The sequence below is a fragment of the Streptomyces sp. NPDC004542 genome, from assembly GCF_040610035.1.
GTDB lineage: Bacteria > Actinomycetota > Actinomycetes > Streptomycetales > Streptomycetaceae > Streptomyces.
The window spans coordinates 55,845-111,165 of the sequence record NZ_JBEXLP010000004.1 but is presented as its reverse complement, the minus strand read 5'-3'; the positions used below and the strand labels follow the sequence as shown (position 1 = coordinate 111,165).

The following is a 55,321-nucleotide window of genomic DNA, read 5'->3' as shown; positions in this document are numbered from 1 at the left end:
CGTGACCGGCCCCGGCTGAGTCGCCCTGCCGTCCCGGGACGCGCACCATGGAGACCGAGCGAGAGGACCTCGATGTCGTTCAACGGGGAGTGAGCATGCGCCTTTCCTTCCTCGAACCCCTGTACAAGCAGTCCGGCCCGTTCGCGTCCGTCTATGTGGACACCTCCCGCGACACCGCCGTCGGCGATCCCGACGCCGCCGTACGGCTGCGGTGGCGGCATCTGCGGGACGCCCTGATGTCCGAGGGCGCGGACCAGGAGTCCATCACCGCGGTGGCGGGCACGGTGGGCACGGACTCGGACGTCCCCGGTCCCCACGGGCAGGCCGTGTTCACCGCCCACGGCCGGCTGGCCCTCCTGGACGAGTTGCCCGCGCCGCCGGCCCGGGACACGGCGCACTTCGGAACCCTGCCGGACACCATGCCGCTGATCGTCCAGCACGCGCCCGAAATCCCGTACCTGGCGGTGCACGTGCAGTACGGCGGCCGTCACTCCACGGACGCCCCCGGCATCGTACGGATCGACGCGGAGGCCGGCGTCTGGCCCCTGACCAGGGTCACGCCCGGCCACCGTCTCCGGCAGGAGATCCCGGTGACCGACTGGCTGAACGCCGCCGGAGTGATCGGCCACGAGCTGGAGGGCCACGCGCGGCGCATCGACGTCGAAGCGGTGGTCGTCGCCGGAGACGTCTGGGCCCGCGGCATCCTCGTCCGCCGGCTGCCCGCCTCCCTGCGCGAGGACGTCATCACCGTCGAGGGAGCCTGCCCGTCCGAGCCGGGGCGGGCCCTGATGGAACAGCGGCTCGAAAGCGTCTTCGGTGAACGCATGGCCGCGCACGACCGGGCCCTGCTCGACGCCTTCCTCGCGCAGCGGGCCCGCGACGGAGCGTCGGCGGAAGGTCTCGCCGCCGCGGTGTCGGCCCTGCAGCGGGGCAGGGCCAAGGCACTCTTCCTCAACGACCACCCTGAGTCGCCGCTCCGCCTGTGGGTGGGCCCGGAGCCGGGCCAACTCGCCCTCACCGAAGAGGAGCTGCGTACCTACGGCGTACGGGACGTCCACGGGGAGCGGGCCGACGCGGCCCTGACCCGTGCCCTGGTCGGCACGAAGGCCGAACTGGTCGTGGTGCCCGAACGGCGCGTCCGGCTGCGCGAGGGCGTGGGCGTCCTGCTGCGTTACGCCGATCCCGCGTCCCCTGCGTGACGGTCCACCGTCCAGATCGTCGCGCTCGTCCCGCACGCCGTACGCCCTACGGGAGCGGTCAGCCGAAGAAGACCTCGAACTCCTCGTAGAGCGACAGATCGACCTTCTTGGTCCGCGCCGTGGCATCACCGAGGGGCACGCGGACGATCCGGGTGCCGTTCAGGGCCACCATCGTGCCGAAGTCGCCCTCCTCGACCGCGTCGATGGCGTGCAGCCCGAAGCGGGTGGCCAGCCACCGGTCGAACGGGCTCGGGGTGCCACCGCGCTGGACGTGGCCGAGGACCGTGGTGCGCGCGTCCGTGCCCGTGCGGTGCGAGATCTCCCGCGCCAGCCACTCGCCGACGCCGGACAGCCGTACATGGCCGAACTCGTCCACCGTCCGGTCCCTCAGGACCATCTCCCCGTCCGTGGGGACCGCTCCTTCGGCCACCACGACGATCGGCGCATAGTTGATCTTGAAGCGGCTCTGCACCCACGCACACACCTGATCGACGTCGAAAGGCCGCTCCGGGATCAGGATCACGTTGGCGCCGCCGGCGACCCCGGCGTGCAGGGCGATCCAGCCCGAGTGCCGCCCCATCACCTCGACCACGAGGGTGCGCATGTGCGATTCGGCTGTGGTGTGGAGCCGGTCTATCGCCTCGGTCGCGATGCCCACGGCGGTGTCGAAACCGAAGGTGTAATCGGTGCCGGACACGTCGTTGTCGATGGTCTTCGGCACGCCTACCAGGCTGATCCCCAGCCGGCTCAGCTCGGTGGCGACGCCGAGCGTGTCCTCGCCGCCGATCACGACGAGCGCGTCCACGTCGTGCGCGGCGAGGGTCTCCCGTACGCGTCGCACACCGTCCTCGTGCTTGAACGGGTTGGTGCGGGAGGAGCCGAGGATGGTTCCGCCGCGCGGGAGGATGCCGCGCACGGTGGACACGTCCAGCGGGACGACGTTGTTCTGCAGCGCGCCGCGCCAGCCGTCCCGGAATCCGACGAAGCCGAAGTCGTGCTCCTGAACGCCCTTGCGGACGACGCTGCGGATGACCGCGTTGAGACCGGGACAGTCACCGCCGCCGGTCAGCACTCCGACCTTCATGGCTCTCGCCCTTCCCGCTTCTTCCCGCTCCACGGCAGGCTCAGGCGCCGAGTACCCCTGCGCGGGGGTGCTTGGCGAGTATCTCCTGGAGCCGGGCCACGAACCGGAGCGATTCGTCGTGCTCGCGCTGCCAGACGTTGCGGCCGAAGATCAGCCCGGTGGCGCCCGCCTCCATCGACTCGCGGGTCTTCTCCAGCATGGCCTCGTCGCCCGCCTTCTCCCCGCCGGAGACCAGGACGAGCGTGCGGTTCGCCGACCGCACCACGGCGTTGATGGCCTGCTGGGGGGAGAACTGCTGCCGGTAGGCGTCCTTGACGCCGGACACCTTCTCCGGATGGGGGAAGTTCACCTTGACCATGTCCGCGCCGAGTTCGCCGGCCGTTCGCGCGGCGTAGTCCACGGCGTAGAACGAGTCCCGGCCGCCCTTGGCCTCGATCGCCGCGCCGCGCGGGTAGGCCCAGACGATCAGCGGCATGCCGAACCGCTGCGCGTCCTCCCGGACCTGCCGCAGCTGCCGGAAGTCGGTTTCCTGGGCCGGGCTGCCGACGTACAGCGTGTAACCGACCGCGTCGGCCCCCAGCCGGACCGCGTCGGCGACGGACGCGTGGAGCGGGGAGAGGGCCTCGGCGTCGGAGGGGATGTCGGTCTTCCCGTTCAGCTTCAGGATCAGGGGGACCTCGCCGGCGTAGTCCCAGTAGAACTTCTCGGCCAGCCCGATCTGCACGGCGATCCCGTTGAACCCTCCCTCCGTCGCCAGCCGGATGATGTAGGCCGGATCGCTCACCGCGGGGTTGGCGAAGAAGTCCCGCGGGCCGTGTTCCAGGCCGTGGTCGTAGGGCAGGAACAGCGCGGTGCCGTTGCGCAGGCCGTGCTGGTGCAGGATCCGGTTGAGACGGGTCTTCTTGCCCGTGCCGAGCCCGGCACCGTTGATCGAAGGGGTCATGTGGGTCTTCATACGGCAAGACGAACATATGGTACTGAACGGTCAGAAGGGCCGTTCGGGCCAGTTCTCGAGACCGACCCGGCCACCCTCCGTCCGGCGCCCGCCCGGCGGTCAGGTCCGCGGACGGACCACCGCCAGGGGGCACTGGGAGAACTGCAGGAGGTGATGGCTGACGGAGCCGAGGGCCAGACCGTGGAAGCCGCCGAGCCCCCGGGAGCCGACGACGAGGAGGTCGGCCCGGTCCGAGGCCCGGGCCAGCGCGGTGACCGGCGGTTCGTCGGGCACCCGCTCCGCCACCTCGACGTCGGGATACCGCTCGCGCAGGGGCGCCAGCCACTCCTCCAGGGCCTGCCGCCGCTCCTTGGCCATGGCGTCCTGGGCCGCGCTGACGTAGGCGTGCGGCCCCGGATGGCTCCAGGCGTGCACGGCCCGCAGCTCGGCGCCGCGCAGCGCCGCCTGCTCGAAGGCGTACGCGAGGGCGGCCAGGGAGTGCGCGGACCCGTCCGTGCCGACGACGACACGGCTGTGGCCGGTCGTGACGTGGTTGACGACGACCACGGGGCAGGGCGCGTGCCCGACCACCTGCAGCGCGACCGAACCGACGAACAGGGTTCCGAAGCCGCCCGTGCCCTTCGTGCCGAGCACCACGGCGCGGGCCTCCTCCGCCTCGGTCAGCAGTACCGCCGCCGGGGTGCCGGACGGCAGGGCGGACGTCACTTCCAGGTCCGGATGGGCCTCCCGCACGATGGCCGTGGCCTCGGTGATGACGCCCCGGTCCCAGTCGCCCGCCTCCCAGGCGCGCCCCTCCTCGGTGGTCGCGTACGAGTGGGCGGGCGGCAGGACGTGGACGATCCGCAGGGGGCAGTGGCGCAGCGCCGCTTCGTGAGCGGCCCACACCAGTGCCCGCAGGCTGCGCCCGGAGCCGTCAACCCCCACCACGAGCGGATCAGTCATGGCCTCTCCCGGTTGTGCGGACGGCGGATGCCGGCTGGTGGGTCAGGGGGTCGCGCAGATGACTTCGACGAAGTGGCCCACCTGGTCCTCGGGCAGGTGGCGCGCGAGGTCCGCTTCGCTGATCATGCCGACGAGGCGGTGGTGGTCGGTCACCGGCAGCCGGCGGATCCTGTGCTCCTCCATGGCCTCGAGGACCCGCTCGGCGCCGGCCTCGGCGTCGATCGTGACCGGCTTGCCCTGCTCCAGCTGGCCGGCGGTCATGGTCCTGGGGTCCTTGCCCTTGGCGACGCACTTCGTCACGATGTCGCGGTCGGTGATGATCCCGTGGAGCCGGTCGTCGGGGCCGCAGATGGGGAGGGCTCCGACGTCCAGTTCCTTCATCCTGCGAGCGGCGGCCTCCAGTGTCTCGTTCTCCTGGATGCAGGTCGCACCGGTGTGCATGATCTCCCGGGCGGTGGTCATGGCAGTCTCCTTCGAGCGTCGCTGACCGCACGGGGAGAGCCCGTGGAGTCTGGCCCGCCCCGGCCGGTACTCCTCAATTCCAGTGTGGGTGGCGCATCCATCGGGCGCATGCCGGGGGACGGGCCACCGGGGTGAGCTCGCATGATCGCCGTCCGCTCCTCAGAATGGTGCTGTACCCCGCGGCCCGTATCCGGGAGGCACCATGCACCACCGAACGGTCGAGGAGCTCATGACCCGGAACGTCGTCCGGGCACGGCGCGAGACGCCCTTCAAGGAACTGGTCAGGCTGCTGGCGGACAACGACGTCACCGCCCTGCCCGTGGTGGACGACCTGGGCCGCCCGGTGGGCGTCGTGTCCGAGGCCGACCTGCTGCGCAAGAGTGCCGGCCGGACCGACCCGTCGGGCAGGGTCCCGGCCCCGGACCTCGAGGCGTGGGAGCGGGCCAAGGCCGAGGGCTCCCGCGCCGAGGAACTGATGTCGGCTCCCGCGGTGTGCGCGCGTCCCGACTGGAACGTGGTGGAGGCCGCCCGCCTCATGGAGGCCCGGCACGTCAAACGGCTGCCCGTCGTGGACGAGGCGGACCGGCTGCTGGGCATCGTCAGCCGTGCCGATCTGCTGCGGATCTTCCTGCGCCGCGACGACGCCATCCGCGACGAGATCACCCAGGACGTGCTGCGGCGCACGCTGGGACTCGCTCCCTCGGAGGTGACGGTCGAGGTCCGCGAGGGGCGGGTCGAGCTCGGCGGCTCCGTCGAGTCCGGGAACCTGGTTCCCGTCATCGACCAGCTGTGCCGCCGCGTCGACGGCGTGGTCTCGGTCACCGGGCACATCGCGCACCGAACCGGTGACGCCCGCCGGACCCCCACCGGCACCTGAGGGTGCGGCCCGGCGTCCGGGGTGCTCAGCCGGGCGCCGCGATGCCCTGCACGTCGCGTTCCGCGGTCTCCAGCAACTGGTGGGCGAGGTCGATCATGGCCCGGCCGGCCGCCAGTTCGTCGCCGATCTCCGGCACGTCCGGGTCCGCCGGATGGCGGTGCGCGGTGCCGCCGGCGGTGAGCGCGGTGGTGCCGGTGTCCAGTACCAGGTGCGCCTTCGTCGTTCCGTCGTCGTCCTCGAAGAGATGCAGACGGACCTTCCACTCGGCCGTGTGCGCCATCGCTTTCCTCCCGGCCTCGTACGGACCCCGGTACCACCGTGGGCCGGCGGCGGGGCCCGCCATAGGGCCGAAAGTCCCGGCGGGGGCGGAGTTCGGCCCCGGGGCGCGGGCGCCGGAATCAGGCGCGGGAGCGGCGTCCGTCACAACGGCATCGGGTGCGAGACCGGCCGGCCGCTGCGCAGCGCGCGGTCGACGTCCTCGCCGGTGGGCTTCTGCCGCGTGAACACGTCCTGCCCGACCACCGTGGACTCCCACGTCTCCGCCGTCGGCGCGGAGCGGGTCAGCAGCCAGGTGGTGAGGACGCGTTCGGGATCGGTCATGAACTGGCCGCTCCAGCTCGTGACGGAGCCCAGGTTGCCGTGGTCGTTGCGCCAGGCGACCGTCCAGCCGAGGGCGCTGCCGTGCCCCGGGCCCGTCGGCCCGTCGTGGCGTCCGGTCAGGAGGTACGTCCCCGGCGCGTGCCCCACGGCGGTGACGTACTCTCCGCTCACGCTGCCGTGCGGGTCCGCCTCGAGGCGCATCTGTGAACCGAACTCGTTGTACCACTCTCCGTCGATCGACATGATCCGTACCGTACGGGCCCCCGGTGCCGCTCACCACCGGAGCCGGCCGCGCAGGTGACCTCCCGTCACCCTGAGCGGGGACGGGAGGCGCGGCAGGTACCTGGTGTCAGCGCCGGGTGTAGACGAAGCCGAGCTTGTCGAGTTCGTCGCCCGCGCGTCCGTGGAACCCGGCGAGCTGCCATCCGGACGGCGCCGTTCTCGTCACGCAGTCCGAGGTGGTGCTGCCGCCGGCGAGGGCGCGGCCGAGGTTCGTGGTGAACTTCGCGTAGAAGATCCGTGTGTGGCCGTCCTTCTCCCCCTGGCACAGCTGGGCGGAGGTGACGTACTCCCCGCTGCCCAGGGTCAGCGTCGACGCCGTGCCGCCGGTGCCGCCGTGCGTGAGGGCCGTACCGTCGGCGAGCGTGACACCGACGCTGTCGACGCGTGCGCCGCTGCGGAGCGAGAGGGTGACGGGGCGGGCGCCGGCGGGGACGGTGGCGACGTCGGTGAAGTAGTCGCCGTGCGGGCCGCCGAACTGGTCGCTGAGCTGGAGGTCGGGGTTGCGCGTCCAGGAGAAGGATGCCGTGATCGGGTCGTGGTCGGAGAGCATGAGCCCGTCGTCGGTGAGGAACTTGGCGTGCTCGTTGTTGTAGGCGGTGGCCTTGAGCGAGACGAGCTTGTTGCCGCGGTAGAGGATCTTGTCGACGACCTCGCAGCTGTTGGTGATCGCGTTCTCGTCGCACACGAGCGCGTCGGACCCCTTGGCGGGAGGCGTGCCGCCGCGGACGAGCTGGACCCAGGCGTCGGTGAGACCGTTGTCCCGGGCGAACTCGGCGATCGTGTCACCGGAACGGGTGTAGCGGGTGTTGGTGTCACCCATCACCACGACGGCGTTCCCGGCGGAGTGGGTCTTGATGAACGCCGTCAGCTGGCTGAGGTTGTCGGCGCGCGAGGCCAGGTCGCCGTCGTTGGTGCCGGCGTTGGTGTGGAGGTTGTAGAAGTCGACGTAGACGCCTTCGGCCAGGCGTTCCCGCATGAAGGTGAAGCCCTTGGGGGTCAGGCAGTCACCGGAGTCCAGCTGGCAGGAGTTCCAGCGGGCCCGCTCGAAGTCGTCGGTGTCGTAGGGGATGTCGGACAGCGTGTTGAGCCCGCTGCCGATGCCGGCGCCGCCGCTGGTGGGGGTGCGGTACGGGTGGGTGTCGGCGGCGTACAGGTACGCGTGGTAGTTGAAGTCCTCCTGGACGTTCACCACGTCGTACCCGCCGATCCGGCTGCCTATGGCGGTCGTGCTCGACGCGCGCGGCGTGGGGGCGCTGGAGAGGCTCTCGGGCAGTCCGGCGACGTTGTAGGAGAGGACGTTGAAGGTCCCGGAGGCTCCGTCGGAGGCGGTCGCGGCAGCTGCGTTCGTGGCGAGTCCGCCGAACGCGGCTGCCGCCGCCACGAGACAGGTGAGAAGACGGCGCATGTAGCGACACTCCTGATGGTGGGGGAGTTGGCGCCTGCAACTTACCTCCGGTAACACGCTTTTGGCGCCGGTTCGGCCAAGGGAGCTGAAAAGTTCATCGCCCGGTCCACGGGCGTCACCCCGCCCGCACCCTCTTCCCGTGGACCTTCCTGTGGACCCCCTGTGGAAAGCCGGTGGCCGGGCTGGGGTCTCAGGAGGCGTCGATGGACCGCAGGTGTTCGCGCAGCCACCGCTCGGTGGTGCTCACGTGCAGCAGCGCGGCGGCCTGGCTGAGGGCGGGGTCACGGTTGGACAAGGCCGTGAAGATCGCCTCGTGCTCGGCGAGGGTGCGCCCGGCGGCCTGGGCGTCGACCAGGCCGCGCCAGACGCGTGCCCGCAGCGTGCGCCCGGAGATGCCCTCCAGGATGGTGAGCAGGGACTCGTTGCCGGTGGCCGCCACGACCGCCCGGTGGAAGGCGGCGTCGTGGGCGTTGAGCTGCTCGCTGTCGTCGCGGGCCTCGCGCATGGCGTCCAGGTGCCGCTTGACCTCGGCCAGCTGCTCGTCGGTGATCCGGGTGGCGGCCAGCGCGGTGGCGACCGGTTCGAGGAGCCGCCGTACCTCCATGAGGTCCCGCAGGGCGCCCGAGTCGCCCTGGAGGAGCTCCACCGCGCCGCCCAGCCCCGCGAGGAGAAGGCTCGGCTGCAGACTGGTGACGTACGTGCCGTCGCCCCGGCGCACCTCGAGGACGCGCGCGACGGCGAGTGCCTTGACCGCTTCGCGGGCGAGGTTGCGGGACAGACCGAGCTGGGCCGCCAGGTCCGGCTCCGGTGGCAGCTTGGAGCCCGGGGGCAGCGCGCCCGAGCGGATCAGCTCACGGATCCGCTCGATGGCCTTGTCCGTCAGGGACACCGCGAACTCCTTCCGCTGTCGTACTTCGCCGGCACGTCCGGCCCGATGAGCCCGTGGGCGCGAAGATCGCTGACGCTGATGATACTGGGGTGTACACAGGCTCAGCAGGCAGCGCGGGCGCCGCCCCGCAGCGGCACCCGGCGCACGGAAAGCGACCTCATCGGCCCAGCCACCCGCCGTCCACGGGCAGTATCGCGCCGTGCACGTAGGCGGCCGCGTCCGAGGCGAGGAACACGGTGGCGCCCGCCAGATCGTCCGCCGAGCCCCAGCGCCCGGCCGGGATGCGGTCCAGGATCGCCCCGCTGCGCTGCGGATCGTCCCGCAGGGCCTGGGTGTTGTCGGTGGCGATGTAGCCGGGCGCGATGGCGTTGACGTTGACGCCGTGCGGGGCCCACTCGTTGGCCAGGGCCTTGGTCAGGCCCGCGACACCGTGCTTGGCGGCGGTGTAGCCGGGGACGGTGATGCCGCCCTGGAAGCTGAGCAGCGACGCCGTGAAGATGATCTTTCCCCGCCCCCGGGCGACCATCGCCGCGCCTACCGCCCGGCTCAGCGAGAACTGTGCGCTGAGGTTGATCTGGAGCACCGAATCCCAGTCGGCGTCGGTGTGCCGGGCCGCCGGGGCGCGCCGGATGGTACCCGCGTTGTTGACCAGGATGTCCACCGGACGCTCTCGCCCGGCCAGGTCCTCGCCCAGGGCCCGTACGGCGTCCCGGTCGGCGAAGTCGGTACGGATCGCCTCGAAGGAGCGGCCCGCGGCGACGACGTCCTTCTCCACCGCGCTGCCGGACTCCTCCAGCGCGGCGCTGACGCCGATGACGTCCGCGCCGGCCTCGGCGAGCGCGCGGGCCATGGCCCGGCCGATGCCGCGCCGGGCGCCGGTGACGACGGCGAGCCGGCCGGTCAGGTCGAAGAGGGTCATGCGAGGGCTCCCGTAGGGTCGTTGCCGCAGTCCACGAGGATCTTCATCACGTCGCCGCCCCCCTCCAGCGCCTCGAACGCGGAGGGCGCCTCGGTCAGCGGGACGACCTTGCTGATCAGCCGGTCGGCGGGGATCGTGCCGGCCGCCACCAGTCCCACCGCCCGTTCGAAGTCGGTGCGGTCGTACAACCGGGCGCCGACGAGGGTGAGTTCCCGCCAGAAGAAGCGGTGCAGGTTCACCTCGCGGGGCCGGGGGTGGATCGCCACCAGGCACAGCCGGCCCCTGACCCCGAGCGCCTCCACCGCGCTGTCCACCCCGGCCGCGGCACCGGACACCTCGAAGGCGACGTCCGCCCCCGCGTCGCCGGTCCACTCCCGCACCAGCCCGGCCACGTCCGTGGCGGCCGGGTCCCACGCGGTCAGCCCCAGCTCCTCCGCCAGGGTCCGCCGGTGCACGCTCGGTTCCACCACGCGGACCTCGGCGCCGGCCGCGCGGGCGACCAGGGCGATCAGGACGCCGACGGGCCCGCCGCCGACCACGACGACCCGCTCGCCGTCGCGTACCCCGGCCCGGCCGACGTCGTGCACGGCGACCGCCGTGGGCTCGACCAGCGCGGCCCGGTCCAGGGGGAGGGAGTCCGGGAGCCGGACGAGTGTCGAGGCGGGCACGGTCCAGCGCTGCTGCATCGCGCCCGGCGAGTCGATGCCGATGAAGTCGAGGTGCTGGCAGATGTGCCGGTGACCCGCGCGGCAGGCCGGGCAGGTGTCGTCCCAGCGCAACGGCATCACGGTCACCGCGTCACCGGGCCGCCAGCCCTCCACGCCGGGCCCGACGCGGACGACGCGGCCGGACATCTCGTGCCCGAGGACGGCGGGCGTGGTGACCCGGGAGTCCATGTCACCGTGGAAGATGTGCAGGTCGGTGCCGCAGATGCCGACGTAGGCGGGAGCCAGCTCCACCTCGCCGGGGCCGGGGGAGGCCGGCGCGGTGTCAGCCGTGTCCAGGGTGCGGGCGGACGTGTATCGCACGGCGAGTGTCATCGTGTCCTCAGGGTCCCTTCAGCGCGGACGCCGATGGTCGGCAGCAGGTGGGCGTAGGTGCGGGTGCCGGCGGTGACCACGGCCGGAGCCAGGTCGGGGGAGCGTGCCGCGTCGTAGAACTCGAAGCGGCCGAGTGTCTCCACGGGGACGGGGAACAGCCGGGAGCGGAAGCCGGCGATGGCCGGCGGCTCCGGTTCGCCCTCGGGCGGCACCCTCACATGGGCCTCCTCGACGGGGACCGACCGCAGCAGGACGTCCAGCACGCCGGTGACGTCCAGCAGGCCCGGCGCCAGGTTGAGATGGACCGTCCGGGCCCGCTCACCCACGGCGGTGCTCGCGGGACAGTGGCCGTCGGCGAGCGGCCCCCGGGCGCCGTGACCCGCGCCGGCCGGCGCTTCGAGCATTCCGGGGTGCGGGAGTTCGGTCAGGAGCACGGCGTCGTCCCTTCCTGCTCGGTGAGGCCGTAGAACGCGGTGGCGGTGCCGGCGAGGACCGCCTCCCTCTCGTCGGCGGAGCAGCCCTCCAGGAGCTCCTCGACGGTGGCGGCCCAGCGGTTCCAGCCGCCGGCGAGGACGCACACCGGCCAGTCGGAGCCGAACATCAGCCGCTCGGGGCCGAACGCGGTCAGCAGGGCGTCCCACACCGGGCGGACGTCGGCCACCGTCCACTTCTCGTGGTCGGCCTCCGTGATCAGGCCCGACACCTTGCACCGCACCTGGGGACGGCTCGCCAGACGTCTCAACTGCCGCTCCCAGTCGCCCAGGTCACCCCGGCCGACGGGCGGCTTGCCCGCGTGGTCCAGTACCAGCGGCAGCTCGGGCAGGCGCTCGGCCAGGCGGATCGCCTGCGGGAACTGGTGACTGCGGATGAGCACGTCGTACCCGAGTCCGCGCTGCCCCACGGCACGCAGACCCCGTTCCACGCCAGGCCGTTGCAGCCAGTCGGGATCCGTCTCGCCCTGCACGAGGTGGCGAACGGCCCGCAGATGCCGGCCACCCGGCCCGGACCGCAGTGCGTCGAGTACGTCCCCGATCTCGGGGGAGGTGAGGTCCGCCCAGCCGACGACCGCCCCGATCAGCGGATCGTCGTCGGCCATCGCCAGCAGCTCCCGCGTCTCGGGCACGGAGGCCACGCACTGCACGGCGACGGTGCTCGTCAGCCGCCGGCCGGCGATCGTCCGGGTCGCGGCCGCCCGCAGATCGGCCGGGCCGAAGGTACGGCGGATCGGTTCGTGGCCGGGTTCGTCGAGCCAGGGCTGGGGACGCCGGTCCAGGTCCCAGACGTGGTGGTGGGAGTCGACGAGCCGGGCGGCGGGGGACTCAGACACGGGCGGTCCAGACGGGGCCGTCGGGGTAGGCGTACTCCTTGAGGGAGGCCTGGTGCATCTGGGCGCTCAGCCCGGGCAGGCTCGGGGCGAGGTAGTGGCCGTCGGCGACGCGCACGGGGTCGACGAAGTGTTCGTGCAGGTGGTCGACGTATTCGATGACCCGGTCCTCGGTGGTGCCGGAGACGGCGACGTAGTCGAACATCGACAGGTGCTGCACCATCTCGCACAGCCCGACTCCGCCGGCGTGCGGGCAGACCGGCACCCCGAACTTCGCGGCGAGCAGCAGGATGGCGATGTTCTCGTTGACGCCGCCGACCCGGGCCGAGTCGATCTGGACGATGTCCACCGCGCCGGCCTGGAGGAGCTGTTTGAACACGACCCGGTTGGCGACGTGCTCGCCGGTGGCCACCTTGATCGGGCTGACGGCCCGGCGGACCGCGGCGTGCCCGAGGATGTCGTCCGGTGAGGTGGGTTCCTCGATCCAGTACGGGTCGTAGGGGGCCAGGGCGCGCATCCAGTCGATGGCGGGCTGGACGTCCCATCTCTGGTTGGCGTCGACGGCGATGCGGATGCCGTCGCCGACCGCGGCCCGGGCGGTGCGCATCCGCCGGATGTCGTCCTCCAGGGACGCGCCGACCTTCAGCTTGATCTGGGTGAAGCCGTCCGCCACGGCCTCGCGCGCGAGACGGGCGAGTTTCTCGTCGGAGTAGCCGAGCCAGCCGGGGGTGGTGGTGTAGGCGGGGTAGCCGCGCTCCAGCAGGCGGGCGGTGCGCTCTTCGCGGCCCGGTTCGGCACGGCGCAGGATCTGGAGCGCCTCCTCGGGGGTGAGCGCGTCGCTGAGCCAGCGGAAGTCGACCTGGGCGACGAGTTCTTCGGGGGACATCCCGGCCAGGAAGCTCCAGACGGGCTTTCCCGCACGCTTGGCGGCGAGGTCCCAGGCGGCGTTGACGACCGCCCCGATCGCCATGTGGATGGCTCCCTTTTCCGGTCCCAGCCAGCGCAGTTGGGGGTCGTGGACGAGGGAGCGGCTGAACGCGCCGAGGTCGCCGCAGACCTGCTCGACCGACAGGCCCACGACATGCGGGGCGAGGGTGGCGATGGCGGCGGCCTGGGCGTCGTTGCCGCGGCCGGTGGTGAAGGCCAGCGCGTGGCCCTCCAGACCGTCGGCGGCGTCGGTGCGCAGGACGACGTAGGCCGCCGAGTAGTCGGGTTCGGGGTTCATCGCGTCGGAGCCGTCCAGGTGCTCGGACGTGGGGAAGCGCACGTCGAGAACGTCCAGGGCGGTGATGCGGGCCGACGAGGGCACAGCGGAGGACATGGCAGCAACTCCTGTGGTACGAGGCGGGAGATGGTCCCCCTGCGACGAATGCGTGGGCGGCGTACGGCGGTGACGGCCGCCTGGGTCAGTCCTGGACCTTGCCGCCCGTGATACGTGAGATGGTCAGCGCGACGAGGATGATCAGTCCGTTGAGGGCGCCGATCCACTGGGCTGGGACACCCGCCAGGGTGAGCACGTTCTGGATCATGAACAGCAGCAGGATGCCGCTGAACGCGCCGAACATGGTGCCCTTGCCGCCGTTGAGACTGATCCCTCCGATGACGGCCGCGGCGAAGACGGTGAAGATGTAGCCGTTGCCCTGCGCGGAGGCGACGGAGGCGAGCCGCCCGGACAGCAGCAGTCCGGCGAGGGCGGCGAGCACGCTGCCGGTGACGATGACGATCCACAGCACCCGGTCGGTGCGGATGCCGGCCGCCTTGGCCGCGTCGACGTTGCCGCCGATGGCGTACAGCGACCGCCCGAAACTGGTCCAGCCGAGCACCACGATCGCGACGGCGAACAGTGCCAGGCAGACCCAGATGGACGCGGGCATGCCGAGCCATTCGGCGGTGCCCAGGTAGAGCATCGAGGACGGCAGCTGGAAGAAGGTCTGACCGCCGGAGATCCCGGTGAGGATGCCGCGCAGCACGATCAGCATGCCGAGCGTGACGATGAAGCCGTTGAGGCCGAAGCGGATGATCAGCAGGGCGTTGACCACGCCCACCAGGACGCCCACGGCGAGCGTGACCGGGATCGCCCAGGCACCGGGCAGCAGGCCGAGTCCGTGCCCGGCGCCGGCCGGGACCACCAGCCAGGCGGCGACACCGGGCGCGAGGCCCATGGTGGACTCCAGCGAGAGGTCCATCCTCTTGACGATCAGTACCATCGTCTGGGCGAGGACCAGCAGGGCGATCTCGGACATGGTCTGCAGGACGTTGATGATGTTGTCCGGCTGCAGGAAGATCGGGCTGACGATCTGCCCGACGATCGCGATCACGACGATGGCCGGGACGAGGGCCAGGTCGCGCAGCCGGGCCAGGGGTATGCGCCCGCCGAGCAGTCCGGTCCGCCCGGCCTCTGGCTCGGCGGCCTTGGTGGAGGCCGTGCCGCCGACGACGGTGTCAGGCATCGAGGTCCACTCCTTCCATCGCGGCGACGAGGTCGTGGTCGTGCCAGCCGCGGTTCATCCGGGTCGTCACCCGGCCCTGGAACATCACCAGGACCCGGTCGCACATGCGCAGGTCGTCGAGTTCGTCGGAGGCGATGAGCACTCCCGTACCGGTGTCCGCGGTCTCCTCGACCTTGCCGAGGAGGAACTCCTTGGAGCGCACGTCCACGCCCGCGGTCGGATTGATCAGTACCAGCAGCCGGGGGTCGTCGGCGAGGGCGCGGGCCATGACGACCTTCTGCTGGTTGCCGCCGGAGAGAGCGGACACCGGCAGGTCGGGGCCCGGTGTCTTGATCGCCAGGTTCTCGATCATGGTTCCGGCGAGCCGGTCCCGGCTCCGACGGCTGAGGAAACCGTTCCTGCGCAGCCGGTGCGGGACGGACATCGTGGCGTTGTCCGCGACCGACATGCCGGGCACGAAGCCCTGGTGGTGCCGGTCCTGCGGCACGAACCCGGCGCCGGCGGCCAGGGCGGCGGGCACGCTGCCGGGCCGGGGCCGCCGCCCGGCGATCTCCACCTCGCCGGCCCCGGCGGCCCTGAGCCCCACGACCGTCTCGGCGACCTCGGTACGACCGCTGCCGGCGGCCCCCGCGAGCCCGACGATCTCCCCGGGGCCCACCGTGAAGGTGACGTCGGCGTAGCCGTGGCCCCCCAGGTCCCGTACCTCCAGCGCGGGCGTGGCACCGGTGCCCGTGGGGCCGGCCCGTCGCGTCTGCCGGTCCGTCCCCGCCTCCCCGGTCATCGCCGCCACCAGCTCGGCCCGCGGAAGCTCCGCGACCGGTGCGGTCACGACGTGCCGGGCGTCCCGGAACACCGTCACCATGTCGCAGATCTCGTAGACCTCCTGCAGGTGGTGGCTGATGAACAGGAACGTCACGCCCTGACGCTGCAGATCGCGGATCCGGCCGAAGAGCCGGCCGATCGCCGCCGCGTCCAGCTGCGCGGTGGGTTCGTCGAGGATGATGAACCGGGCGCCGAAGGACAGGGCCCGGGCGATCTCCACGAACTGCCGCTGCTCCACGCTCAGATCGCCCGCCGGGGTCTGCGGATCGACCTCGACCGACCAGGCCGACAGCAGTTCCTGGGCGCGGCGGCGGGTGCCCGGCCAGCTGATCAGCCGGCCGCGGCCGTGGTCGTGCCGGTTCAGGAAGAGGTTCTCGGCGACGGTCAGCGTGGGGATGATCGTCGACTTCTGGTAGACGCACGCCACGCGTTCCCGCCAGGCGTCGCGGTCCTGGAGCCGGGGCGCGGGGCGGCCGCCGAAGGCGACCGTGCCCTCGTCCGGGGCCTGCAGCCCGGTCAGGATGGACACCAGGGTCGACTTGCCCGCCCCGTTGCGGCCGACGAGCGCGTGGGTCTCGCCCTGTCCGACGGTGATCCGGGCGCCGTTCAGGGCCACCGTCGGACCGAATCGTTTGACGATGGCCGTCGCCTCCACGACGGGCGGCTCGGCCGTGGCCCGCCGCCCGCGGTCCGCCGCGGCGGGCTCGGGGCCGGTGGTCCGCTCCCCCTCGCTCATGTCAACCGCCTTGTTCTCGAAAGCTGTTGGGTATGGGACAGAACATGTCAGCCGAGGTTGTTGCCCCACAGCGACGTGTCGTCGCTCTTGACGCTGGACACGCCTCCGTAGGTGCCGCCGTCGGCCGTGACGAGCGGAGCCGAGAGCTGGTCCTCCAGCAGCCCTTCGCGGACCTGGATGATCGTGCTGTCGTGGTCGGTCTTGCCGGGCTTGAACGTCTTCCCGTCGATCGCGGCCTTGAGGTAGTAGAGGGCGTACTTGGCGTAGAGGTCGGCCGGCTGGGAGACCGTGGCGTCGATCTTCCCGCCTGCGATGTCCTTGAGCTCCTCGGGGATGCCGTCGTTGGAGACCACGAACACGTGCTTCTTGTCCTGCGGACCGACCAGCAGGCCCTTCTGCTTGAGCACCTGGAGGGTGCCGGACAGGGCGAAGCTGGACTGCATGTAGATGCCCTTGATGTCCGGGTGGGCGGTCAGGTCCGTCTGCAGCTTCTGCGCGGCGACCGCTCCGTCCCAGTTGGTGGCCTCGCCGAACACCTTGACGCCCGGGTAGTTCTTCTTCATGCAGTCGTTGAACGCCTCGGTGCGGTCCCGGCCGTTGATGGAGGAGAGGTCGCCCTGCAGCATGACGACCTTGCCCTTGCCGCCGAGTTTGGTGCCCAGGTACTGGCAGGCCTTCTCGCCGTAGGCACGGTTGTCGGCGCGGACGACCATGTAGACCTGGCCGGCGTCGGGCCGGGTGTCGACGGTGACGACCGGGATCTTCTTCGCCGCCAGCTGCGTCAGCGTCGGCGCGATGGCGGCGGTGTCCTGCGGGGCCATCGCGATGCCCTTGACGCCCTGGCTGATGAACGTCTGCGCGTTGGCGGTGAGTTTGGCGACGTCGTTCTGCGAGTTCGTCGTCTTCAGCGAGAGGCCGAGCTGCTTGGCGGACGTGGGCGTGTACTTGATGTACGAGTTCCAGAAGTCGGTGTCGGAGCGCGGGTAGTCGACACCGACCAGCGGCTTGCCGTCCGACGAGGCCGCGGTGCCGGAGCTGTCACAGGCGCTCAGCAGCGTCATCGCGACGACGGCCGAAGCGGTGGAGCACAGGAGGGTTCTGAGTCTCATCGGCACTTCCTCGTGCTGGTTCCGGACGGAGTCGTCTCCGGTGGCGACGCCCTTACGCCGCCACCGGAGAGATGGGATGTATTTTTAGCCTCGGGGTGGACCTGCGTCTAGCCCTTGAGCAACTCCTGTGAGAAGTACCAGCTCAGTGGGGTGTGTGAACCGATGGTGCGGCCCGCTGGGTCGCGGATCCATCCCATCAATGACCTGCGCGACCGGCGACGTCGACAGCACGGCAGCGGGCGGAAGGTTTCAGCTCAGGGGCACAGGGAGGACGCGGTCGAGGAGAAATCATCGAAATGCGGTACCAGGCGCTCGTGCTGACCGGCGCGCGCTCCCTCAGCTCCTTCTGACGCCGACCGCCTGCGTGATCGCCACCGTGGCCGCGAGCACCGCCGTGGTGACCGTGAGCAGGACGCCCGTGGACCCGACGAGGGCTGCGGAGCCCGAGGCGCCCTGCAGGTCGCCGAGCGGGATGTTGACCGGGGAGATCCCCTTGCCCAGCAGCGCCGCGAGCAGCAGGGCCAAGGCGGTCACCAGCGCGTAGCCCTGGCGTCGGAAGACCAGCCGTGAGCAGAGCACGCCGATGGCGATGCCGATGAGGGCACAGGTGAGCTGGGACTCGACGCCGAGCACGGCACCGGCCCCCGTGAACGTGTGCTTTCCGAACGCCGGCGGCAGGACCGGACCGGCCGCCGTCAGTGGCAGGCACCACAGCAGGGCCGTGCCGACCGATCCGAGCAGCACCCGCAGATGACTGCCCGCGGTGACGATCACGACCGAGCGGCGCGTCTGGTCCTCCAGGCCGATCAGGGCCATGGTCTGCCGGACCGAGCACACCAGCATGGCTCCGGCCGCCGAGCCGTAGGTGGCCGCGAGCGGGCCCGAGTCGCTGCTGGTCAGCACCGCCGGCAGACCGACGAAGGGGATCAGCGGCGCGAGATAGCGCTGCCACAGCACCATCACCGTGACCATGGAGCGGACCAGGGCGATCAACGCTGTCACGTCACTACACCGAGGCATCGATGAGGCGCGGCATCTCTTCGCTGTCACGTCAGCTGTGATCCGTCGTCCATCGTGAGCGGCGCCCATGCCGCCGCCGGGCGCGGGGATGCGCCCGCGACCCGTCATGGCCTCAAGAGGGACGTGTGAGGCGAATGGGGATGGTTACCCCCATAGGTACCCCCACAGAACGGAGACCACCCCATGGTGATCAAGAAGCTTCACGACATGGGCGTCCGCAGTGAGCATGCCTACATCGCCGGCCTGGCGTCGGTCGGGCTGAGCTTCGCCGCCTGGGCGACGAGCCTGAAGGCGGAACCGGCCGGCGTCGACCGCGCCGACCGGTGGGGCATCTTCGTCGGCGAATGGGCGCCGACGTTCATAGGCCTCGGCCTCGCCCTGTCGCACTATGAACAGCAGGAAGGCACCCTCAGCGGCTCCCTGCACGCTGTACGGCAGGCCGGCTGAGCCGGTCGGCCCGTCGGCGGCACGGTGCGCGGCCCGTGCGCCGTTCCTGTGCGGACAGGCATGGAGGGAGAATGAGGGGGTAGCCGTCGCGTCGTCAGCGGTTCGCGGCCGACCGCGGCACCGACTCGAACGCGGGAGGGGACCTTCATGGCGCTCATGAGCACGCCGGTGACGGACACGCACCACACCGAGCTGCCGGAAGTCCCCGACCCCTCCCGGGTGGCGCCGAAGGACGCCCGGGAGCTGTCGCGGCTGTTCTTCGAGCAGCTGGCGGTGCTGGAGGAGGGCACGCCGCAGCACAGCTACGCCCGGAACACGCTGATCGAGATGAACATGTCCCTGGTCCGCTACGCGGCCGGCCGGTTCCGCAGCCGTGGACCGGAGGAGATGGAGGACATCGTCCAGGTCGGCATGATCGGCCTGATCAAGGCGATCGACCGGTTCGAGCTGTCGAGGGAGGCGGAGTTCACCTCCTTCGCCATTCCCTACATCGTCGGTGAGATCAAGCGGTTCTTCCGCGACACCACCTGGGCCGTGCACGTACCGCGCCGCCTGCAGGAAGCCCGCGTCCAGCTGGCCCGGGCCACCGAGGAGCTGCGCAGCCGCCTGGGCCGGACCCCGACGGTGCGGGAACTGTCGGAGCTGATGAGCCTGCCCGAGGACGAGGTACGCGAGGCGCGCCTGGCCGCCAACGGCTACAACTCCTCCTCCCTGGACGCCGCGATCGGCGGCAGCGAGGACGGCGAGACCGCGCTGCAGGACTTCATCGGCGCCGAGGACGCGGCGCTGGAGCTGGTAGAGGACTTCCACGCCCTGGCCCCGCTGATCGCCGGACTCGGCGAGCGGGATCGGCGGATCATCCACATGCGGTTCGTGGAGGAACTCACCCAGGCTCAGATCGGCGAGCGCCTCGGCGTCTCCCAGATGCACGTCTCCCGGCTGCTCACCCGCTGCCTGACCCGGCTGCGCGAAGGCCTGCTCACCACCCGGTGAGACACGGCTCTGCCCGGCCGGTCAATCTGCCCGGCCGGTCAAGAGGCGACCGCCGCGCCGGAGCCGGCCGCACCGGAAGGGATCACCGTGAACAGTTCGTCGGCCTGCGTCAGCCGCAGCAGTCGCTCGGGCTGGGGCTGCAGGCCGGTGACGGCGAGGCGACCGCCTTCGGCGTGAAGGCGGCGGCGCAGCAGGATCAGCAGGTTCAGGCCGCTGGAGTCCATGAAGGGCACCCCCGACAGGTCCAGGTACAGCGTCCGGCCGGCCGGCGGGACGGCGGAGGCTGCCTCGGCCAGTGCCGGACAGGTCTGGAGGTCCAGCTCCCCGCTCACGGTGATCACCGTGCGGTCGGTGTGCTGCTGTGTCACCACGGTCAAAGCGTCCACGGTTCGCCCCTCGGTTCCGGGGTCGAGCCCATCACGTCCTCCGCTGAGGGAGGACATCAAGCACGCGGCATGGGGTCGCGTACAGCCGAGCGAGACAACCCGTACCGCGTCCCGGTCACCGTGAAGGTGACCTGCAAGACCGGCGCGGGGCCTCCCACCAGACCAGGCTGGTTGTGCCTCGAGCGTCGCACACGCGGTACACCGATGACCAGCCCACCCCCTGGGGCGCAGGGAGCGGGCGGCGGAGGCGCGACGGCCGCGTCCGGCCGCACTCCGGCCCGGGACGCCCGGCGCCGGGGTGCGGTCAGGAGTCGGCACGGTCAGGAACCGACGAGGCGGCGTACGTTGTCGACCGAGCCGCAGTCGGCCTCCAGCTGCCGGTCGCGCTCCTCCTGGAACGCCGCTCCCAGTTCCTCGCGCCGTTCCGTCGCCACGTTCTCGCGCGCGCCGTTGAGGATGGTGCGTTCTTCCTCGTCGGCGTGGTGGGTGACGGCCTCCACCAGCTCCTCCAGCTTGGAGTCCCACTCCTCGGAGCCGACCTCCTCCACCTCCAGGAGGTCCAGGAGGGCCTTGTTGCCCTCGTCGTGCTCGTGCTCGCCGTGCTCGACCTCTTCGTCGTCGATGTTCTTGTACCTCTTCAGGGCGGGATAGACCTTGGCCTCCTCGGCCACCGCGTGGGCGATCAGCAGGCCCGCGAACTCCTGGAGCGCGGCGGCCCGGTCGGCTTCGACGCTGCGCATCAGACGGAACAGGTCCTCCATGCGCCGGTGGTCTTGAAGGATGAGCTCGACGACGTCCCGGGTCTCGGCCATGGCAGGGCACCACTTTCGTGTGAACGGTTGGGGTCACCATCCCTTACCCGCACCGTCCGCATGGATGGCTTCCCGGCATTGACGGCTTCCCGGCTCCGCGGCCGGGGCACCGGGGCAGTCACACCGTCGGCGCTGCCCGGGCATGACGGCCGGAAGCCGGGGCATACGGCTCGGTGTACTGACCATGTGATTCGTGGTGATGAGGGAGACTCCTGATGCTGATGGCACACCCCGCCGTACTGACGAACCTGATCGAACAGTACGAGACCCTGCGGATACTGCAGGCCGAGGACGGCGGCCCTGAGGTGCGCCGGCGTATGGACGACGTCGCCTACACCTTGTGCGTGGCCACCGGCACCCGCGACATCGACGCCGCGCTCATCGCCGCCCGCCACCGGCTGCCGGGCGCCCGCCCGCAGGACGACTCCCTGCTCACCGCCTGACCGTGCCCGGGCTCGCCCCGCCCACGTCATGAGCACCAGTCGCGATCCGCTCACCGTGGCCGGCTCCCAGGAGCTGACCCGTGGTATTTGTTGCGCACCCGGACGGCCCTGTCACACGTGTACGCGCGGCGGGCGTGGTACCCGGCGGGGAGACGGCGTGCTGCGGAGGGACGGGGTCGAGGTGGCAGGGCGGATCAACGAGCCGGAGGGCGATGGTCGCGGCGGACGGGGCCTGGAGGCGGCGGAGGCGACGATCGCCCTGTCCGGCGCGGGGGCGTGCATCGCCGAAGCACGCCATCGGGCCACCGCCTTCCTCACCGAGTACGAGCGCGGCCACCGTTCACGGGTGCCGGACCGTGTCGTGGGCCTGGCCGAGCTGGTGGTCAGCGAGCTGGTCACGAACGCCTGCAAGTACGCCCCGGGCCCCGTCCTGCTGTGCCTGCGTCTGGCGGGCGAAGCGCTCGAGGTGGAGGTGTGGGACAGCGACCCGGTCCTGCCGGCGGTGAGCGGTGCGGACCCCCAGCGGGTGGGCCGGCACGGCCTGGAGATCGTGGAGGCCGTAGTGGCCGATCTCGCCGTCCTGCGGGAGACGGTCGGCAAGCGCATCACCGCGCGCATCCTCCTCACCGCCACCTGAGAACCGGGCGTCAGACGCGGGAGGCGAACAGCTCGGCCAGGTGCCGCGTCGGCACCTGGGCCAGGTCGTCGAGCTGGACACGGCAGGACATGCCGTCCGCCAGCACCACCGCGTCCGGGTGGGCCCGTACCGCCGGCAGCAGGTGCGTCTCGGCGACCGCGACGCTGACCTCGTAGTGTCCCCTCTCCACACCGAAGTTGCCGGCCAGGCCACAGCACCCCTGCACCTTGGTGACCGTCGCGCCGGCCTTCTCCAGCAGACGCTGGTCGGTGTCCCACCCGATGACCGCGCTGTGGTGACAGTGAGGCTGCGCGACCACCTCCACACCGGTCAGGTCGGGCAGCGGCAGGCCGAGGCGCTCGACGAGCTCGGCGAAGCTCAGCACCCCCGGCGCCGGCACGCCCGCCTCCTCGGTGTCGCACAGCTCTGCCGCGTCGCCGCGCAAGGTCGCGAGACACGACGGCTCCAGCGCCATCACGGGGATGCCGCTGCGCACGTAGGGCGCGAGGGTGCGCACGGTCCGGCCGACGATGGTCCGCGCCCGGTCGAGCTGACCGGTCGTGATCCAGGTCAGGCCGCAGCAGGCGGCCTCCGGGATCACGCGGACCGTGAGGCCGTGCGACTGAAGGAACCGGATCGCCGCCAGAGCGGACTGCGGGAAGAAGTGGTCGGTGAAGGAGTCCGCCCAGATCCACACGTCGGCCGGCGCGGGCCCCGCGTGAGCCGCCTTCGTCGCCTTCCTCAGCGTGGGCGAGGCGAAGCGCGGCACGGACCGCCGGTGGTCGATTCCGGCGGCCCGCTTCGCCAGCGCCGCGAGCGGCCCGGCCCGCAGGAACAGGTTGGCGGGCCTCGCCAGCGGCGCGGTGAGCCGCATCCACTGCGGGAGCCGCCCGAGGAACAGGTGCGACCGCGGCCGGCGCAGCCCGGCGACGTCGTGCCGCTGGTGCAGCACCTCGCTCTTGTAGGTGGCCATGTCGACACCGCTGGGGCAGTCGCTCGCACACCCCTTGCACGCCAGGCACAGGTCGAGCGCCCCGGCCACGGCCGGGTCCGCCGGTCCGCCGCGCAGAAGACCACCGTCGAGCGCCTCCTGCAGCACCCGGGCCCGGCCGCGGGTCGAATCCCGTTCGTCCCCCGTTGCGAGGTAGGAGGGGCACATGACCCCCGCGGTCCTCGGCGCCACGCACTTCCCGACGCCGGTGCACCGGTGCACGGCGGCGCCGAGGTCCCCGGCGTCGTGCAGCAGCCGCAGTCCGGAACGCACCCGCGCCCGGGGGCGCACCGGGCGCAGGTCGTCGGTGATCGGAACCGGGTCGGCGATGATGCCCGGATTGAGGATGCCGTCGGGATCGCAGACTGCCTTGACCTGCCGGAACAGGGCGAGGGACGTCTCGTCGTACATCAACGGCAACAGCTCGCCGCGGGCCCGGCCGTCACCGTGCTCTCCCGACAGCGTGCCGCGGTAGTCGCGCAGCCGCAGCGCACAGGCGGTCATGAAGTCGCGGAACACCGCGGCCGAGGCCGCCTCGCCGGGCCGGAACGGGAAGTCGATGCGGCAGTGGACGCAGCCGTCGCCGAAGTGCCCGTACGGGACGCCCTGGAGGCCGTGCTCCCGCAGCAGTTCCTCGAAGTCCCGCAGCCACGCACCGAGGTGCTCAGGCGGCACGGCGGCGTCCTCCCAGCCGCCGTACGCCGGTGTCGGCAGCGACCGGCCGGCGAGCCCGGCACCGTCCTCCCGGATGCGCCACAGCGCGGCCGCCTCCCGCGGGTCGTCGACGGGCCTGGCGTCCAGCGCGGCGCCCGCGGCGACGAGCCGCCGCACCGCGTCCGTCGCGTCCTCGCCCGCCACCTCCGCGAACAGCCAGCCGCGCCCCCTTGGCAGGCCGGGCACCTCGGATCCGTCGGCCCGCACCAGGTCCACGATGCGCGCGTCCATGCCCTCGCACGCGACGAGCCGGCCCGGTGCCGCGGTGAGCAGCGCCGGTACGGCATCGGCCGCGTCGGCCATCGTCGGGTACCCGAGCACCAGCATCCTGCGTTCGACCCGGTCGTCGACCAGCCGGACGGTCGCATCGAGGACCATGGCCAGCGAGCCCTCACTGCCGACCAGAAAGCGTTCGAAGCGGCGCCGCTCGGGCAGCAGGTGCTCCAGGCCGTAGCCGCTGACCTGGCGGCCGAAACGGCCGAACTCGGTCCGCAGATGGGCCAGGTTGGCGTCACCGACGGCCGCCAGCCGCCTCGCGGTGTCGCCGCCGGGTCGGCCGCCCTCCTCCCGGGAGAGTTCGCCGTTGCCGTACAGCACGCGCAGCGACTCGACGTTGTCCACCGTCCGCCCGTAGCCCAGCGCCCGAGACCCGCAGGCGTTGTTGCCGATCATTCCGCCGATGGTGCAGCGGCTGTGCGAGGACGGGTCGGGTCCGAACCGCAGCCCGTGGGGCGCGGCCGCGCGCTGCAGGTCCGCGTGGACCACGCCCGGTTCCACGCGTGCCGTGCGCGCGACCGGGTCGATGTCGATGATCCGGCCGAAGCGGCGGGTGTCGATGACGATTCCGTGTCCGACGGCGTTGCCGGCGATGCTCGTGCCCGCGCCGCGCATCGTCACCGGGATCCGCAGCTCGCGCGCCACCTCGTGGACCGCGATCACGTCGTCGGCACCGCGCGCTTCCACGACCGCGGCCGGGACGACGCGGTACAGGCTCGCGTCGGAGGAGTACAGAGCCCGGGTCAGGGGCGAGTCGTCGAACTCGACTCCTGCGGCGCGAAGAGCGGCGGCGAGGTCGTGCTGTGCGTCAGCGGGCATACCTCAGGCTAGCCAGGTCGTGATGAGTCCGGGCGTCGTGCACGTGCACGGGAGCGGAGCGCCGATGTCCAGGAATGTTCTCGTGCGGCGGGAACAGCCGGTCGGGGCGGCACTGTTGCACCGGCGGGGGCACCGGCGCCGAGCGGGCGGGAAACTGCACAGACCAGAAGACCGTCCGCCCTGACGCGACGGCCCCCGGGTCCGCGGTGGGCCCGGCCGCCCGATGCCGGGCGGCCGTCCGTACGCCTGCCGCGGACTCGGACCGAGGCCATTTCACACAGGAGGACTGCTTCATGACTGACCGGCCCTTGACGCTCATGGCGGTGCACGCCCACCCCGACGACGAGGCGACCGGAACGGGAGGTGTCCTCGCGCGGTACGCGGCGGAGGGCATCCGCACCGTTCTCGTGACGTGTACCGACGGCAGTTGCGGTGACGGGCCGGGGGGTGTCAAGCCGGGCGACCCCGGCCATGATCCGGCGGCCGTCGCCCTGATGCGGCGCCAGGAACTCGAGGCGAGCTGCGGCATCCTGAAGGTCGGTCATCTGGAGATGCTGGACTACGCCGACTCCGGGATGATGGGCTGGCCGACCAACGATGCCCCGGGATCGTTCTGGCGGACACCCGTGGAGGAGGGCGCTGCCCGGCTTGCGGAACTCCTGCGCCGTCACCGGCCGGACGTGGTCGTGACCTACGACGAGAACGGCTTCTACGGCCACCCCGATCACATCCAGGCGAACCGCATCACGATGGCGGCGCTGGCGATGACCGTGACGACACCGAAGGTGTACTGGACGACGGCGCCCCGCTCGATGTTCCAGCGGTTCGGGGAGGTCATGCGCGAGCTGGGTGCGGACTGGCAGGAGCCCGATCCCGCCGAGGCCGCCGCCGTGGCCGAGATCGGGCTCCCCGAAGAGGAGATCACCACCTGGGTGGACACCACCGCGTACGGCGGTCAGAAGTTCGACGCGCTGGCCGCGCACGCCAGCCAGGGCGAGAACATCTTCTTCCTCAAGATGGGCCAGAAGAAGTTCACCGAGTTGATGGGTGTCGAGACGTTCGTACGTGTCCAGGACACCACCGGCGCGGCCGTGCCCGAGAACGACCTCTTCGCCGGGCTGCGCTGATCCGCCCGCCCTCCGGGACCGGCCGGAGCGGGGCGGGCCGGTCCCGGAGGGCGGGACAGCAGGCGCGGTGTCAGTGGGTCGCGCTGCCCGCGACCCACTCGCTCCACGGCATGTTCCAGTCGCTGAGCCCGTTGTCCGCGGCCAGCGGGGTCTTGTCCGCGGAGTTCTTGATGATCACGACGTCACCGATCAGCGAGTTGTCGAAGAACCACGCGGCGGGCCGGCTGCTGTCGCCGCCGCCCTTGACGTCCTTCAGGCCCACGCAGCCGTGACTGGTGTTGACGTGGCCGAAGACCGAGTCGGCACCCCAGTAGTTGCCGTGGATGAACGTGCCCGAGGCGGTCAGACGCATGGCGTGCGGTACGTCCTTGATGTCGTACGCGGGCTTGCTGTCCTTCATGAGGCCGACGGTCGCACCGTTCATATGGGTGTGCCCGAACTTCTCGGAGATCACCATCTGACCGTTGTACGTCGGGTGCTCGGGGCTGCCGGACGAGATCGGGACGGTCCTGATCGTCTTGCCGTCCCGTACGACGGTCATCGTCTTCGTCCGGGCGTCGACCGTGCTGATCTGGCTCCGGCCGATCTTGAACGTGACCGTCTTCCGGACGCCTTGGACGTCGAGCTGCACGGTGACGACGGAGCCGGGCTTCCAGTAGCTCTTGGGGCGGAAGTCCAGGCGGGTGTCGCCGAACCAGTGGCCGACGCCCCGCTGGCCGCTGCTGGAGCTGACCTGGATGCTCGACTCCACGGCGGCCTTGTCGCCGACCGCCTTGTCGAAGGTGACCGTCACCGGCATGCCCACGCCGACGGTCGAGCCGTCCTCGGGGGAGAGGTGCCCGGGGAAACCGCCGGCCGGGGAGACCGTGCTGATCGTGGCGTTGCCGGTGACGGAGCGGCCCTGGGCGTCTTCGGCGTCCGCGGCGATCTGGTACCGGGTGGCCCGCTTCAGGCGGCCGTCCGGCTCCCAGGAGGTGCCGTCCGGGGACAGGGTGCCCGGGATCTCGTCGCCGGTGGCGACGGCTGTCATGGTCACCTGGGTGAGCTTGCCGTCGCTGACGGTGACCCGGACGGGGTCGTCGACCCCGACGTTGTCGGCACCCTGCGGGGGGCTGATGTCTATTCGGGCCTCGGAAGCGTCCTGGGCTGCCGTCCGATCCGTCGGCGCCTGCGATGTCGGCTGATCCCCGGCGTTGTTCCCGCCATCGGCGGCGCTGCTGGTGCCGCCGACCGTGACGGCGAGCACGCCGCCGAGTACGCCGGCCGCGGCCGCCAGTCCGATGTGTCGTTTGCCTGCCGTGATCAAACGCTTCTCCCATGCCGCTGGTCCTTGATTCCCGGAGCCGGTCGCCGCAGTGGTGGACAAGCCCCGAGAACTACTTATATCCAGGTATCTGTCCAGAAAGGGACAATTATGGTGAAGGTCACGCACCGTCCCCGGGTGTGATGAGGCGCGGCCCGGCGTTCAGCGGAGCGGTGATGTTGTCGGCAGGCGGCCGCCGCATCCGCTCGCCGTCGGCGGGGCCCGCCCATCGTGGTCGCGAGCGGCAGTCGCTCCTCGTCGAGGTCACGAGGCGCGGCTCCAGCGGCGGCTGCCGCAGCGACTTCCTTCCCCCGGGGACCCCCGGGAGCCTCCTTTCGGGTGGCACCATCGCCGTCCTGCCTGACCGGCCGCCATGGCAGCCAGGCCGACGGCGATGGAGGCGGCGCCGCCGCACCCCTCCGCCGCGTCGACGAGCGCGGTCGGTGTCAGTACCCGGTGATCGCGGTAACCGCCGGTCACCCGGATGAGCAGGGCCGCGGTCATGGCGCTTGCTCCACCTGGCTGACGACGGCCCGCCTCCGGCCCGGCATGACGCCGGGCCGGAGGCGGGCCGTCACCGTCTGCTGAGGCTGTCCACTGCGAACGGCCCCACGCGTCAGGTGGCCACGCGGTGGCGGTGGACGGCGTCGAGGGCCCGGTCGACGGGACCCAGAAGCGGCGCGGCCAGCTTGTTCCGGGCCTCGTTGTCGACCCACCGGTGCGGCCGGGTAGGGGCATAGGCCTGGGTCAGCTTGACCTCGGCGCCCAGCATCCGCAGCCGGCTGGGGCTCAGTGCCGGCGCAGCGCCCGGAACTCCTCCCGCTCCTCACGTGTCGGGTCAGTCGCGGATCCCGTCGATGTCGACCAGGAGGTGGCGCGGACCGCGGAAGATCTGGTTGTGCCGGTACGGCGGCGGGTCCTCGACGAGCCGCGGGTTCTCCACGCGCCGGAAGAACTCGCTGACCGCGACCTGGACCTCGAGCCGCGCGAGCGGCGCGCCGAAGCAGAAGTGGATGCCCTGGCTGAAGCCGAGGTGCTGGTTGTCGGGACGTTCGAGGTCGACCCGGTCGGGGTCGGTGAAGCGTTCCGGGTCGCGGTTCGCCGAGCCGTACACCAGGAAGACGGGCGCGCCCTTCGGGACGGTGGTGCCCGCGATGTCGATGTCGTCCTGGGCGGAACGGGTGTGCCAGAACTGGACCGACGACTCGAAGCGCAGCAGCTCCTCGACCCCGGGCACGATCAGCTCGGGCCGACGGCGCAGCTTCTCCAGCGCGTCCGGGTGCCGCAGCAGGGTCAGCACGCTGTGGGCGATGAGGTTGACCGTGGTCTCGTGCCCGGCGAAGATCAGGAGCAGCGCGTTGCTCGCCAGCACGCCCTTGGACATCCGCCCTTGTGAGCCGTCCTCGTTCACCATCGCCGAGAGCATGCCGGGTCCGGGCTGCTCTGCGTACCGGTCGAGCAGCTCTTCCGCGAACCGTTCGAAGTCCTGCACGGCCCGGCGACCTCCTGCCAGCCGGCTCCGCATCTCCTCGGAGGCGGCTTCCGGCCCGAAGTCCAAGGCGTCCAGGGCCGTCTCGATCCAGTGGTGGAAGCGTGACTCGTCCTCCACCGGCACGCCCAGGACCTTGCAGATCACGGTCACCGGCAGGGGATAGGCGAATTCGTCGACGGCGTCGATCCGGGTCTTGCCCCGCATGTCGTCCAGCAGGCCGCCGGTGATACGGCGGATCTCGGGCTCCAGGTCGGAGATCAGGTGCGGTGAGTGCGGCGGGCCGGCGAAGTGCGGCATCATCAGGTGGCGGTCCCGGTCGTGCTCGGGTGGATCGCACAGGATGATGTTCGGCTCCAGGGAGATGACGGTCTCCCTGATCGGCTCGGCCCCTGGCTGGGCCGAGCCCTCGGCCGGTTCCGGGGCGGGGGCCAGGGCGGAACGCTTTCTGGGATCCGAGCTGATCCGCGGGTCGTGGAGCAGGGAGACGATCTCCCGGTAGGTGCTGACGACGTAGGTGCCGTCCGGCTGCCGCGACACGGGCGTCTTGCGCAGTTCCTCGTAGAAGGGGTACGGGTTGGCGCGGTTGGCGTAGCGGAGGGCCTGCTGCCAGGGGGTTTCCTCGGTCATGAGAGGCTTCCCTCTTTCTTCCTGTCGGTCTGTCCGCTTGCACGCTCGCCCCGGCGGCCGCGTCGGCGTCAGCGGCGCCGAGGACGGAACTCAGCCCTTCGCTCGCTCGGGTCGTGGCCGGTCAGGACAACGTCGGGGACTCCCCCGGGGGCGCCGCGTTCAGGGAACTCGGCCGGAACCGGCTTCATGTCGGACGGCCGGTCCCAGCCCGGTGGCGGAGGCGGGAACGGGGCCGACCGCTGGATCAGGTCTCCGTAGTACTCCAGCCACTTGCCGTGGTCGAAGGTGACGGCGGCGACGATGCGGCCCCGGTGGCCGTAGGCGGCCGCGAAGCGACGCTCCTCGACGGATCCCTGCGTGAAGACGATCTCGTCGCCGAAAGGCGGCACGCCGACGGACTTGATGTTGACGCCGAACTGACCGGACCAGAAGCCGGGCAGCAACAGATGCGGGTAGTAGTGCGGCTCCAGGTTCACCATGTTGTGGGCCGCGACCTCGGCGCCGAGGACGGCATTGTCCCAGTGCTCCATCGCGAGGAACTGGTACTCGTACAGCACGTGCGGCGCCCGCGCGACGTCACCTGCCACGTAGACGCTGTCGGTGACCACGCCGTTGATGTCGAAGGCACGACCACCGGCGTCGCACCCGACGCCCCAGAAGCCGGCCGCCAGCCCGGAGCCCTCCAGCCATTCCACGTTGCGGATCGACCCCAGGGAAGCCACCACCACGTCGGTGTCGACGGTGGTTCCGTCCGACAGACGCGCGCACCGTACGTGTCCGCCAGAGTCGCCCTCCAGTGAGGACACGCCCAGCCCGCACCGCAGGTCCACGCCGTGATCGCGCTGCATCTGGGCGGCGATCTCCCCGATCACTCCGCCGAGCGCGCCGACCAGCGGCGCCGAGCCACGCTCGACGACGGTCACCGAGATGTCCAGTTCGCGGCAGACGGAGGCCACTTCCGAGCCGATGAACCCTGCGCCGATGACCAGGACCCGAGACGGCGGCTCGGCCAGCGCCTTCTGCAACTGTGCGGCATCGTCACGCGAGCGAATCGTGTGGACCCCGTGCAGGGCGGCCTCGGCCGGGTTCGGCCACTGTCGCGCGCGGGTGCCCGTGGCGATCAGCAGCCGGTCGTACGGGACCTGCTGACCGTCGGCCAAGCGCACCTGCTTGGCGGTGCGGTCCAGCCCGGTGGCCGCCACCCCGAGCCGCCAGTCCGCGTCCACTTCCCGCATGCGGGGCAACGTCGTGTGGTCGGCCGGCACCCAGCCCTTGAGCACCTGCTTGGACAGCGGGGGACGGTCGTAGGGCTCGTACGGCTCGTCCCCGATGATGGTCAGAGGCCCGGTGAAGCCCTCGTCACGCAGCGCTTCGGCGGCCCGCAGGCCCGCCAGGGAGGCGCCGACGATGACGATCCGGCCGTTCGCCCTGAAATTGCGCACCAACTCCGCGACCGCTTCCCGCACGGTCATGGCTCCGCGCTCCGCTCCACACCGTTCAGACGGTCGAGCTTGATCGCTTGCACCGGGCACGCCGCCGCGGCTCTCCGCACCTCCAGGCGCCGTTCGTCATCGGGGTTCGGGTCGTAGGTGAGTGCCTCCTGACCGCTCAGCCTGAAGACGTCGTGCGCCAAGTACACGCACTGCGCGTAGCCTTGGCACCGGTTCAGGTCCACGACGATCCGCATGGGCCGACTCCTTCCGTCCTGCCTCCGCCCCACAGCCACCCTTGACCTGGTCGTTCGGATACGCGGCGGTTGTCAGGCCTTCCGTCGGGCAACGAGCTGGACGACTCGTCCCTCCCCGGGCCGGGGCACCGGCTGAGCAACGCACGTGTTCGATCTTGCTCGGCGCGATGGCTGCGGCGACGCTTCCTGCCCGGTGCGCGTCAGGATCAGAGGGGCGCGATCCGCTTCCGCGGGTTCGGCGCGAGTTCTACCTCGGCCTTTTGCTCCTCAATGGGATTATTCTTTTGCCTTTCCGTGATCGCAAACCCGCTGACAGGGGCTCCCTTTCTTCTTCGCCGAGCCGATTGCTGCGCGACCGGACCGCCGAAGCCGGCGTCAGTCCGACCGAGGCAGGCCGGCACTGGCGCGTCTTCAGCGCACTCGACCCCGTACCTTCAGCGCCACCGTGGCAGGTCCCTACGCAAGTTTTGTACAGAGCAAAATTACCTGTCAGGCGCTCGACGAAATTCTGGGGGAGTGCCGCGTCGGTCAAGGCCGACGCGGACAGATCGTCATGCTCCCAGCCGTCGGCAGCCCAGCGCACGACCCCGTACGTCGCGTACGGGCACAGCATCACCTCGTGATCAACAGCTTGCTGACCACCTGGGTCGAAGTCGCCTCGATCCAGCTGTGCCGCCGGTGTCGGGCAGCCTCCCAGCCGGCGCCGGCGAACACGGCCGGTGTCACCAGGATCAGGATGCCGACCTCAGGGGCGACCATCACGGCCCAGTACAGGAATGCGCCGACCGCACAGCCGGGGCCGAACCGCGCGGGGTGTGCTTCACGTCGCCCCTGTGGGCGTGCAGAGCGGGAAACCCAGAGATCAGCGCACCCGACCCCGCGGTTTCAGCGGCACCGCCGGCAGCTCCGGCGCCGACAGCCGATCCCCGTCGTACCCCTGCACTTCCCCGAATCGTGTCCCACTCGTCCAGTCCTCCCGGGCCCGGGTGATCTCGTCCTGCGTACGCCCGACGAAGTTCCACCACATGACGAGCTCCTCGGCGAACGGCTCGCCGCCGAGCAGCATGACCCCGGCGTCCGACTCGGCCCGCAGGGGCAGTTCGGTGCGCCCGCAGCCGAGGTACAGCATCGACCCGGGCAGTACCGGCACGCCGTCGACGTGGACCTCGCCGGACATCGCCAGGACCCCGTACTCGAAGTCGGGATCGAGGGGCAGCCGGACGTCGGCGCCCCGGGTGAGCGCGAGGTCGGCGCCCACGATCGGCGTGTACGCGGTGCCGGGGGAGACGGCGCCGTCCAGGCCGCCGAGGAGGACGGTCGCGGTCAGTCCGGGTGCGGTGACCGTGGGCAGCACCGGATGGTGCTCGAACTTCGGCTCGGTGTGGCGGTGGGCGTCGGGCAGCGCGACCCAGAGCTGGGCGCCGTGCAGGAAGCGGGCGTGCGACCTCGGGCTCTCCTCGGAGTGGCTGATCGCCCGGCCCGAGGTCATCAGCCCGAGCTCCTTGGGGCGGATCGTCTGGAGGCTGCCGGTCGAGTCGCGGTGCAGCACCTCGCCCTCGTGCAGCCAGCTGACCGTCTGCAGGCCCATGTGCGGGTGCGGCGGCACCTGCATGCCGGGTTCGTCGGCGATGTCGTCGGGCCCGTAGTGGTCGACGAACGCCCAGGCGCCGATCATGCGCCGGCCCAGGTTGGGCAGCAGCCGGCGCACCTCGGTCGACCCGCCGAGTCGGACGTGGCGGGGGCTCAGCAGTTCGCGGACGGGTTCGGCGACGACGAATCCCCGGCCACCGCACAGGCTCGGCACGGGAGCGCGGTCAAGGTTGCTCATGCCGCACAACCTAGTCCCTCGCTTCCTGTGAGGACACCGCCACCCCGTCGCGAGCGGCCGGCCGCCGGCGAACGGGACCGGACCGGCCGGTGGGGTTCCCGCGCCTGCCGGCATCAGGCGCGGGAACCCCGGTCGAGGACGGGCCGGCCGGCAGCGGCCCGTCGGCTTCCGCGGACGGTCGGCGGCGCCGTCGAAGCAGGCCCAGGTGGAGGAAGACGCCGTAGAACCCCGTCGCCATGACGATGCCGGGGATCATCTGCGCGATCAGCAGCGCCGGGCTCAGCGCCCCGCCGCCGCGCGGGCGGAGCCTGGCCAGGGCGTAGCCGGCGGGGGCCGAGACGACGAGGGTGAGCGCGACCGTGCCGAGGCCGGGCGGCGGAGCCCTTGACGGGACCCTGCCCGGTGCGCACACCGTCCCGCCCACCGGGCGTTCGCCGGCGGCCGGCCGCAGGATGCCGGCCGAGGCGACGCCGGTCAGCCCGGTGACCACGCCCCTGTGGGCCACCGAGCCGGTGCTGTGCGGCGTCGGCGGCGCGACCGCCACCCAGGAGAAGGGGCCACCGAGGGCCGACAGGGTCTGGACGGCCAGGAGGACGCGCTGGGCGGGGCTGCCCCATGACGGCGGACGATCACCTTCCGCTGCCGTCACGTCCGCCTCCCCTGCCGACCCGGCGTATGGATCGCACGCCGCACCGGACGGCGTCTTACCGGGCGGACACCGTCCGGTCCGGCGTTCAGCCCAGCTTCTTCAGCAGTTCGGCGGCGAGCGGGGCGGAGGAGGCCGGGTTCTGGCCGGTGACCAGGTTGCGGTCCACGACCACGTTCGGTGCCCACGGCTCGCCCTCCCGGACCGCCACGCCCGCCTCCGTCAGCCGGTCCTGGAGCAGCCACCTGGCCTTGTCGGCGAAGCCGGCCTGGGTCTCCTCGGCGTTGGTGAACGCGGCCACCTCGTAGCCGGCGAAGGCGTTGGCGCCGTCGGCCGTGACGGCCGCGAGCAGGGCGGCCGGGCCGTGGCAGACCACGCCCAGCGGCTTGCCCGACCGCAGCGTCTCCACCAGCAGCCGGCCCGAGCCGGCGTCGACGGCCAGGTCCTCCATGGGGCCGTGCCCGCCGGGGTAGAAGACCGCGTCGAACTCGTCGAGCCGCACGTCCTCCAGCCGGACCGGTGAGCGCAGCTCGGTCATCTCCTCGAGGGTGCGCCGGACGGCGTCGGCGTTGTCCTGACCCCCGTTGACCTCGGCGGCCAGGCTGCCGGCGTCCACGGTCGGGACCACACCACCGGGGGTGGCGACGACGATGTCGTGACCGGCGTCCTTGAAGGCCCGGTACGGCGCGGCGGCCTCCTCCGCCCAGAAGCCGGTGGGGTGCTTGCTGCCGTCGGCCAGGGTCCAGTGGTCGGCGCCGGTCATCACGAAAAGGATCTTGGACATGTGTCACTCCGGGGGCGGTAGGTCATCACTGACGTCTATCGAACGTAGGCCATGGCATCCATGAGCATCCAATGGGGGACACCATGCCCGGCCGTATGGAGCACCGGACCGGGCAGGGCGCCTGGGGGGCCGGTCTCCGCTCGGCGCCCTCGGCGGCCGAGCCGAGCGGAGCGGGACCGGCCGGGGATCCCCGCTGTCGTCCAGGGTGGTGGACATGACATCGGTCAGGGGCATCGTGCCAGAGTGGTCACCGGCACGCGCGGGAGCGTGTTACCTGAGGGAGGGTCACCATGCAGGCACTGCACACGGTTTCTCTTCTCGGGACCGGTCTCTTCTGGACGGCTGCCTATGTGCTGCTGATCCGCACGGGGCTGAAGGAGCGGACCTTCGGCATGCCGTTGGTCGCGTTCGCCACCAACCTCAGCTGGGAGTTCATGTTCTCCTTCGTGCGGCCTCCGTCCGGCCCCATGCTGGTGATCAACATCGTGTGGTTCTGCTTCGACCTCGTCATCGGCTACACCGTCGTCCGCTTCGGCCGGGCCGAATTCCCCTACCTGCCCGACCGGTTGTTCCTGCCGGCGCTGGCCGCCGTCCTGCTGCTCGCCTACCCGGGCATGAACCTCGCCTCCGAGCAGTTCGACGACGGCGGGGGCGCCATCACCGCGTTCGGCAGCAACGTGGCGATGTCGGCCATGTTCCTCGGGATGCTCGCCGCCCGCCGGGGCCTGCGTGGCCAGTCCCTCGGCATCGCGCTGACCAAGCTCGCCGGTACCGGCTGCGCCTCCCTGACGCTGCTCACCGACCCCGATCCGGTACCGGGCCACGGGACCGCGCTGATGCACTACTTCTTCGTGGCCTGTCTCGTCCTGGACACGGCGTACGCCGTCGCCGTGTACACGGTGCGGCGGCACGCGGGCGAAGCGGGCCGCGCGGCGGCTTCCCCGGCCCCTCGGGCTGGACTCCCCGTACACAGCCTGGACGGGTAGTCTCGGAAGCCCGCCGAGCGAAGGAGTCCCGATGGCCGACGTGCTCCCCCTGGAGGCGGAGCGGGACGCGATCATCGCGGCGCTGGGTCCGGTCGTCGACGGCATCGTGGCGACCTTCGGCCCGGTCTGTGAGGTGGTCCTGCACGACTACCGGCGACCGGAGAAGTCGGTGGTCGCCATCGCCGGGGAGGTGACCGGACGCGCGGTGGGCGGGGCGATGAGCGAGATCGGCATGCGCATGGTCGCCCGGGGCGACACGGCCGCGGACGAGCTGAACTACCTCACCAGGACCCCGGCCGGGAAGCTCGTGAAGTCCTCCACGATGCTTCTGCGGGACTCCGGCGGCGCGGTGTTCGGCGCGCTGTGCGTGAACCTCGATCTCACCGCGCTGACCCAGGCCCACACCCTGCTGGGCGCCCTCGCCGGCACGGACGCCGCCGAGCCGCCGACCACCGCCTTCGGCGACGACATCGACGCGGTGGTGGACGCCATCGTCGACGCCCACCAGCTGCGGCAGAACGCGAGCTGGTCCCAGCTCGACCGGGCGCAGCGCCTGGAGCTGTTCCGCGGCCTCGACGAACGGGGCGTGTTCGCGGTGCGCCGGGCGGTCGAACAGGTCGCCGGCCGGCTCGGGATCTCCCGTGCCTCCGCGTACAACTACCTCGCGCAGGCCAGGGCGGAGGCCGGACCGGGCCGGTGACGCCGGGCCGAGGGGGCTCGAGTCACACCGGCAGCAGCCGTCCGGTCAGCCCGCCGAGCTGCCGGGCCGTGCGGCAGCGGCACCCGTGCATCTCGACCCGTTCCGCGCAGGCGGGCGCGGCCGGGTCGCCCGTGCCCCGCCGGGGGCGTGGTTCGGGATTCAGCCAGTAGAACCGGCGGGCCCGTCCGGTGATACGGCGTACGGCGGCCAGGTTCGGCTCGCTCATGTGGGTCCGGGCGTCATCGAGTACGAACACGGTGGTGCGCGGGCCGACCGCGTCGCCGTACCGCTCCGCGAACTCGCCCAGCGCCACGCCGTAGCCGCTGCTGCCGTGCCAGCCGGTGCGGGTGGCCTCGGCACGGACGCGGGCGCCGAGGCCCTCCGGGCCGGCGGCGCCGTGCTCGAGCAGTCCGGTCACCTCGTCGGGGCCCTTCGGCTGGGGCGGGCATCGGGTCCCGCGCTGTCCAAGCGCTTGTTCACCCGCTGGTCACCCGTCACCCGTCACCCCTCACCTGTCACCTGTCACCCGTCACGTGTCGTCCGGCCACCCGCCGCTTCCTCCGGCTCAGTCCACCAGCACGACCTCCAGCGTCCGCGGCCCGTGCACGCCCTCCACCCGGTCCAGTTCGATGTCGCTGGTCGCCGACGGACCGGAGATCCAGGTCAGCGGACGGGTGGGGTCGAGGCGTTCGAGGGCCTGGGGGACGGAGGAGACGACCTGGCCGGGGACGCGGACCACGCAGATGTGGTGGTCGGGGACCAGCGTGATGCGGCGCCGGCCCTGGTCGGGGCCGCCGTCCAGGACGATGGTGCCGGTCTCGGCGATGGCCACCGCGCAGCCGGTGACCACGCTGTCGACCCGGTCCAGCTCGTGCGGGGTGCTCCCGGCGCGGTCCGCGACCCGCTCCACGTCGGCGCCTTCGAGCCAGCGCTCGTCGAGACCCGGCGGGACCAGCACGGTCCTCGATCCCCGCTCGGCGAGCAACCGGCCGACCGTCGCGGCCAGTTCGCCGGCCGTGCACCGGTGCACGACCGCCCGGTAGTCCGCCAGGTTCCCGGCCAGCAGATCCACCGTCTCCCGGGCACCGAGCCCGCCGTGCTCGCGCAGGTAGTCACGCGGAACCGCCTGCTCGTACGGCACGTCGTCCGCCGGTACGTCCGCCAGCGCCCGCCGCACCCGGCCCAGGATCCGCTCCCTGCTGCTCACTTCGCGCCGTCCTTCCCACCTCGTGTGCGCTGCCACCAGTCGCGGAACGGCTCCTCCGGTACGGCCGGCAGATCCCGCGTCCCGCTCCACGCCCTGCCCGGGCCGGGCAGCGTCCGTGGATGGAGGCGGCGGGTGCGCGAGGCGAGCCGCTGTCCGGCGCGCAGGGCGCCCGGATGCGTGAACGCCCAGCGGGCCGCCCGCATCGCCGCGCGCTCGGCGGCGTGCCCCTTCGCGGGCTGGAGCACCACCTTGTTGCCCTCCCGCGTCACCGCCCCGCCCTCGACGACCCGCTCCCGCAGGTGGACGAGCACCTCGGGGATGTCGATGGCGACCGGGCAGACCTCGTAGCAGGCGCCGCACAGGGAGGACGCGTACGGCAGGGAGGCGTCGATCTCGCTCGCCGTGCCCCGCAGCTGCGGGCTGAGGATCGCACCGATGGGCCCCGGGTAGACCGAGCCGTAGGCGTGGCCGCCCGCCCGCTCGTACACCGGGCAGACGTTGAGGCAGGCCGAGCAGCGGATGCAGCGCAGCGCCTGGCGGCCGACCTCGTCGGCGAGGGTGTCGGTGCGGCCGTTGTCGAGGAGGACCAGGTGGAAGGTGCGCGGACCGTCGGCCGTCCCGGAGTCCGTGGTGCCCGTCCACATGCTCGTGTACGGGTTCATCCGCTCGGCCGTCGAGGAGCGGGGCAGCGTCTGCAGGAAGACCTCCAGGTCCCGCCAGGTCGGCACGATCTTCTCGATGCCGACCACCGAGATCAGCGTCTCGGGCAGGGTCAGGCACATCCGGCCGTTGCCCTCGGACTCGACGACCACCAGCGTGCCGGTCTCCGCGACCATGAAGTTGGCGCCGGAGACGCCGACCTTGGCGCGCAGGAACTTCTCGCGCAGGTGCAGCCGGGCCGCCTCCGCGAGTTCGGCGGGCGTGTCGGTCAGGCCCTCGGGGGCCGGGCGGCCCCACTCCTTCATCTCGGTGCGGAAGATGTCCCGGATCTCGCCCCGGTTGCGGTGGATGGCGGGGACGAGGATGTGCGAGGGCCGGTCCCTGCCCAACTGCACGATCAGCTCGGCGAGATCGGTCTCGTAGGCGCGGATGCCCTCGGCCTCCAGCGCCTCGTTGAGCCCGATCTCCTGCGTGGCCATCGACTTGACCTTGACGACCTCCGACTCGCCGGTGGCCTTGACGAGTCCGGTGACGATCCGGTTGGCCTCGTCGGCGTCCGCCGCCCAGTGGACGATGCCGCCCGCCGCCGTGACCGACTCCTCCAACTGGAGCAGGTAACGGTCCAGGTGACGGAGCGTATGATCCTTGATCCGCTTGCCGGCCTCGCGCAGCTGCGCCCAGTCCGGCACCTCCGCCACCGCGTTCGCCCGCTTGGCGCGGATGGTGTGGGTGGCGTGGCGGAGGTTGCCGCGCAGGGTCCGGTTGTGCACGGCTTCGTGAGCCGCCTCGGGGAAAGCGGGCATCCCGACGAACGTTCCGCTCATACGGCCGGCTCCTCCTCCGTGCTCGCCAGGATCTCCGCGATGTGCACCGGCCGTATGCCGGCTCCGAGCCGGGTCATGGTGCCGCCGATGTGCATCAGGCAGGAGTTGTCGGCCGCGCACAGCACCTCCGCGCCCGTCGACTCGGCGTTGCGCACCTTGTCCGCGCCCATCGCCGCCGAGACGTCGGAGTTCTTCACCGCGAACGTCCCGCCGAAGCCGCAGCACTCCTCGGCTCCCGGCAACTCCACCAGTTCCAGCCCCTTGACGGCCTGGAGCAGCCGGCGCGGCCGCTCGCCGAGCCCCAGACCCCGCAGCCCGTGACAGGTCGGGTGGTACGTCACCCGGTGCGGGTAGTACGCCCCGACGTCCGTCACCCCCAGCACGTCCACCAGGAACTCGGTCAGTTCGTACGTCTTCGGCACCACCGGCGCCAGCACGGCCGCGAGCCCGTCCCCGCGCCCCTCGGCGCGGGCCCGCTCGCCCATGCGCGGATACAGCTCCCGCACCATCGCCCCGCACGATCCGGAGGGCGTCACGATCGCCTCGTACTCCCGGAAGACATCGGAGAAATGCCGGGCCAGTGGTTCGGCCTCATGACGGTAGCCGGTGTTGTAGTGCGCCTGCCCGCAGCAGGTCTGGGCCATCGGGAAGTCGACCTCGACGCCCAGTCTGGTCAGCAGTTTCACCACCGCTCGGCCGGTGTCCGGATAGAGCGTGTCGTTGACACAGGTCAGGAACAGGGCGACACGCATCGCGGCTCCTCGGGGTCGGTCATCGGACGAGTGCAGGGTAATGGGCGGCGGAGCGCCCAGGGAGCCCCGGGCTCACGGCGTGGCCAGCCGGGTCCGGGCCGCCTGCCAGCGCGCCGGGTCGCCCTGCGGTTCGTAGCGCGTCAGCGGCTGTGTACGCGCCAGCAGCCGCCGCATGCCGGCCAGGTCACCGGCCGGCCCGTGCGCCCGCGCCTGCACCAGCACGTTGCCGAGCGCGGCCGCCTCCGCGGGCCCGGCGACCACCGGCAGTCCGCAGGCGTCCGCGGTGAGCTGGCACAGCAGCGCGTTGCGGGTGCCGCCGCCGACGATGTGCACCACGTCGACCGGGTGCCCGGCCAGCCGCTGGGCGTCCTCGACGGCCCGCCGGTGGGCGAGCGCGAGGGAGTCGAGGATGCACCGCGTCACCTCGCCCCGGGTCCCGGGCACCGGCTGGCCGGACGCCCGGCACGCCTCGGCGATCCGCTCCGGCATCCGGCCCGGCGCCAGGAAACGGGCGTCCCCGGCGTCCACCACGGAGCGCAGCGCGGGCACGGCGGCCGCCTCGCGCAGCAGCCCGCCGAGATCCGGGTTCCCCCAGGCCCGTACGCACTCCTGGAGCAGCCACAGTCCCATGATGTTGCGCAGGTAGCGGACCGTACCGTCCAGCCCGAGTTCGTTGGTGAAGTTCGCCGCCCGGCTCTCCTCGGTCAGCACGGGCGCGGTCAGTTCCAGCCCGGCCAGCGACCAGGTGCCGGTGCAGATGTACGCGAACCGCTCACCGTCGGCGGGCACGGCGGCCACCGCGGAGGCGGTGTCGTGCGAGCCGACCGCGGTCACCGGCACCGGCCCGGCCAGTCCGGTCTCCTCCAGCACCTCCGGCCGCAACTCTCCCGCCGGGTCCCCCGGCTGCCGCAGCGGGGCGAACAGGCCGAGGTCGATCCCGAGACGGGCGGCGACCTCGTACGACCAGTCACGGGTACGGGGATCGACGAGCTGGGTGGTGGAGGCGTTGGTCAGTTCCGTGCCCTGCTCACCGGTCAGCCAGTACGTCAGCAGGTCGGGGACGAGCAGCAGCCGCTTCGCGGCCCGCAGCTGCACCGTCGAACGAGCGGCCGCCAGCTGGTACAGCGTGTTGAAGGGCGCGTACTGGAGGCCGGTCGCCGCGTACAGGTCGGCGGCGGGCAGGCTCGCCCACACCTGCTCCGCGACGCCCTCCGTACGGGCGTCGCGGTAGTGCACGGGGTTGCCCAGCAGAGCCCCGTCCGCGTCCAGCAGGCCGTAGTCCACCGCCCAGCTGTCGATACCGACGGAAGCGAGCCGTCCCCCGCACCCGGCGCCGGCCGCCCGCAGCCCCTCCAGCACTCCCGCGTACAGCCCGAGCACGTCCCAGCGCAGCCCCTCGGGCACGCGCACCGGCCGGTTCGGGAACCGGTGCGCCTCGTCTAGCTCCAGCGAGTCGGGGCCGACGCGGCCGACCATGACGCGCCCGCTGGACGCGCCGAGGTCGACCGCGGCGTACGATTTCACGGCGGCGCTCACCGCAGGAACGCGGCCGCCACACCCGCGTCGACGGGGATGTGCAGTCCCGTGGTGTGCGTGAGCTCACCGCCGGTGAGCGCGAAGACGGCGTTCGCCACGTGCTCGGGCAGCACCTCCCGCTTGAGGATGGTCCGCTGCGCGTAGAATTCGCCCAGCTTCTCCTCCTCCACCCCGTACACGGCGGCCCGCTGCGCGCCCCAGCCGCCCGCGAAGATCCCGGAGCCGCGTACCACCCCGTCCGGGTTGACCCCGTTGACCCGGATCCCGTGTTCGCCCAGCTCGGCGGCGAGCAGCCGCACCTGATGGGCCTGGTTGGCCTTGGTGGCGGAGTAGGCGATGTTGTTCGGCCCCGCGAAGACGGCGTTCTTGCTGGCGATGTAGACGATGTCCCCGCCGAGTCGCTGCGCGGTCATCACCCGGGCGGCCTCGCGCGACACCAGGAACGAACCGCGGGCCATGATGTCGTGCTGGAGGTCCCAGTCCTTCGCCGACGTCTCGAGCAGCGGCTTGGAGATGGAGATGCCGGCGTTGTTGACCACCAGGTCCACGCCGCCGAAGGCGAGCACCGCCGCCTTGAACGCCGCGGCGATCTGCTCCTCCGAGGTGACGTCCACGGTGACGGCCACCGCCTTGTCCGGCCCGCCCAGTTCCCCGGCGACCTCGGCGGCGTTCCGGGCGTTGAGGTCGGCGACCACGACGCACGCCCCCTCGGCGGCCAGCCGGTGGGCGATCGCCCTGCCGATCCCGCTGCCCGCGCCCGTCACCAGGGCCACCCGGGTGGCCAGCGGCTTGGGCTTCGGCATCCGCTGGAGCTTGGCCTCCTCGAGGGCCCAGTACTCGATGCGGAACTTCTCCGACTCCTCGATCGGCGCGTACGTGGACACCGCCTCGGCGCCCCGCATGACATTGATCGCGTTGACGTAGAACTCGCCGGCCACGCGGGCGGTCTGCTTGTCCTTGCCGAAGGAGAACATGCCGACCCCCGGCACGAGCACGATCGCCGGGTCGGCCCCGCGCATGGCGGGGGAGTCGGGCAGAGCATGCCTCTTGTAGTAGGCGGCGTACTCCTCCCGGTACCCGGCGTGCAGCTCCTTCAGCCGGGCGACCGCCTCGTCCAGCGGCGCCGTGGGCGGCAGGTCGAGCACCAGGGGCCGCACCTTGGTCCGCAGGAAGTGGTCCGGGCAGGAGGTGCCCAGCGCGGCGAGCCGCGGGTGCTCGGCCCGCGCGAGGAAGTCGAGGACCACCTCGGAGTCGGTGAAGTGCCCGACCTGGGCCCTGTCCTGCGAGGCGATGGCCCTGACGTACGGCGCCAGGGCGGCGGCCCGCTCCCGCCGCTCGGCCTCGGGCAGCGCCTCGTACCCCTCGACGACCGGTCCGAAGGGCTCGGCCTTGCCGCGCTCCGCCAGGAACGCCTCGGCGGTGCGGATGATGTGCAGCGAGTTCCGCTCGCACTCCTCCGACGTGGCGCCCCACGCGGTGATCCCGTGCCCGCCGAGCACACATCCGATGGCCTGCGGACTGGCTTCCTTGATCGCCGCGATGTCCAGTCCCAGCTGGAAGCCCGGCCGCCGCCACGGCACCCACACCACGCTGTCCCCGAAGCACTCGGCGGTCAGCTTCTCCCCGTCCGCCGCACAGGCCAGCGCGATACCGGAGTCCGGGTGCAGGTGATCCACGTGCGGCGCGTCCACCAGCCCGTGCATCGCGGTGTCGATGGAGGGAGCCGCCCCGCCCTTGCCGTGCAGGCAGTAGTCGAACGCGGCGACCATCTCGTCCTCGCGCTCGACGCCGGGGTAGACGCCGGCGAGCGCCCGCAGCCGGTCCAGCCGCAGCACGGCCAGCCCGGCCTCGGTGAGCGTGCCGAGGTCGCCGCCCGAGCCCTTCACCCACATGAGCTCCACGTCACCGCCGGTGACGGGGTCGGTGCCGGTGCCCTTGGCGGAGGTGTTGCCGCCGGCGTAGTTGGTGTTCCGGGGGTCGGCGCCGAGCCGATGGGAACGGGCGAGAAGCGCGTCGGCTTCGGGGTGGGATGCCATGTCTGTTCAGTCCTTTGTGAAGAGTCGGTACGGCGGGGGAAGGGGGGCGCGGGGTTCAGGCCCCCCAGCCGGCCTGCTGTCCGCCGACCCGCTTCTCGACGATCTCCTCGGCCCAGCCGGAGCGGCGGTAGGCGGCCACGGGGGCCGGGTCGAGACCGAGCTCCTCGCGCACCTCGGCGAGCAGCGGCCGCACGTCCGTGTTGTAGGCGTCCATCAGGACGGCGTTCGCCTCGAGCACGTCGCCGGAGAGCTGGGCGGCGGCGAGCGCCTCGCCGTCCACGAGCAGCGCCTTCGCCGTCGCCTCCTGCACGTTCATCACCGACCGGATGATCGCCGGGATCTTGGCCTCGATGTTGTGGCACTGGTCGAGCATGAAGGCGACCTCGGACGTGAGTCCGCCGCCGCGCACCACCTCGTACATGATCCGGAACAGCTGGAACGGGTCCGCGGCCCCCACCATCAGGTCGTCGTCGGCGTAGAAACGCGAGTTGAAGTCGAACCCGCCGAGCTTCCCCTCCCGCAGCAGCGTCGCGACGATGAACTCGATGTTGGTGCCGGGCGCGTGGTGGCCGGTGTCGACGACGACCTGGGCCTTGGGCCCGAGCTTGAGGCAGTGGGCGTAGGCGGTGCCCCAGTCCGGGACGTCCGTGGTGTAGAAGGCCGGCTCGAAGAACTTGTACTCCAGCAGCATCCGCTGGTCATCCCCGAGCCGCTCGTACACCTCGGCGAGCCCTTCGGCCAGCCGGTCCTGCCGGCCGCGGATGTCGTCCTGGCCGGGGTAGTTGGTGCCGTCGGCGAACCACAGCTTCAGGTCCTTGGACCCGGTGGCGTCCATGATGTCGACGCACTCCAGCAGGTGGTCGACGGCCTTGCGCCGCACCGCGGCGTCGGGGTGGCAGATGCTGCCCAGCTTGTAGGCGTCGTCCTGGAAGGTGTTGGAGTTTATCGCACCCAGCCTCAGGCCGCGCTCCTCGGCGTACTTGGCCAGCGCCGCGTAGTCCTCGACCTTGTCCCACGGGATGTGCAGGGCGACGCTCGGCGCGACCCCGGTGAACTCGTGCACCTTCGCGGCGTCCGCCAGCTTCTCGTAGGGATCGCGTGGCACTCCCGGCTGGGCGAACACCTTGAAGCGAGTGCCCGAGTTCCCGTACGCCCACGACGGCGTCTCGATGGCCTGGCTCTTGAGGGCTTCCTTCACCGAGGCGATGTCGGACGGGCTGGTCATGGTCAGTGCTCCTTAGCGCCGGGCGGATGGCCGACTCGGCCCGCGGGGCGGCCGACCAGATGAGATCTGAATCGTTTCATCGCGGCGAAGCTAAGGGGCCTGATCAGGGCTGTCAAGAGCCGGGGACGGTCGAGCATAGATCTCAGATGCATTACGGACAGATCAGCGAAAATTTCGAAGGCAACCCCATTGACTCCTGCCTGGTGACGCGTCTAGCTTCCGTGAAACCTCATTGAAACCTTTCACGGCGTCGAGCGAGTCAGCCCCTGACGCTGAGGAGCCCTCATGAACCAGTCCGACGCGGGCCCGAGCCCCGTCCTCGCCCTGAAGGACGTCTCCAAGTCCTTCGGCGCGGTGCGGGCCCTGCAGGACGTCTCCCTGCAGCTGTTCGCCGGTGAGGCACACGCCCTCGCCGGCGAGAACGGCGCGGGCAAGTCCACCCTCATCAAGACGCTCGCCGGAGTGCACCGGCCGGACACGGGACAGGTGCTGCTCGACGGCGCGCCGGTCGAGTTCCACGGTCCGGCCGACGCCCGGGACGCGGGCATCGCGGTGATCTACCAGGAGCCGACGCTCTTCCCCGACCTGTCCATCGCCGAGAACATCTTCATGGGACGCCAGCCCCGCAAGGGCTTCGGCCGCATCGACCGCGGGGCCGTGCACGCGACCACCGCGGGCCTGATGAACCGGCTGGGCGTCGACCTCGACCCGCAGCGGCCCGCCCGCGGCCTGTCCATCGCCGACCAGCAGATCGTCGAGATCGCCAAGGCGCTCTCCTTCGACGCCCGCGTCCTGATCATGGACGAGCCCACCGCCGCCCTGACCGGCAGCGAGACGGCACGGCTGTTCTCCGTCGTCGAGGCGCTGCGCGCCGAGGGCGCGGCCGTGCTGTTCATCTCGCACCGCCTGGAGGAGATCTTCCAGCTCTGCCAGCGTGTCACCACCCTGCGCGACGGACGCTGGATCTCCTCCGAGACGCTCGACGGCCTGACCGAGGACGACCTCGTGCGCCGCATGGTCGGCCGGGACCTGGACGAGCTCTACCCCAAGCAGCAGACGCGGATCGGCGAGGCCGCGCTGTCCGTCCAGCGCCTCACCCGGGAGGGCGTCTTCCGGGACGTCTCCTTCGAGGTGCGCCGCGGCGAGATCGTGGCCCTGGCCGGCCTCGTCGGCGCCGGCCGCAGCGAGGTCGTCCAGGCCGTCTTCGGCGTGGACCGCGCCGACGCCGGCGAGGTGCACGTGGACGGCAGGCGGCTGCCGGCCGGCTCGCCCACCGCCGCCATGGACGCCGGAGTCGCCCTGGTCCCCGAGGACCGGCGCCAGCGCGGCCTGGTGATGGAGATGTCCATCGAGCGCAACATCGGCCTGACCGGCCTGGACAAGCTCGGCAGGGCCGGACTCGTCCGGCGCGCCCTGGAGCAGGGGCGGGCCGCGGACTGGGCCGTGCGGCTCCAGCTGAAGTACAACAAGCTCTCGGACAGCGTCGGCGTGCTCTCCGGCGGCAACCAGCAGAAGGTCGTGCTCGCCAAGTGGCTCGCCACCGAGCCGTCCGTACTGATCGTCGACGAGCCCACCCGCGGCATCGACGTCGGCACCAAGGCCGAGGTGCACCGCCTGCTGTCCTCGCTCGCCGCCGAAGGGCTGGCCGTGCTGATGGTCTCCTCCGACCTGCCCGAGGTGCTCGGCATGGCCGACCGGGTCCTCGTCATGCACGAAGGCCGCCTGGTCACCGAGATACCCCGTGCCGAAGCCACCGAGGAGTCGGTCATGGCCGCGGCCACCGGCCGCGGCGGAAAGGAGCGGGCGGCATGACCACCGCACTCGACAAGCCCCCCGCCGCGGCGACGCCGGAGAAGAGCGACGCCCGCGGCCTGGTGGAAGCGGTCTTCAGGGCCCGCGAGATCAGCATCGCCGGCGCGCTCGTCCTGCTGATCCTCGGCACCTGGATCGCCAACCACTCGTTCCTGGACGGCCAGGGCGTCAAGGACCTGCTGCTCAACGCCTCGATCCTGGTCCTCCTCGCCGTCGGCCAGTCCGTCGTCGTGGTGACCCGCAACATCGACCTCTCGGTCGGCTCGGTCGTCGGACTCACCGCCTTCACCTGCGGCGACCTCGTCTCCGGCACCAGCCACGGCCCGATCGTGGTCATGCTGCTCGGCATCGCCATCGGCGCCGCCTGCGGCCTGGTCAGCGGTGCCCTGGTCAGTATCGGCAAGGTGCCCTCGCTGGTCGTCACGCTCGGCATGCTCTACGTCGTCCAGGGCCTGAACTACTTCCTCGCGCACGGCGGCCAGATCAACGCCGTCAACCTGCCCGACTCGGTGCTCTCCCTCGGCAGCGGCAGCGTCCTCGGCATCCCCTACCTGCCGCTGATCGCCTGCGCGGTCCTCGCCGGCACCGGCTACTACCTGCGCACCTACCGCGGCGGCCGCGAGCTGTACGCCCTCGGGTCCAGCCCCGAGGCCGCCCGGCTGGCCGGCATCCCCATCCGCCGCCGCATCCTCGCCGCGTACGTCTTCTCCGGAGCCGTCGCCGGCTTCGCGGGCGCCCTGTGGCTCGCCCGCTTCGGCACCGTCGTCGCCAACGCCGCGAGCGGCTGGGAACTCACCGTGGTCAGCGCCGTCGTGGTCGGCGGCGTGGCGATCACCGGCGGTGTCGGCTCGGTGTGGGGCGCGGCACTCGGCGCGATGCTGCTCACCACCATCTCCGGCGCCCTGGTCGTCCTGAAGGTCAACCCCTTCTGGGAGCAGGCCATCACCGGCGTCCTGCTGATCGCGGCGATCACCGCCGACCGCATCGTGCAGGTCCGCACCACCAACGCCCTGAGGAAGAGGAACAGGCGATGACCGCACTCACCAAGCTGCTGCGCTGGGACAGCGTCGTCGGCGTCCTGCTGGTCGCGGTGTTCCTGGCCGGCACCGGCAGCACCGAGGGCTTCGCCGACACCGCCAACCTGTCCGCCGCGCTCAACGACGTCGCCGAGGTCGCGCTGATCGCCCTGCCGATGACCCTGCTGGTCGTCGCGGGGCAGGTGGACCTGTCCGTCGCCTCGATGCTCGGGCTGTCCAGCGCCCTGGCCGGCTCCCTGTGGAACGCCGGCTGGGCCTTCGAGACGATCGTGCCGGTCTGCCTGCTGGTCGGCGCGGTCGGCGGACTCCTCAACGGCCTCCTGGTCACCCGGGTCGGGCTGCCCTCCCTCGCCGTCACCATCGGCACCCTCACCCTCTTCCGCGGCCTGGCCTCCGTGGTGCTCGGCACCGAGGCGGTCGCCGACTTCCCGCAGAAGTACGCCGACTGGGCCACGTACACCACGACCGTGCCCGGCACCTTCGTCCCCTACCCGGTCGCCCTGTTCGCCGTGCTCGCCGTCATCACCGCGGTGGTGCTGCACTGCACCGGCTTCGGGCGCTCCCTGTACGCCATCGGCGCGCAGGAGGATGCGGCCTATTTCGCCGGCATCCGGGTCAAGCGGATCAAGATGGCGCTGTTCGTGGTCTCCGGCCTGGTGTCGTCCTTCGCCGGCATCGTCTACACCCTGCGCTACGGCAGCGCCCGCGCCGACAACGGCCTCGGCCTGGAACTCGTCGTCATCGCCTCCGTCCTGCTCGGCGGCATCGACTTCGACGGCGGCAAGGGCACCCTCGGCGGCGCGGTCGCCGGTGTGCTCCTGGTCGGGCTGCTGCGCAACCTGCTCACCCTCAACGACGTCTCCAGCGAGATCCAGGTCGTGGTCACCGGCGTGCTGCTCATCGCCTCCGTGCTGACCCCCCGCGTGATCTCGGTGGTGACCGAACGCCGGCACCGACGAGCGGCCGCCACGGCCCCGGCTCCGGCCTCCTGACCCCGGCGGCCCCGAAGGCCGCCGGACCCCCACGACCGCAGTCCCCCCTGCCCCCACAGCCCTTCATCCACCCGTACGTCTCCTAGATCTCGTACGTCCCCGAAAGGTACCTCTCATGCACCTGCACGCCCGCACCAGAGGCCGCGTCCTGGCCGCAGCCTCCGTCGTCTGTGCCCTCACCGTCACCCTGGCCGGCTGCGGCGGCACCACCAAGAACGACTCCAAGGACGACAAGCAGGCGGCCGGCAGCGGTGCCAAGGCCGACCCGAACGCCAAGCTCAAGAGCGGCCTGAAGCTGGCCTTCCTGCCCAAGCAGATCAACAACCCCTACGAGAAGATCGTCGACGACGCCGGCATCGCCGCCACCGGGGAGTTCGGCGGCACCGGCAAGGAGGTCGGCCCGTCCGACGCCAGCGCCTCCTCCCAGGTGTCGTACATCAACACCCTGATCCAGCAGCGCATGAACGCCATCCTCGTCGCGGCCAACGACCCCAACGCGGTGTGCACCTCGCTGAAGAACGCGATGAAGCAGAAGATCGCGGTCGTGGCCTACGACTCCGACACCGCCAAGGACTGCCGTCAGCTCTTCATCAACCAGGCCAGCTCCGAGCAGATCGGCCGCAGCGAGGTCCAGCACATCGCCAAGCAGCTGAACTACAAGGGCGAGATCGCGATCCTGTCGGCCACGCAGAACGCGACCAACCAGAACACCTGGATCTCGTACATGAAGGACGAGCTGAAGAAGCCCGCCTACAAGAACATGAAGCTGGTCAAGGTCGCCTACGGTGACGACGACGACCAGAAGTCCTTCCAGGAGACCCAGGGCCTGCTCAAGGCGTACCCGAAGCTCAAGGGCATCATCTCGCCCACCACGGTCGGCATCGCGGCCGCCGCCCGCTACATCAGCTCCTCGTCCTACAAGGGCAAGGTCGTCGTCAACGGCCTAGGCACGCCCAACCAGATGCGCAAGTACGTCAAGGACGGCACCGTCGAGCAGTTCTCGCTGTGGGACCCGAAGAAGCTCGGCTACCTCTCCGCGTACGCCGCCGCGGCCCTGTCCTCCGGACAGATCACCGGTGCCGAGGGCGAGAAGTTCAAGGCCGGCAAGCTCGGCGAGTACACCATCGGCAAGGACGGCGAGGTCATCCTCGGCCCGCCCACCGTGTTCAACAAGGCCAACATCGACGACTTCGACTTCTAGGAGTGCCGCACAAGTGCAGCGCGTCTGCTTCCTGCTGAAGGTACGTCAGGAGCGCCTGGAGGAGTACCGCGAGCGTCACGCGGCCGTCTGGCCCGAGATGCTCGCGGCACTCTCCGCGGCCGGCTGGCACAACTACTCGCTGTTCCTGCGCGAGGACGGCCTGCTGGTGGGCTACCTGGAGACCGAGGACTTCGCCGCCGCGCAGGCCGCGATGGCCCGGACCGAGGTCAACGCCCGCTGGCAGGCCGAGATGGCCGGGTTCTTCGAGGCCCTCGACGGCGACCGGCCGGACGAGGCGATGAAGCCGCTCACCGAAGTGTTCCACCTCGACTGACCGACCGCCCGTCACCTCCCCGCCCCCGTCCCCCGAGGAGCCGATGATGTCCCCTCCGCCAGTCCCGTCGTCCTTCCCGAACCGAAGAAGCCTGCTGCGCGGTGCCGTCGGCGGTGCCGCCGCCCTCACCCTGGCAGGAGCCATGACCACTCGCGCGGCGGCGGCCACCGGACCGTCCGTCAGGCAGACCGGCACCAGCGTGCTGGATGCCACCGCCCTGTACTTCGTCTCCTACGACGGCCTGGTCAACAACAACGCCTTCCAGAAGAACGGCCTGCTGACCTACAAGGGCTACCAGTACGCCGTGTGGTACTCCGCCGACCGCAACGCCACGGTGGCCCGCCGGGCCGTCGGCTCCACGACCTGGTCGACGGCGACCGTCGGCCACACCCTGAGCACCGACGACTCGCACAACGTCATCAGCGCCGGCGTCTCCCCGGCCGACGGCCGGCTGCACCTGGTCATGGACTCCCACAGCAGCGGCTACTACTACGTCAAGTCGGCGGCCGGCCTGATGGACGCGCCGTCCACGACCAGCTGGAGCTCCGCACGGTTCGGCTCCGTGCAGACCGGCATGGACGGGGTCGCGCTCACCTCGACCTTCACCTACCCGCAGTTCCTCGTCTCCCCGCAGGGCCGGCTCCAGCTCAGCTACCGCACCGGCATATCCGGCAACGGCCAGGCCGCGCTCGCCGAGTACAACAACGGCGCCTGGAGCAACCTCGGCGTCTGGACCGCCAACACCGGCACCTACACCAGCACGCACGGCTCCAGCACCGCCCGCAACCTCTACCTGCACGGCCTGGACTACGGGCCCGACGGCCGCCTGCACGTCTTCGGCACCTGGCGGGAACAGAGCACGGCCGTCACCTGCGGCGCCAACCTCACCAACCACGACACGACCTACACCTTCAGCGACGACTACGGCCGCACCTGGAAGAACTCCGCGGGCAGCACCGTCGGCACCACCGGGTCCACCGGCCTGGTCGCCGTCGGTTCCGCCGGGATCGTGGTGGACAGTCTCAACCCCGACCACGCCCTGATGAACCAGGAGAGCCAGGCCGTCGACTCCGCGGGCCTGCCGCACGCCCTCATCTCGTACGTGCCCGGCCGGTTCGGCCAGTGCATCACCGACTATGTGGCCGGCCGCACCGCCTACGCCCGCCCCTTCCACGTGTGGAAGGACTCGGCCGGGGCCTGGCACAAGACGGAGGTGCCGTTCGCGATGAACTCCAGCCAGCGCTCCCAGCTGGTCCTGGACGCCTACGACAACGCCTACGTGTGCATGCCCTTCGGCCGGATCGCCGCCGCCTCCGCCTCCTCCGGGTGGACCGACTGGACCATGCTCTACGACGGCACGAGCACGCTCAACGCGTTCGGCGAGGTCGTCGTGGACCACACCCGCATCGCCCAGGACGGCATCCTGTCGATCCTGTACCAGGAGAAGTCCTCCGGCACCACCACACCCTCGCCGCTGCACGTCATCGACTTCCAGCTGCCCGTCTGAACGAAGGAACCGCGATGTCCCGTACCCCCGCCACTGCCCGCAGGCCCCGCATCGGCCTGGTGGCGGGGGGACTGGGTGCCTACTGGCCCCAGTTCCCCGAACTGCTCCCGCAGCTGAAGCGTTCCGCCGCCCGGGTCACCGAGCGCATGCAGGAGTTCGACGCCGAGGTCGTCGACATCGGCTTCATCTCCGACGCCCAGGAGGCGGCGGTCGCCGCCGAGAAGCTGCGCGCCGCCGACTGCGACCTGATCGTCGGCTTCCTGACCACCTACATGACGGCGACCATGCTCGTCCCGATCGCCCAGCGCAGCGGCGCCCCGGTACTGCTGATCAACCTCCAGCCCACCGAGGCGATGGACCACGCGACCTTCGACACCGGTGCCTGGCTCGCCTACTGCGGCGCCTGCCCGCTGCCGGAGATGGCCAACGCCTTCGAGCGGGTCGGCGTGCCCTTCCGCTCGGTCTCCGGCCACCTGGAGGACGAGCGGGCCTGGCAGCGCATCGGCCGCTGGATCCGCGCCGCCGGGGTGCGCTCCGTGCTGCGCCACGGCCGGCACGGTCTGATGGGCCACCTCTACCCCGGCATGTACGACGTCTCCACCGACCTGACCATGGTCCCCGGCAACACCGGCGGCCACGTGGAGGTCCTGGAGTTCGACGACCTCAGGGTCCGGGTCGAGAAGGTCGGCGACGAGGAGGTGGCGGCGAAGCTCGCCGAGACCCGCGAGATCTTCGACCTCGCCGACTCCGTGATCGAGGAGGACCTCGAGTGGGCGGCCCGGGTCGCCGTCGGACTCGACCGGCTGGTCGCCGACTTCGACCTGGACTCGCTGGCCTACTACCACCGCGGCCTGGACGGGGAGACGCACGAACGGCTCGGCGCCGGCATGATCCTCGGCGCCTCCCTGCTCACCGCACGCGGTGTCCCCACCTGTGGTGAGTACGAACTGCGCACCTCCCTGGCCATGCTGGTCGCCGACCGGCTGGGCGCGGGCGGCTCGTTCACCGAACTGCAGGCCCTGAACTTCCGTGACGGCGTGGTGGAGATGGGCCACGACGGCCCGGGACACCTGGCCATCAGCGAGCGCAAGCCGCTCCTGCGCGGCCTCGGCGTCTACCACGGCAAGCGGGGCTGGGGCGTCTCGGTCGAGTTCGACGTCAAGCACGGCCCGGTCACCCTGGTCGGCGTCGGCCAGACCCGCGACGGCCGCTACCGGCTGATCGCCGCCGAGGGCGAGGTCGTCGGCGGACCGCTGCTGGAGATCGGCAACACCACCTCCCGGGTCGACTTCGGCTGCGACCCCGGCGAGTGGACCGACGCGTGGAGCGCCAGCGGCGTCGCGCACCACTGGGCGCTGGCGACCGGACGGTTGCTCCCGGAACTGCGGGCCGTCGCCGACCTCACCGGACTTGACCTGGTGGAGGTGCGGGTCTGAACCCGGACGACCCACCGCAGGAGCGGATCAGGGGGACGGTCGCACGGATACGCTGACACTCACGGCCCGCAGGGGCAGGACGGCAGGACGGAGTACATGGGGCAGATGGTCGGCATCAAGGACGTGGCGCGGCACGCCGGGGTGTCGGTGGGCACGGTCTCGAACGTGATCAACCGTCCCGACATGGTCTCCGAGGAGACCCGCCGTCGTGTCCAGTCGGTCATAGACCGGCTCGGCTACGTGCGCAGCGAGTCGGCACGGCAGCTGCGGGCCGGGCGCAGCCGGATCATGGGCCTGCTGGTCCTGGACATGGGCAACCCGTTCTTCGTGGACGTCACGCGCGGCGCCGAGCGCACCGCACGGGACGCCGGGCTCGGCGTGATGGTCTGCAACAGCGCGCAGAGCCCGGCGGAGGAGGCGGAGTACCTGGCCCTCTTCGCCGAGCAGCGGGTGCGCGGCGTGCTGCTCACGCCCGCGGACGCGACGGGCCGCAACATCAAGGCGTTCCGGCGGCACAACATCCCCTTCGTGCTGGTCGACCGGGTCGCCGAGGGCACCACCGAGTGCTCGGTCTCCGTCGACGACGTCGCGGGCGGCGCCCTGGCCGTGCGGCACCTGGTGGACGCCGGGCACCGCTCGATCGCGTACGTCAGTGGACCGCCCGGCCTCAACCAGGTCGCCGACCGCCGCACCGGCGCCCTGAACGCCCTCGCGGAGGCCGGGCTCGGCCCCGACGCGCTGCGCGAACTGCCCACGGAACGCCTGGACGTGGCCGCGGGACGGGACGCCGGCGCCCGTCTGCTCGGCCTCGCCGATCGGCCGACCGCCGTCTTCTGCGCCAACGACCTCCTCGCCCTCGGCGTGCTGCAGGCCATGTACGCGGCCGGGGTCGTCGTCCCCGACGACCTCGCCATCGTGGGCTACGACGACATCGAGTTCGCGGCCGCCGCGGCGGTCCCGCTCACCTCCGTACGGCAGCCCGCCGTCACCATGGGCGCCCTCGCCGCGGAGCTGCTCCTGGAGGAGACGGAGGAGCGCAGCGGCCCCGGCGGGCACCAGCACCGGCGGGTGGTGCTCCAGCCGGAGCTGGTGGTGCGGCGCTCCAGTCTCGCCGCCCGCTGATTCCCGATTCAGTAACAGTCCATGATCCCGGGGGGCGGAGGGCGCACGGAGATGTGCTGCACTGGGACGCGACCATCCGTCCGTCCCGGGAGATTCGTTGACCGTCAGCTACCGCCAGCCCGGCGTCGTCCTCACCGACCACCGCTTCACCGTGCCCCTGGACCACGCCGATCCGGCGGGCGAGACCATCGAGCTGTACGCCCGTGAGGTCGTCGCGAGCGACAAGGCGGACCGGGACCTGCCGTGGCTGGTCTACCTCCAGGGCGGCCCCGGCTTCGGGGCGAACCGTTTCATCGGCAAGCAGGCCTGGCTCGGGCGCGCCCTGGAGGACTACCGCGTCCTGCTCCTCGACCAGCGCGGCACCGGCCACTCCACCCCCCAGAGCCGGCAGACGCTCCCGCTGCGCGGCGGTCCCGCCGCACAGGCCGACCACCTGGCCCGCTTCCGCGCCGACTCCATCGTCCGCGACTGCGAGCTGATCCGCCCGCGGCTGACCGGCGGTGCCCCCTGGACCGTCCTCGGCCAGAGCTTCGGCGGATTCTGCGCGGTGACGTACCTGTCCCTGGCCCCGGAGGGCCTGAGCACCGCCGTGATCACCGGCGGCCTGCCCTCCCTCGACGCGCACGCCGACGACGTCTACCGTGCCGCCTACCCGCGCGCCGAACGCAAGGTCACCGCCCACTACGACCGTTACCCGCAGGACGTCGAACGCGCCCGCCGCATCGCCGACCACCTGCTCACCCACGACGTGGTCCTGCCGAACGGCTACCGCCTCACCGTCGAGGCCTTCCAGTCCCTCGGCATCCTGCTCGGCACCGGCGACGGCAGCCACCGCCTGCACTTCCTCCTCGAGCACGCCCTCGTCCGCACCCCGCACGGCTGGGAGCTCTCGGACGCCTTCCAGGAGCAGGTGCAGGGCCAGCTGTCGTACGCGGGCCACCCGCTGTACGCCCTGGTGCACGAGGCGATCTACGGCCAGGACGACCGCCCCACCGCCTGGTCGGCGCAGCGGGTGCGCACCGAGTTCCCGCAGTTCGACGCTGCCAAGACGCTCGCGGGTGACGCGCCCCTGCTCTTCACCGGCGAGACCGTCCACCCCTGGACCTTCGACTGCGACCCCGCCCTGCGCCCCCTGCGCGAGACCGCCGAACTGCTGGCCGCCCGCACCGACTGGCCGGCCCTGTACGACCCCGCGCGCCTCGCCGCCAACGAGGTCCCGGCCGTCGCCGCCGTCTACCACGACGACCTGTACGTCGACACCGCCCACTCGCTGCGTACCGCCCGCGCGGTCCGGGGCCTGCGCACCTGGGTCACCGACGAGTTCGAGCACGACGGCCTGCGCGTCGGCGCGCCCCGCGTGCTGGACCGGCTGCTCGCCATGGTCCGTGACGAGGTGTGACAGCCGGGCTCCTGGCCGGATCAGGAACCTGGCCGGCCGCCCTCCCGGAGTGACCCGGCGTTCAGACGGCCAGGGCCGGCGGACCCGGGGTGCGGCGCGGGTGCACCGCACGGCCGTCGGGCAGCAGTTCACCGGTGTCGTCGAAGACGATGGTGCCGTTGCACAGCAGGCTCCAGCCCTGCTCCGGGTGGGCCGAGGTGATCACGGCGGTGTGGTGGTCCGCGCTGTCGGCGGTGGGGCACGGCGGCTGATGGCTGCACATGAGGTCGCTCCTCGATGCGTTCGGCTCCTGTCCGGTGCCGGCGGTCACCCCAGTCATAACCGACCTGGTTTTCCGTTGGATGAGGAGACGCCCACAACGCCGGAAACTCATCGGTGAGTCCGGCCCGGCGCACGGCGGTCCGCAGGGTGCCGTCGGGCGCGGCCCT

The 55,321-nt window shown here is 71.5% G+C and carries 53 protein-coding genes and 3 pseudogenes; 18 read left to right on the top strand and 38 right to left on the bottom strand.

Annotation, left to right across the window (positions count from 1 at the left end; translation table 11 throughout):
- Nucleotides 1-95 precede the first annotated feature (95 nt).
- Nucleotides 96-1,199, top strand: a complete 1,104-nt coding sequence (locus tag ABZX30_RS04090) for a hypothetical protein (RefSeq protein WP_355928501.1) — start codon at nt 96-98, stop codon at nt 1,197-1,199.
- A 58-nt stretch (nt 1,200-1,257) separates the two neighbouring features.
- On the opposite strand, the gene ABZX30_RS04085 is transcribed toward ABZX30_RS04090, so the two are convergent.
- The 4 genes from ABZX30_RS04085 to ABZX30_RS04070 form a co-directional block, all read right to left on the bottom strand.
- A complete protein-coding gene (locus ABZX30_RS04085) occupies nt 1,258-2,283 on the bottom strand; it encodes a 6-phosphofructokinase (RefSeq protein ID WP_355928499.1) in 1,026 nt (341 codons plus the stop codon).
- A 40-nt stretch (nt 2,284-2,323) separates the two neighbouring features.
- Complete coding sequence (locus ABZX30_RS04080) at nt 2,324-3,226, bottom strand: hypothetical protein (protein ID WP_355928498.1); 903 nt, start codon at nt 3,224-3,226, stop codon at nt 2,324-2,326.
- A gap of 111 nt (nt 3,227-3,337) precedes the next feature.
- Nucleotides 3,338-4,180 carry a universal stress protein gene (locus ABZX30_RS04075; protein ID WP_355928495.1) on the bottom strand — a complete coding sequence of 281 codons (843 nt, stop codon included), beginning with the start codon at nt 4,178-4,180 and terminating at the stop codon, nt 3,338-3,340.
- Nucleotides 4,181-4,222: 42 nt separating this feature from the next.
- Complete coding sequence (locus ABZX30_RS04070; protein ID WP_355928492.1) at nt 4,223-4,642, bottom strand: CBS domain-containing protein; 420 nt, start codon at nt 4,640-4,642, stop codon at nt 4,223-4,225.
- Between the two features lie 202 nt (nt 4,643-4,844).
- Here ABZX30_RS04070 and ABZX30_RS04065 point away from each other — a divergent pair, with 202 nt between their 5' ends.
- Nucleotides 4,845-5,519 (top strand): CBS domain-containing protein, encoded by a 675-nt coding sequence (locus ABZX30_RS04065; protein WP_355928490.1) that lies wholly within the window; start codon nt 4,845-4,847, stop codon nt 5,517-5,519.
- Nucleotides 5,520-5,544: 25 nt separating this feature from the next.
- Here the strand turns inward: ABZX30_RS04065 and ABZX30_RS04060 are convergent, their stop codons facing one another.
- The 13 genes from ABZX30_RS04060 to ABZX30_RS04000 all read right to left on the bottom strand — a co-directional run bounded on the left by ABZX30_RS04060 (nt 5,545) and on the right by ABZX30_RS04000 (nt 18,097).
- Complete coding sequence (locus ABZX30_RS04060) at nt 5,545-5,799, bottom strand: DUF1876 domain-containing protein (RefSeq protein WP_355928488.1); 255 nt, start codon at nt 5,797-5,799, stop codon at nt 5,545-5,547.
- A gap of 140 nt (nt 5,800-5,939) precedes the next feature.
- Nucleotides 5,940-6,362: an avidin/streptavidin family protein gene (locus tag ABZX30_RS04055; RefSeq protein ID WP_355928486.1), complete on the bottom strand. Its 423-nt coding sequence runs from the start codon at nt 6,360-6,362 to the stop codon at nt 5,940-5,942.
- 106 nt (nt 6,363-6,468) lie between these two features.
- Nucleotides 6,469-7,806 (bottom strand): jacalin-like lectin, encoded by a 1,338-nt coding sequence (locus ABZX30_RS04050; RefSeq protein ID WP_355928484.1) that lies wholly within the window; start codon nt 7,804-7,806, stop codon nt 6,469-6,471.
- A gap of 190 nt (nt 7,807-7,996) precedes the next feature.
- The gene (locus tag ABZX30_RS04045; RefSeq protein ID WP_355928481.1) at nt 7,997-8,695 is read right to left on the bottom strand and encodes a FadR/GntR family transcriptional regulator; all 699 of its coding nucleotides are present in this window, start codon (nt 8,693-8,695) and stop codon (nt 7,997-7,999) included.
- 157 nt (nt 8,696-8,852) lie between these two features.
- A complete protein-coding gene (locus ABZX30_RS04040; protein WP_355928479.1) occupies nt 8,853-9,614 on the bottom strand; it encodes an SDR family NAD(P)-dependent oxidoreductase in 762 nt (253 codons plus the stop codon).
- Complete coding sequence (locus tag ABZX30_RS04035; RefSeq protein WP_355928476.1) at nt 9,611-10,654, bottom strand: alcohol dehydrogenase catalytic domain-containing protein; 1,044 nt, start codon at nt 10,652-10,654, stop codon at nt 9,611-9,613. Before ABZX30_RS04035 ends, ABZX30_RS04040 begins: the two co-directional genes overlap by 4 nt.
- Nucleotides 10,651-11,088: an RbsD/FucU domain-containing protein gene (locus ABZX30_RS04030; RefSeq protein ID WP_355928473.1), complete on the bottom strand. Its 438-nt coding sequence runs from the start codon at nt 11,086-11,088 to the stop codon at nt 10,651-10,653. Before ABZX30_RS04030 ends, ABZX30_RS04035 begins: the two co-directional genes overlap by 4 nt.
- Nucleotides 11,079-11,981: an amidohydrolase family protein gene (locus tag ABZX30_RS04025; RefSeq protein ID WP_355928471.1), complete on the bottom strand. Its 903-nt coding sequence runs from the start codon at nt 11,979-11,981 to the stop codon at nt 11,079-11,081. Before ABZX30_RS04025 ends, ABZX30_RS04030 begins: the two co-directional genes overlap by 10 nt.
- The gene (locus ABZX30_RS04020; protein ID WP_355928469.1) at nt 11,974-13,299 is read right to left on the bottom strand and encodes an L-fuconate dehydratase; all 1,326 of its coding nucleotides are present in this window, start codon (nt 13,297-13,299) and stop codon (nt 11,974-11,976) included. The genes ABZX30_RS04025 and ABZX30_RS04020 overlap by 8 nt, the downstream gene beginning before the upstream one ends.
- 85 nt (nt 13,300-13,384) lie before the next feature.
- A complete protein-coding gene (locus ABZX30_RS04015) occupies nt 13,385-14,428 on the bottom strand; it encodes an ABC transporter permease (RefSeq protein ID WP_355928468.1) in 1,044 nt (347 codons plus the stop codon).
- The gene (locus tag ABZX30_RS04010; RefSeq protein WP_355928466.1) at nt 14,421-15,986 is read right to left on the bottom strand and encodes a sugar ABC transporter ATP-binding protein; all 1,566 of its coding nucleotides are present in this window, start codon (nt 15,984-15,986) and stop codon (nt 14,421-14,423) included. The genes ABZX30_RS04015 and ABZX30_RS04010 overlap by 8 nt, the downstream gene beginning before the upstream one ends.
- A 47-nt stretch (nt 15,987-16,033) precedes the next feature.
- Complete coding sequence (locus ABZX30_RS04005) at nt 16,034-17,095, bottom strand: sugar ABC transporter substrate-binding protein (protein WP_355928463.1); 1,062 nt, start codon at nt 17,093-17,095, stop codon at nt 16,034-16,036.
- A 336-nt stretch (nt 17,096-17,431) separates the two neighbouring features.
- Nucleotides 17,432-18,097, bottom strand: coding sequence for a hypothetical protein (locus ABZX30_RS04000; protein WP_355928461.1), 666 nt, complete (start codon nt 18,095-18,097; stop codon nt 17,432-17,434).
- Between the two features lie 201 nt (nt 18,098-18,298).
- On the opposite strand from ABZX30_RS04000, the gene ABZX30_RS03995 reads away from it, so the two are divergent.
- Nucleotides 18,299-18,562 (top strand): hypothetical protein, encoded by a 264-nt coding sequence (locus ABZX30_RS03995; RefSeq protein WP_355928459.1) that lies wholly within the window; start codon nt 18,299-18,301, stop codon nt 18,560-18,562.
- Nucleotides 18,563-18,709: 147 nt separating this feature from the next.
- Entirely contained in the window at nt 18,710-19,555 is an 846-nt protein-coding gene (locus ABZX30_RS03990; RefSeq protein ID WP_355928457.1) for an RNA polymerase sigma factor SigF, read from the top strand.
- A 38-nt stretch (nt 19,556-19,593) separates the two neighbouring features.
- Here ABZX30_RS03990 and ABZX30_RS03985 read toward each other — a convergent pair whose 3' ends face one another.
- Together ABZX30_RS03985 and ABZX30_RS03980 are read right to left on the bottom strand one after the other, a co-directional pair.
- Entirely contained in the window at nt 19,594-19,941 is a 348-nt protein-coding gene (locus tag ABZX30_RS03985; protein ID WP_355928454.1) for an STAS domain-containing protein, read from the bottom strand.
- 320 nt (nt 19,942-20,261) lie between these two features.
- Nucleotides 20,262-20,753, bottom strand: a complete 492-nt coding sequence (locus ABZX30_RS03980; RefSeq protein WP_355928452.1) for a hemerythrin domain-containing protein — start codon at nt 20,751-20,753, stop codon at nt 20,262-20,264.
- Between the two features lie 215 nt (nt 20,754-20,968).
- On the opposite strand from ABZX30_RS03980, the gene ABZX30_RS03975 reads away from it, so the two are divergent.
- Together ABZX30_RS03975 and ABZX30_RS03970 are read left to right on the top strand one after the other, a co-directional pair.
- Complete coding sequence (locus tag ABZX30_RS03975; RefSeq protein WP_355928450.1) at nt 20,969-21,196, top strand: DUF5133 domain-containing protein; 228 nt, start codon at nt 20,969-20,971, stop codon at nt 21,194-21,196.
- A 157-nt stretch (nt 21,197-21,353) separates the two neighbouring features.
- Nucleotides 21,354-21,833 carry an ATP-binding protein gene (locus tag ABZX30_RS03970; protein ID WP_355928449.1) on the top strand — a complete coding sequence of 160 codons (480 nt, stop codon included), beginning with the start codon at nt 21,354-21,356 and terminating at the stop codon, nt 21,831-21,833.
- 10 nt (nt 21,834-21,843) lie between these two features.
- Here the strand turns inward: ABZX30_RS03970 and ABZX30_RS03965 are convergent, their stop codons facing one another.
- A complete protein-coding gene (locus ABZX30_RS03965) occupies nt 21,844-24,633 on the bottom strand; it encodes an FAD-binding and (Fe-S)-binding domain-containing protein (RefSeq protein WP_355928448.1) in 2,790 nt (929 codons plus the stop codon).
- Nucleotides 24,634-24,926: 293 nt separating this feature from the next.
- On the opposite strand from ABZX30_RS03965, the gene ABZX30_RS03960 reads away from it, so the two are divergent.
- Nucleotides 24,927-25,760, top strand: a complete 834-nt coding sequence (locus ABZX30_RS03960; RefSeq protein WP_355928447.1) for a PIG-L family deacetylase — start codon at nt 24,927-24,929, stop codon at nt 25,758-25,760.
- A 70-nt stretch (nt 25,761-25,830) separates the two neighbouring features.
- On the opposite strand, the gene ABZX30_RS03955 is transcribed toward ABZX30_RS03960, so the two are convergent.
- From ABZX30_RS03955 to ABZX30_RS03910, 10 genes and pseudogenes are all read right to left on the bottom strand, one after another.
- Entirely contained in the window at nt 25,831-27,063 is a 1,233-nt protein-coding gene (locus tag ABZX30_RS03955) for an Ig-like domain-containing protein (RefSeq protein WP_355928693.1), read from the bottom strand.
- A 264-nt stretch (nt 27,064-27,327) separates the two neighbouring features.
- Nucleotides 27,328-27,567, bottom strand: a complete 240-nt coding sequence (locus tag ABZX30_RS03950; RefSeq protein WP_355928445.1) for a hypothetical protein — start codon at nt 27,565-27,567, stop codon at nt 27,328-27,330.
- Between the two features lie 112 nt (nt 27,568-27,679).
- Nucleotides 27,680-27,835 (bottom strand): hypothetical protein, encoded by a 156-nt coding sequence (locus ABZX30_RS03945; RefSeq protein ID WP_355928443.1) that lies wholly within the window; start codon nt 27,833-27,835, stop codon nt 27,680-27,682.
- 66 nt (nt 27,836-27,901) lie between these two features.
- Complete coding sequence (locus tag ABZX30_RS03940; protein ID WP_355928441.1) at nt 27,902-29,182, bottom strand: cytochrome P450; 1,281 nt, start codon at nt 29,180-29,182, stop codon at nt 27,902-27,904.
- A 68-nt stretch (nt 29,183-29,250) separates the two neighbouring features.
- Entirely contained in the window at nt 29,251-30,654 is a 1,404-nt protein-coding gene (locus tag ABZX30_RS03935) for an FAD/NAD(P)-binding oxidoreductase (RefSeq protein WP_355928438.1), read from the bottom strand.
- Nucleotides 30,651-30,869 (bottom strand): ferredoxin, encoded by a 219-nt coding sequence (locus ABZX30_RS03930; protein ID WP_355928436.1) that lies wholly within the window; start codon nt 30,867-30,869, stop codon nt 30,651-30,653. The genes ABZX30_RS03935 and ABZX30_RS03930 overlap by 4 nt, the downstream gene beginning before the upstream one ends.
- A 544-nt stretch (nt 30,870-31,413) precedes the next feature.
- Nucleotides 31,414-31,664 (bottom strand): annotated as a pseudogene (locus tag ABZX30_RS03925) (ATP-binding protein); the annotation flags it as partial.
- A gap of 67 nt (nt 31,665-31,731) precedes the next feature.
- Nucleotides 31,732-32,697 carry a pirin family protein gene (locus tag ABZX30_RS03920; protein WP_355928435.1) on the bottom strand — a complete coding sequence of 322 codons (966 nt, stop codon included), beginning with the start codon at nt 32,695-32,697 and terminating at the stop codon, nt 31,732-31,734.
- A gap of 193 nt (nt 32,698-32,890) precedes the next feature.
- Nucleotides 32,891-33,067, bottom strand: a pseudogene (locus ABZX30_RS03915) (carbohydrate ABC transporter permease); the annotation flags it as partial.
- Between the two features lie 364 nt (nt 33,068-33,431).
- Nucleotides 33,432-34,127: a type 1 glutamine amidotransferase domain-containing protein gene (locus ABZX30_RS03910; protein WP_355928433.1), complete on the bottom strand. Its 696-nt coding sequence runs from the start codon at nt 34,125-34,127 to the stop codon at nt 33,432-33,434.
- A 290-nt stretch (nt 34,128-34,417) separates the two neighbouring features.
- Between ABZX30_RS03910 and ABZX30_RS03905 the strand changes: the two genes are divergently transcribed.
- Both ABZX30_RS03905 and ABZX30_RS03900 read left to right on the top strand, forming a co-directional pair.
- On the top strand, nt 34,418-35,113 hold the full coding sequence (locus ABZX30_RS03905) for a hypothetical protein (protein ID WP_355928431.1): 696 nt from the start codon (nt 34,418-34,420) through the stop codon (nt 35,111-35,113).
- Nucleotides 35,114-35,144: 31 nt separating this feature from the next.
- Complete coding sequence (locus ABZX30_RS03900) at nt 35,145-35,813, top strand: PAS domain-containing protein (protein ID WP_355928428.1); 669 nt, start codon at nt 35,145-35,147, stop codon at nt 35,811-35,813.
- 22 nt (nt 35,814-35,835) lie between these two features.
- On the opposite strand, the pseudogene ABZX30_RS03895 reads toward ABZX30_RS03900, so the two are convergent.
- The 7 genes and pseudogenes from ABZX30_RS03895 to rhaI form a co-directional block, all read right to left on the bottom strand.
- Nucleotides 35,836-36,237 (bottom strand): annotated as a pseudogene (locus tag ABZX30_RS03895) (VWA domain-containing protein); the annotation flags it as partial.
- Nucleotides 36,238-36,378: 141 nt separating this feature from the next.
- Nucleotides 36,379-37,020, bottom strand: a complete 642-nt coding sequence (locus ABZX30_RS03890; RefSeq protein WP_355928426.1) for an LUD domain-containing protein — start codon at nt 37,018-37,020, stop codon at nt 36,379-36,381.
- Nucleotides 37,017-38,504 (bottom strand): LutB/LldF family L-lactate oxidation iron-sulfur protein, encoded by a 1,488-nt coding sequence (locus tag ABZX30_RS03885; RefSeq protein ID WP_355928423.1) that lies wholly within the window; start codon nt 38,502-38,504, stop codon nt 37,017-37,019. Before ABZX30_RS03885 ends, ABZX30_RS03890 begins: the two co-directional genes overlap by 4 nt.
- Nucleotides 38,501-39,256, bottom strand: a complete 756-nt coding sequence (locus ABZX30_RS03880; RefSeq protein WP_355928420.1) for a (Fe-S)-binding protein — start codon at nt 39,254-39,256, stop codon at nt 38,501-38,503. Before ABZX30_RS03880 ends, ABZX30_RS03885 begins: the two co-directional genes overlap by 4 nt.
- A gap of 72 nt (nt 39,257-39,328) precedes the next feature.
- On the bottom strand, nt 39,329-40,792 hold the full coding sequence (locus ABZX30_RS03875; RefSeq protein WP_355928417.1) for a rhamnulokinase family protein: 1,464 nt from the start codon (nt 40,790-40,792) through the stop codon (nt 39,329-39,331).
- Nucleotides 40,789-42,828: a bifunctional aldolase/short-chain dehydrogenase gene (locus ABZX30_RS03870; protein ID WP_355928414.1), complete on the bottom strand. Its 2,040-nt coding sequence runs from the start codon at nt 42,826-42,828 to the stop codon at nt 40,789-40,791. Before ABZX30_RS03870 ends, ABZX30_RS03875 begins: the two co-directional genes overlap by 4 nt.
- A 55-nt stretch (nt 42,829-42,883) precedes the next feature.
- Nucleotides 42,884-44,053 (bottom strand): L-rhamnose isomerase, encoded by a 1,170-nt coding sequence (rhaI, locus tag ABZX30_RS03865; protein ID WP_355928411.1) that lies wholly within the window; start codon nt 44,051-44,053, stop codon nt 42,884-42,886.
- A 285-nt stretch (nt 44,054-44,338) separates the two neighbouring features.
- Here rhaI and ABZX30_RS03860 point away from each other — a divergent pair, with 285 nt between their 5' ends.
- The 9 genes from ABZX30_RS03860 to ABZX30_RS03820 all read left to right on the top strand — a co-directional run bounded on the left by ABZX30_RS03860 (nt 44,339) and on the right by ABZX30_RS03820 (nt 54,893).
- Entirely contained in the window at nt 44,339-45,865 is a 1,527-nt protein-coding gene (locus ABZX30_RS03860) for a sugar ABC transporter ATP-binding protein (RefSeq protein ID WP_355928408.1), read from the top strand.
- A complete protein-coding gene (locus tag ABZX30_RS03855; protein ID WP_355928405.1) occupies nt 45,862-46,899 on the top strand; it encodes an ABC transporter permease in 1,038 nt (345 codons plus the stop codon). Before ABZX30_RS03860 ends, ABZX30_RS03855 begins: the two co-directional genes overlap by 4 nt.
- Nucleotides 46,896-47,894 carry an ABC transporter permease gene (locus tag ABZX30_RS03850; protein ID WP_355928403.1) on the top strand — a complete coding sequence of 333 codons (999 nt, stop codon included), beginning with the start codon at nt 46,896-46,898 and terminating at the stop codon, nt 47,892-47,894. Before ABZX30_RS03855 ends, ABZX30_RS03850 begins: the two co-directional genes overlap by 4 nt.
- A 115-nt stretch (nt 47,895-48,009) precedes the next feature.
- Nucleotides 48,010-49,095 carry a rhamnose ABC transporter substrate-binding protein gene (gene rhaS, locus ABZX30_RS03845; protein ID WP_355928402.1) on the top strand — a complete coding sequence of 362 codons (1,086 nt, stop codon included), beginning with the start codon at nt 48,010-48,012 and terminating at the stop codon, nt 49,093-49,095.
- 13 nt (nt 49,096-49,108) lie between these two features.
- Nucleotides 49,109-49,429, top strand: coding sequence for an L-rhamnose mutarotase (locus ABZX30_RS03840; RefSeq protein WP_355928399.1), 321 nt, complete (start codon nt 49,109-49,111; stop codon nt 49,427-49,429).
- A gap of 46 nt (nt 49,430-49,475) precedes the next feature.
- A complete protein-coding gene (locus tag ABZX30_RS03835; protein ID WP_355928397.1) occupies nt 49,476-50,936 on the top strand; it encodes a BNR repeat-containing protein in 1,461 nt (486 codons plus the stop codon).
- Nucleotides 50,937-50,950: 14 nt separating this feature from the next.
- On the top strand, nt 50,951-52,372 hold the full coding sequence (locus tag ABZX30_RS03830) for an L-fucose/L-arabinose isomerase family protein (protein WP_355928395.1): 1,422 nt from the start codon (nt 50,951-50,953) through the stop codon (nt 52,370-52,372).
- A gap of 96 nt (nt 52,373-52,468) precedes the next feature.
- Nucleotides 52,469-53,494 (top strand): LacI family DNA-binding transcriptional regulator, encoded by a 1,026-nt coding sequence (locus tag ABZX30_RS03825; RefSeq protein ID WP_355928394.1) that lies wholly within the window; start codon nt 52,469-52,471, stop codon nt 53,492-53,494.
- Between the two features lie 97 nt (nt 53,495-53,591).
- Nucleotides 53,592-54,893, top strand: a complete 1,302-nt coding sequence (locus ABZX30_RS03820) for an alpha/beta fold hydrolase (protein WP_355928391.1) — start codon at nt 53,592-53,594, stop codon at nt 54,891-54,893.
- Between the two features lie 61 nt (nt 54,894-54,954).
- Here the strand turns inward: ABZX30_RS03820 and ABZX30_RS03815 are convergent, their stop codons facing one another.
- Nucleotides 54,955-55,155: a DUF5999 family protein gene (locus ABZX30_RS03815; RefSeq protein WP_355928389.1), complete on the bottom strand. Its 201-nt coding sequence runs from the start codon at nt 55,153-55,155 to the stop codon at nt 54,955-54,957.
- Between the last annotated feature and the right edge of the window lie 166 nt (nt 55,156-55,321).

Coding starts and splice junctions, on each gene's coding strand:
- ABZX30_RS04090 (WP_355928501.1), top strand. CDS start 96: ATGCGCCTTTCCTTCCTCGAACCCCTGTACAAGCAGTCCGGCCCGTTC.
- ABZX30_RS04085 (WP_355928499.1), bottom strand. CDS start 2,283: ATGAAGGTCGGAGTGCTGACCGGCGGCGGTGACTGTCCCGGTCTCAAC.
- ABZX30_RS04080 (WP_355928498.1), bottom strand. CDS start 3,226: ATGACCCCTTCGATCAACGGTGCCGGGCTCGGCACGGGCAAGAAGACC.
- ABZX30_RS04075 (WP_355928495.1), bottom strand. CDS start 4,180: ATGACTGATCCGCTCGTGGTGGGGGTTGACGGCTCCGGGCGCAGCCTG.
- ABZX30_RS04070 (WP_355928492.1), bottom strand. CDS start 4,642: ATGACCACCGCCCGGGAGATCATGCACACCGGTGCGACCTGCATCCAG.
- ABZX30_RS04065 (WP_355928490.1), top strand. CDS start 4,845: ATGCACCACCGAACGGTCGAGGAGCTCATGACCCGGAACGTCGTCCGG.
- ABZX30_RS04060 (WP_355928488.1), bottom strand. CDS start 5,799: ATGGCGCACACGGCCGAGTGGAAGGTCCGTCTGCATCTCTTCGAGGAC.
- ABZX30_RS04055 (WP_355928486.1), bottom strand. CDS start 6,362: ATGTCGATCGACGGAGAGTGGTACAACGAGTTCGGTTCACAGATGCGC.
- ABZX30_RS04050 (WP_355928484.1), bottom strand. CDS start 7,806: ATGCGCCGTCTTCTCACCTGTCTCGTGGCGGCGGCAGCCGCGTTCGGC.
- ABZX30_RS04040 (WP_355928479.1), bottom strand. CDS start 9,614: ATGACCCTCTTCGACCTGACCGGCCGGCTCGCCGTCGTCACCGGCGCC.
- ABZX30_RS04035 (WP_355928476.1), bottom strand. CDS start 10,654: ATGACACTCGCCGTGCGATACACGTCCGCCCGCACCCTGGACACGGCT.
- ABZX30_RS04020 (WP_355928469.1), bottom strand. CDS start 13,299: ATGTCCTCCGCTGTGCCCTCGTCGGCCCGCATCACCGCCCTGGACGTT.
- ABZX30_RS04015 (WP_355928468.1), bottom strand. CDS start 14,428: ATGCCTGACACCGTCGTCGGCGGCACGGCCTCCACCAAGGCCGCCGAG.
- ABZX30_RS04010 (WP_355928466.1), bottom strand. CDS start 15,986: ATGAGCGAGGGGGAGCGGACCACCGGCCCCGAGCCCGCCGCGGCGGAC.
- ABZX30_RS04005 (WP_355928463.1), bottom strand. CDS start 17,095: ATGAGACTCAGAACCCTCCTGTGCTCCACCGCTTCGGCCGTCGTCGCG.
- ABZX30_RS03995 (WP_355928459.1), top strand. CDS start 18,299: ATGGTGATCAAGAAGCTTCACGACATGGGCGTCCGCAGTGAGCATGCC.
- ABZX30_RS03990 (WP_355928457.1), top strand. CDS start 18,710: ATGGCGCTCATGAGCACGCCGGTGACGGACACGCACCACACCGAGCTG.
- ABZX30_RS03980 (WP_355928452.1), bottom strand. CDS start 20,753: ATGGCCGAGACCCGGGACGTCGTCGAGCTCATCCTTCAAGACCACCGG.
- ABZX30_RS03975 (WP_355928450.1), top strand. CDS start 20,969: ATGCTGATGGCACACCCCGCCGTACTGACGAACCTGATCGAACAGTAC.
- ABZX30_RS03965 (WP_355928448.1), bottom strand. CDS start 24,633: ATGCCCGCTGACGCACAGCACGACCTCGCCGCCGCTCTTCGCGCCGCA.
- ABZX30_RS03960 (WP_355928447.1), top strand. CDS start 24,927: ATGACTGACCGGCCCTTGACGCTCATGGCGGTGCACGCCCACCCCGAC.
- ABZX30_RS03950 (WP_355928445.1), bottom strand. CDS start 27,567: ATGACCGCGGCCCTGCTCATCCGGGTGACCGGCGGTTACCGCGATCAC.
- ABZX30_RS03945 (WP_355928443.1), bottom strand. CDS start 27,835: ATGCTGGGCGCCGAGGTCAAGCTGACCCAGGCCTATGCCCCTACCCGG.
- ABZX30_RS03940 (WP_355928441.1), bottom strand. CDS start 29,182: ATGACCGAGGAAACCCCCTGGCAGCAGGCCCTCCGCTACGCCAACCGC.
- ABZX30_RS03935 (WP_355928438.1), bottom strand. CDS start 30,654: ATGACCGTGCGGGAAGCGGTCGCGGAGTTGGTGCGCAATTTCAGGGCG.
- ABZX30_RS03930 (WP_355928436.1), bottom strand. CDS start 30,869: ATGCGGATCGTCGTGGACCTGAACCGGTGCCAAGGCTACGCGCAGTGC.
- ABZX30_RS03920 (WP_355928435.1), bottom strand. CDS start 32,697: ATGAGCAACCTTGACCGCGCTCCCGTGCCGAGCCTGTGCGGTGGCCGG.
- ABZX30_RS03910 (WP_355928433.1), bottom strand. CDS start 34,127: ATGTCCAAGATCCTTTTCGTGATGACCGGCGCCGACCACTGGACCCTG.
- ABZX30_RS03905 (WP_355928431.1), top strand. CDS start 34,418: ATGCAGGCACTGCACACGGTTTCTCTTCTCGGGACCGGTCTCTTCTGG.
- ABZX30_RS03900 (WP_355928428.1), top strand. CDS start 35,145: ATGGCCGACGTGCTCCCCCTGGAGGCGGAGCGGGACGCGATCATCGCG.
- ABZX30_RS03885 (WP_355928423.1), bottom strand. CDS start 38,504: ATGAGCGGAACGTTCGTCGGGATGCCCGCTTTCCCCGAGGCGGCTCAC.
- ABZX30_RS03880 (WP_355928420.1), bottom strand. CDS start 39,256: ATGCGTGTCGCCCTGTTCCTGACCTGTGTCAACGACACGCTCTATCCG.
- ABZX30_RS03870 (WP_355928414.1), bottom strand. CDS start 42,828: ATGGCATCCCACCCCGAAGCCGACGCGCTTCTCGCCCGTTCCCATCGG.
- rhaI (WP_355928411.1), bottom strand. CDS start 44,053: ATGACCAGCCCGTCCGACATCGCCTCGGTGAAGGAAGCCCTCAAGAGC.
- ABZX30_RS03860 (WP_355928408.1), top strand. CDS start 44,339: ATGAACCAGTCCGACGCGGGCCCGAGCCCCGTCCTCGCCCTGAAGGAC.
- ABZX30_RS03855 (WP_355928405.1), top strand. CDS start 45,862: ATGACCACCGCACTCGACAAGCCCCCCGCCGCGGCGACGCCGGAGAAG.
- ABZX30_RS03850 (WP_355928403.1), top strand. CDS start 46,896: ATGACCGCACTCACCAAGCTGCTGCGCTGGGACAGCGTCGTCGGCGTC.
- rhaS (WP_355928402.1), top strand. CDS start 48,010: ATGCACCTGCACGCCCGCACCAGAGGCCGCGTCCTGGCCGCAGCCTCC.
- ABZX30_RS03835 (WP_355928397.1), top strand. CDS start 49,476: ATGTCCCCTCCGCCAGTCCCGTCGTCCTTCCCGAACCGAAGAAGCCTG.
- ABZX30_RS03830 (WP_355928395.1), top strand. CDS start 50,951: ATGTCCCGTACCCCCGCCACTGCCCGCAGGCCCCGCATCGGCCTGGTG.
- ABZX30_RS03825 (WP_355928394.1), top strand. CDS start 52,469: ATGGGGCAGATGGTCGGCATCAAGGACGTGGCGCGGCACGCCGGGGTG.
- ABZX30_RS03815 (WP_355928389.1), bottom strand. CDS start 55,155: ATGTGCAGCCATCAGCCGCCGTGCCCCACCGCCGACAGCGCGGACCAC.